59 protein-coding genes, 1 tRNA gene and 1 other RNA gene (2 of these 61 only partly in view) are annotated in these 57,671 nt (G+C 48.3%); 11 read left to right on the forward strand and 50 right to left on the reverse strand.

Going from position 1 to position 57,671, the window contains the following annotated elements; translation table 11 throughout:
* From ACX4JR_RS14220 to dcuS, 6 genes are all read right to left on the reverse strand, one after another.
* On the reverse strand, positions 1 to 1,070 hold the 5' portion of the coding sequence (locus ACX4JR_RS14220) for a TRAP transporter large permease (RefSeq protein WP_476058671.1). Its footprint begins 328 nt before the window's first position; 1,070 of the gene's 1,398 nt are visible here — the first part of the coding sequence; the start codon lies at positions 1,068 to 1,070; the stop codon falls past the left edge of the window.
* The gene (locus tag ACX4JR_RS14225) at positions 1,070 to 1,576 is read right to left on the reverse strand and encodes a TRAP transporter small permease (RefSeq protein WP_476058672.1); all 507 of its coding nucleotides are present in this window, start codon (positions 1,574 to 1,576) and stop codon (positions 1,070 to 1,072) included. Before ACX4JR_RS14225 ends, ACX4JR_RS14220 begins: the two co-directional genes overlap by 1 nt.
* Before the next feature lie 94 nt (positions 1,577 to 1,670).
* Positions 1,671 to 2,708 (reverse strand): TRAP transporter substrate-binding protein, encoded by a 1,038-nt coding sequence (locus ACX4JR_RS14230; protein ID WP_476058673.1) that lies wholly within the window; start codon positions 2,706 to 2,708, stop codon positions 1,671 to 1,673.
* A gap of 84 nt (positions 2,709 to 2,792) precedes the next feature.
* A complete protein-coding gene (locus ACX4JR_RS14235) occupies positions 2,793 to 3,839 on the reverse strand; it encodes a TRAP transporter substrate-binding protein (RefSeq protein WP_476058674.1) in 1,047 nt (348 codons plus the stop codon).
* A 168-nt stretch (positions 3,840 to 4,007) separates the two neighbouring features.
* Positions 4,008 to 4,685 carry a response regulator gene (locus ACX4JR_RS14240; RefSeq protein WP_476058675.1) on the reverse strand — a complete coding sequence of 226 codons (678 nt, stop codon included), beginning with the start codon at positions 4,683 to 4,685 and terminating at the stop codon, positions 4,008 to 4,010.
* A gap of 24 nt (positions 4,686 to 4,709) precedes the next feature.
* Positions 4,710 to 6,314 carry a DcuS/MalK family sensor histidine kinase gene (gene dcuS, locus ACX4JR_RS14245; RefSeq protein ID WP_476058676.1) on the reverse strand — a complete coding sequence of 535 codons (1,605 nt, stop codon included), beginning with the start codon at positions 6,312 to 6,314 and terminating at the stop codon, positions 4,710 to 4,712.
* 138 nt (positions 6,315 to 6,452) lie between these two features.
* Between dcuS and ACX4JR_RS14250 the strand changes: the two genes are divergently transcribed.
* The 3 genes from ACX4JR_RS14250 to ACX4JR_RS14260 all read left to right on the forward strand — a co-directional run bounded on the left by ACX4JR_RS14250 (position 6,453) and on the right by ACX4JR_RS14260 (position 8,728).
* Complete coding sequence (locus ACX4JR_RS14250; protein WP_476058677.1) at positions 6,453 to 7,220, forward strand: SIMPL domain-containing protein; 768 nt, start codon at positions 6,453 to 6,455, stop codon at positions 7,218 to 7,220.
* Between the two features lie 497 nt (positions 7,221 to 7,717).
* A complete protein-coding gene (locus ACX4JR_RS14255) occupies positions 7,718 to 8,329 on the forward strand; it encodes an NUDIX hydrolase (protein ID WP_476058678.1) in 612 nt (203 codons plus the stop codon).
* Between the two features lie 54 nt (positions 8,330 to 8,383).
* Positions 8,384 to 8,728 carry a hypothetical protein gene (locus tag ACX4JR_RS14260; RefSeq protein ID WP_476058679.1) on the forward strand — a complete coding sequence of 115 codons (345 nt, stop codon included), beginning with the start codon at positions 8,384 to 8,386 and terminating at the stop codon, positions 8,726 to 8,728.
* Here the strand turns inward: ACX4JR_RS14260 and ACX4JR_RS14265 are convergent.
* From ACX4JR_RS14265 to ACX4JR_RS14315, 11 genes are all read right to left on the reverse strand, one after another.
* On the reverse strand, positions 8,715 to 10,163 hold the full coding sequence (locus ACX4JR_RS14265; protein ID WP_476058680.1) for an NAD-dependent malic enzyme: 1,449 nt from the start codon (positions 10,161 to 10,163) through the stop codon (positions 8,715 to 8,717). The genes ACX4JR_RS14260 and ACX4JR_RS14265 overlap by 14 nt on opposite strands.
* Positions 10,164 to 10,219: 56 nt before the next feature.
* Positions 10,220 to 10,924: an ABC transporter ATP-binding protein gene (locus tag ACX4JR_RS14270; RefSeq protein WP_476060578.1), complete on the reverse strand. Its 705-nt coding sequence runs from the start codon at positions 10,922 to 10,924 to the stop codon at positions 10,220 to 10,222.
* Entirely contained in the window at positions 10,917 to 11,651 is a 735-nt protein-coding gene (locus tag ACX4JR_RS14275) for an ABC transporter ATP-binding protein (RefSeq protein WP_476058681.1), read from the reverse strand. The genes ACX4JR_RS14270 and ACX4JR_RS14275 overlap by 8 nt, the downstream gene beginning before the upstream one ends.
* Positions 11,641 to 12,594, reverse strand: coding sequence for a branched-chain amino acid ABC transporter permease (locus tag ACX4JR_RS14280; protein WP_476058682.1), 954 nt, complete (start codon positions 12,592 to 12,594; stop codon positions 11,641 to 11,643). Before ACX4JR_RS14280 ends, ACX4JR_RS14275 begins: the two co-directional genes overlap by 11 nt.
* A 66-nt stretch (positions 12,595 to 12,660) precedes the next feature.
* Positions 12,661 to 13,542 carry a branched-chain amino acid ABC transporter permease gene (locus ACX4JR_RS14285; RefSeq protein ID WP_476058683.1) on the reverse strand — a complete coding sequence of 294 codons (882 nt, stop codon included), beginning with the start codon at positions 13,540 to 13,542 and terminating at the stop codon, positions 12,661 to 12,663.
* Between the two features lie 61 nt (positions 13,543 to 13,603).
* The gene (locus ACX4JR_RS14290) at positions 13,604 to 14,866 is read right to left on the reverse strand and encodes an ABC transporter substrate-binding protein (protein WP_476058684.1); all 1,263 of its coding nucleotides are present in this window, start codon (positions 14,864 to 14,866) and stop codon (positions 13,604 to 13,606) included.
* A gap of 133 nt (positions 14,867 to 14,999) precedes the next feature.
* A complete protein-coding gene (locus ACX4JR_RS14295; protein ID WP_476058685.1) occupies positions 15,000 to 16,151 on the reverse strand; it encodes an iron-containing alcohol dehydrogenase in 1,152 nt (383 codons plus the stop codon).
* Positions 16,152 to 16,194: 43 nt separating this feature from the next.
* Entirely contained in the window at positions 16,195 to 18,093 is a 1,899-nt protein-coding gene (locus ACX4JR_RS14300; protein WP_476058686.1) for an aldehyde ferredoxin oxidoreductase family protein, read from the reverse strand.
* Positions 18,094 to 18,125: 32 nt separating this feature from the next.
* Positions 18,126 to 18,356, reverse strand: a complete 231-nt coding sequence (locus ACX4JR_RS14305) for a MoaD/ThiS family protein (protein WP_476058687.1) — start codon at positions 18,354 to 18,356, stop codon at positions 18,126 to 18,128.
* Between the two features lie 217 nt (positions 18,357 to 18,573).
* Positions 18,574 to 20,655 (reverse strand): sigma-54-dependent Fis family transcriptional regulator, encoded by a 2,082-nt coding sequence (locus tag ACX4JR_RS14310; RefSeq protein WP_476058688.1) that lies wholly within the window; start codon positions 20,653 to 20,655, stop codon positions 18,574 to 18,576.
* A gap of 31 nt (positions 20,656 to 20,686) precedes the next feature.
* A complete protein-coding gene (locus ACX4JR_RS14315) occupies positions 20,687 to 20,914 on the reverse strand; it encodes a hypothetical protein (RefSeq protein ID WP_476058689.1) in 228 nt (75 codons plus the stop codon).
* A 145-nt stretch (positions 20,915 to 21,059) separates the two neighbouring features.
* On the opposite strand from ACX4JR_RS14315, the gene ACX4JR_RS14320 reads away from it, so the two are divergent.
* Positions 21,060 to 21,941, forward strand: a complete 882-nt coding sequence (locus ACX4JR_RS14320; RefSeq protein ID WP_476058690.1) for a hypothetical protein — start codon at positions 21,060 to 21,062, stop codon at positions 21,939 to 21,941.
* 84 nt (positions 21,942 to 22,025) lie between these two features.
* On the opposite strand, the gene ACX4JR_RS14325 is transcribed toward ACX4JR_RS14320, so the two are convergent.
* From ACX4JR_RS14325 to ACX4JR_RS14345, 5 genes are all read right to left on the reverse strand, one after another.
* Positions 22,026 to 22,241, reverse strand: a complete 216-nt coding sequence (locus tag ACX4JR_RS14325; RefSeq protein ID WP_476058691.1) for a sulfurtransferase TusA family protein — start codon at positions 22,239 to 22,241, stop codon at positions 22,026 to 22,028.
* Positions 22,222 to 23,307: a YedE family putative selenium transporter gene (gene yedE, locus ACX4JR_RS14330; protein ID WP_476058692.1), complete on the reverse strand. Its 1,086-nt coding sequence runs from the start codon at positions 23,305 to 23,307 to the stop codon at positions 22,222 to 22,224. The genes ACX4JR_RS14325 and yedE overlap by 20 nt, the downstream gene beginning before the upstream one ends.
* A gap of 26 nt (positions 23,308 to 23,333) precedes the next feature.
* Positions 23,334 to 23,430, reverse strand: a tRNA-OTHER gene (locus ACX4JR_RS14335).
* A 205-nt stretch (positions 23,431 to 23,635) separates the two neighbouring features.
* A complete protein-coding gene (locus ACX4JR_RS14340) occupies positions 23,636 to 24,178 on the reverse strand; it encodes an FmdE family protein (RefSeq protein WP_476058693.1) in 543 nt (180 codons plus the stop codon).
* 54 nt (positions 24,179 to 24,232) lie between these two features.
* On the reverse strand, positions 24,233 to 25,081 hold the full coding sequence (locus ACX4JR_RS14345; protein WP_476058694.1) for a nitrilase family protein: 849 nt from the start codon (positions 25,079 to 25,081) through the stop codon (positions 24,233 to 24,235).
* Positions 25,082 to 25,260: 179 nt separating this feature from the next.
* On the opposite strand from ACX4JR_RS14345, the gene ACX4JR_RS14350 reads away from it, so the two are divergent.
* From ACX4JR_RS14350 to ACX4JR_RS14360, 3 genes are all read left to right on the forward strand, one after another.
* Positions 25,261 to 25,647: a hypothetical protein gene (locus ACX4JR_RS14350; protein WP_476058695.1), complete on the forward strand. Its 387-nt coding sequence runs from the start codon at positions 25,261 to 25,263 to the stop codon at positions 25,645 to 25,647.
* On the forward strand, positions 25,634 to 26,680 hold the full coding sequence (locus tag ACX4JR_RS14355; protein WP_476058696.1) for a phosphodiester glycosidase family protein: 1,047 nt from the start codon (positions 25,634 to 25,636) through the stop codon (positions 26,678 to 26,680). The genes ACX4JR_RS14350 and ACX4JR_RS14355 overlap by 14 nt, the downstream gene beginning before the upstream one ends.
* Positions 26,681 to 26,875: 195 nt before the next feature.
* The gene (locus tag ACX4JR_RS14360; RefSeq protein WP_476058697.1) at positions 26,876 to 28,933 is read left to right on the forward strand and encodes a putative glycoside hydrolase; all 2,058 of its coding nucleotides are present in this window, start codon (positions 26,876 to 26,878) and stop codon (positions 28,931 to 28,933) included.
* A 73-nt stretch (positions 28,934 to 29,006) separates the two neighbouring features.
* Here ACX4JR_RS14360 and ACX4JR_RS14365 read toward each other — a convergent pair whose 3' ends face one another.
* Entirely contained in the window at positions 29,007 to 29,483 is a 477-nt protein-coding gene (locus ACX4JR_RS14365) for a CBS domain-containing protein (RefSeq protein WP_476058698.1), read from the reverse strand.
* 199 nt (positions 29,484 to 29,682) lie between these two features.
* Complete coding sequence (locus ACX4JR_RS14370) at positions 29,683 to 29,937, reverse strand: FmdB family zinc ribbon protein (RefSeq protein ID WP_476058699.1); 255 nt, start codon at positions 29,935 to 29,937, stop codon at positions 29,683 to 29,685.
* A gap of 275 nt (positions 29,938 to 30,212) precedes the next feature.
* Between ACX4JR_RS14370 and ACX4JR_RS14375 the strand changes: the two genes are divergently transcribed.
* Positions 30,213 to 30,524: a DVU0772 family protein gene (locus tag ACX4JR_RS14375; RefSeq protein WP_476058700.1), complete on the forward strand. Its 312-nt coding sequence runs from the start codon at positions 30,213 to 30,215 to the stop codon at positions 30,522 to 30,524.
* A 190-nt stretch (positions 30,525 to 30,714) separates the two neighbouring features.
* On the opposite strand, the gene ACX4JR_RS14380 is transcribed toward ACX4JR_RS14375, so the two are convergent.
* From ACX4JR_RS14380 to ACX4JR_RS14410, 7 genes are all read right to left on the reverse strand, one after another.
* Positions 30,715 to 30,978, reverse strand: a complete 264-nt coding sequence (locus tag ACX4JR_RS14380) for a hypothetical protein (protein ID WP_476058701.1) — start codon at positions 30,976 to 30,978, stop codon at positions 30,715 to 30,717.
* Between the two features lie 15 nt (positions 30,979 to 30,993).
* Positions 30,994 to 31,164 (reverse strand): hypothetical protein, encoded by a 171-nt coding sequence (locus ACX4JR_RS14385; RefSeq protein ID WP_476058702.1) that lies wholly within the window; start codon positions 31,162 to 31,164, stop codon positions 30,994 to 30,996.
* Between the two features lie 76 nt (positions 31,165 to 31,240).
* Entirely contained in the window at positions 31,241 to 32,596 is a 1,356-nt protein-coding gene (locus ACX4JR_RS14390) for a sigma-54-dependent transcriptional regulator (RefSeq protein WP_476058703.1), read from the reverse strand.
* A gap of 2 nt (positions 32,597 to 32,598) precedes the next feature.
* Complete coding sequence (atoS, locus tag ACX4JR_RS14395) at positions 32,599 to 34,398, reverse strand: two-component system sensor histidine kinase AtoS (protein ID WP_476058704.1); 1,800 nt, start codon at positions 34,396 to 34,398, stop codon at positions 32,599 to 32,601.
* Positions 34,399 to 34,452: 54 nt separating this feature from the next.
* Positions 34,453 to 35,085: a hypothetical protein gene (locus tag ACX4JR_RS14400; protein ID WP_476058705.1), complete on the reverse strand. Its 633-nt coding sequence runs from the start codon at positions 35,083 to 35,085 to the stop codon at positions 34,453 to 34,455.
* A gap of 119 nt (positions 35,086 to 35,204) precedes the next feature.
* Complete coding sequence (locus tag ACX4JR_RS14405) at positions 35,205 to 36,302, reverse strand: sulfite exporter TauE/SafE family protein (protein WP_476058706.1); 1,098 nt, start codon at positions 36,300 to 36,302, stop codon at positions 35,205 to 35,207.
* Between the two features lie 4 nt (positions 36,303 to 36,306).
* A complete protein-coding gene (locus tag ACX4JR_RS14410) occupies positions 36,307 to 36,576 on the reverse strand; it encodes a hypothetical protein (protein ID WP_476058707.1) in 270 nt (89 codons plus the stop codon).
* Between the two features lie 473 nt (positions 36,577 to 37,049).
* Here ACX4JR_RS14410 and ACX4JR_RS14415 point away from each other — a divergent pair, with 473 nt between their 5' ends.
* The 3 genes from ACX4JR_RS14415 to ACX4JR_RS14425 all read left to right on the forward strand — a co-directional run bounded on the left by ACX4JR_RS14415 (position 37,050) and on the right by ACX4JR_RS14425 (position 38,468).
* Positions 37,050 to 37,220, forward strand: coding sequence for a hypothetical protein (locus ACX4JR_RS14415; protein WP_476058708.1), 171 nt, complete (start codon positions 37,050 to 37,052; stop codon positions 37,218 to 37,220).
* Positions 37,221 to 37,472: 252 nt separating this feature from the next.
* Complete coding sequence (locus ACX4JR_RS14420; protein ID WP_476058709.1) at positions 37,473 to 37,961, forward strand: CBS domain-containing protein; 489 nt, start codon at positions 37,473 to 37,475, stop codon at positions 37,959 to 37,961.
* Between the two features lie 18 nt (positions 37,962 to 37,979).
* Entirely contained in the window at positions 37,980 to 38,468 is a 489-nt protein-coding gene (locus ACX4JR_RS14425) for a CBS domain-containing protein (protein ID WP_476058710.1), read from the forward strand.
* Here the strand turns inward: ACX4JR_RS14425 and ACX4JR_RS14430 are convergent.
* The 19 genes from ACX4JR_RS14430 to ACX4JR_RS14520 all read right to left on the reverse strand — a co-directional run.
* On the reverse strand, positions 38,443 to 39,426 hold the full coding sequence (locus tag ACX4JR_RS14430; protein WP_476058711.1) for a ribonuclease H-like domain-containing protein: 984 nt from the start codon (positions 39,424 to 39,426) through the stop codon (positions 38,443 to 38,445). The genes ACX4JR_RS14425 and ACX4JR_RS14430 overlap by 26 nt on opposite strands.
* Before the next feature lie 14 nt (positions 39,427 to 39,440).
* The gene (locus ACX4JR_RS14435) at positions 39,441 to 41,774 is read right to left on the reverse strand and encodes a DEAD/DEAH box helicase (RefSeq protein ID WP_476058712.1); all 2,334 of its coding nucleotides are present in this window, start codon (positions 41,772 to 41,774) and stop codon (positions 39,441 to 39,443) included.
* A 200-nt stretch (positions 41,775 to 41,974) separates the two neighbouring features.
* The gene (gene ltrA / locus ACX4JR_RS14440) at positions 41,975 to 43,231 is read right to left on the reverse strand and encodes a group II intron reverse transcriptase/maturase (RefSeq protein ID WP_476060484.1); all 1,257 of its coding nucleotides are present in this window, start codon (positions 43,229 to 43,231) and stop codon (positions 41,975 to 41,977) included.
* A gap of 262 nt (positions 43,232 to 43,493) precedes the next feature.
* A complete protein-coding gene (locus ACX4JR_RS14445; protein ID WP_476058436.1) occupies positions 43,494 to 43,793 on the reverse strand; it encodes a hypothetical protein in 300 nt (99 codons plus the stop codon).
* 48 nt (positions 43,794 to 43,841) lie between these two features.
* Positions 43,842 to 44,105, reverse strand: coding sequence for a small, acid-soluble spore protein, alpha/beta type (locus ACX4JR_RS14450; RefSeq protein WP_476058713.1), 264 nt, complete (start codon positions 44,103 to 44,105; stop codon positions 43,842 to 43,844).
* A gap of 183 nt (positions 44,106 to 44,288) precedes the next feature.
* On the reverse strand, positions 44,289 to 44,630 hold the full coding sequence (locus ACX4JR_RS14455) for a CGGC domain-containing protein (protein WP_476058714.1): 342 nt from the start codon (positions 44,628 to 44,630) through the stop codon (positions 44,289 to 44,291).
* A 392-nt stretch (positions 44,631 to 45,022) separates the two neighbouring features.
* Positions 45,023 to 45,378: a transfer-messenger RNA gene (ssrA, locus tag ACX4JR_RS14460) on the reverse strand.
* 12 nt (positions 45,379 to 45,390) lie between these two features.
* Positions 45,391 to 45,840: an SsrA-binding protein SmpB gene (smpB, locus tag ACX4JR_RS14465; protein WP_476058715.1), complete on the reverse strand. Its 450-nt coding sequence runs from the start codon at positions 45,838 to 45,840 to the stop codon at positions 45,391 to 45,393.
* Positions 45,841 to 45,958: 118 nt separating this feature from the next.
* Positions 45,959 to 46,510 (reverse strand): HDIG domain-containing metalloprotein, encoded by a 552-nt coding sequence (locus ACX4JR_RS14470; protein ID WP_476058716.1) that lies wholly within the window; start codon positions 46,508 to 46,510, stop codon positions 45,959 to 45,961.
* Positions 46,488 to 46,952, reverse strand: coding sequence for a PaaI family thioesterase (locus tag ACX4JR_RS14475; protein WP_476058717.1), 465 nt, complete (start codon positions 46,950 to 46,952; stop codon positions 46,488 to 46,490). Before ACX4JR_RS14475 ends, ACX4JR_RS14470 begins: the two co-directional genes overlap by 23 nt.
* A gap of 207 nt (positions 46,953 to 47,159) precedes the next feature.
* The gene (locus ACX4JR_RS14480; RefSeq protein ID WP_476058718.1) at positions 47,160 to 49,175 is read right to left on the reverse strand and encodes a sodium-translocating pyrophosphatase; all 2,016 of its coding nucleotides are present in this window, start codon (positions 49,173 to 49,175) and stop codon (positions 47,160 to 47,162) included.
* A 471-nt stretch (positions 49,176 to 49,646) separates the two neighbouring features.
* Entirely contained in the window at positions 49,647 to 49,877 is a 231-nt protein-coding gene (gene secG / locus ACX4JR_RS14485) for a preprotein translocase subunit SecG (RefSeq protein WP_476058719.1), read from the reverse strand.
* 129 nt (positions 49,878 to 50,006) lie between these two features.
* Positions 50,007 to 51,299 (reverse strand): phosphopyruvate hydratase, encoded by a 1,293-nt coding sequence (gene eno, locus ACX4JR_RS14490; RefSeq protein WP_476058720.1) that lies wholly within the window; start codon positions 51,297 to 51,299, stop codon positions 50,007 to 50,009.
* An 18-nt stretch (positions 51,300 to 51,317) separates the two neighbouring features.
* Positions 51,318 to 52,859, reverse strand: a complete 1,542-nt coding sequence (gene gpmI / locus ACX4JR_RS14495) for a 2,3-bisphosphoglycerate-independent phosphoglycerate mutase (protein ID WP_476058721.1) — start codon at positions 52,857 to 52,859, stop codon at positions 51,318 to 51,320.
* A 5-nt stretch (positions 52,860 to 52,864) separates the two neighbouring features.
* On the reverse strand, positions 52,865 to 53,623 hold the full coding sequence (gene tpiA / locus ACX4JR_RS14500) for a triose-phosphate isomerase (RefSeq protein WP_476058722.1): 759 nt from the start codon (positions 53,621 to 53,623) through the stop codon (positions 52,865 to 52,867).
* A gap of 10 nt (positions 53,624 to 53,633) precedes the next feature.
* On the reverse strand, positions 53,634 to 54,818 hold the full coding sequence (locus ACX4JR_RS14505; protein ID WP_476058723.1) for a phosphoglycerate kinase: 1,185 nt from the start codon (positions 54,816 to 54,818) through the stop codon (positions 53,634 to 53,636).
* Positions 54,819 to 54,840: 22 nt separating this feature from the next.
* The gene (gene gap / locus ACX4JR_RS14510) at positions 54,841 to 55,872 is read right to left on the reverse strand and encodes a type I glyceraldehyde-3-phosphate dehydrogenase (protein ID WP_476058724.1); all 1,032 of its coding nucleotides are present in this window, start codon (positions 55,870 to 55,872) and stop codon (positions 54,841 to 54,843) included.
* 182 nt (positions 55,873 to 56,054) lie between these two features.
* Entirely contained in the window at positions 56,055 to 57,470 is a 1,416-nt protein-coding gene (rpoN, locus tag ACX4JR_RS14515; protein WP_476058725.1) for an RNA polymerase factor sigma-54, read from the reverse strand.
* Positions 57,471 to 57,590: 120 nt separating this feature from the next.
* Positions 57,591 to 57,671, reverse strand: the 3' portion of a protein-coding gene (locus ACX4JR_RS14520) for a hypothetical protein (RefSeq protein WP_476058726.1). 120 nt of this gene lie beyond the right edge of the window; 81 of the gene's 201 nt are visible here — the last part of the coding sequence; its start codon lies off the right edge, out of view; its stop codon occupies positions 57,591 to 57,593.

Genomic DNA, 57,671 nt, shown 5'->3' on the forward strand with positions numbered 1-57,671 from the left:
ACCAGGAACATTACGGGCCCCACATTCCAGGCCACAATCCACTCCGCCACCTCGTGCGGGATGCGCTCCAGGGTTAAAATGTGGGCAAACAGCATGGCCATGGTGATAATGAAGAACAGCATGGCGGTAGTTTTGCTGGAATCGATTAAAATTCTGGGGAAATCTTTTAACTTTAAATCCCTGTGGATAAATAAACCGACTATTATACCAACTATACAAGCAACTGCCGCCGATTCTGTAGGCGTGAACACGCCCGTATAGATACCGCCGATAACAACAACCGGCAGGGTCAGGCTCCACAGGGCCTCCTTTGTTGCCTTAAAACGTTCGGCCCAGGTTTTCTTTTCCGCCAGCTGGAATTTCTTTCTTTTCGCGATAATGAAACTGACGAAAGCCAGGGATGTGGCCAGTAAAATACCGGGCATAATGCCGGCTATGAACAGCCTTCCCACGGACTGGTTAACCGTAACGGCATAAACAATCATGGGAATGCTGGGCGGGATCAGGATTCCCAGTGACCCTGCCGTGGTAACGGATCCAACGGCGTAATTTCTGCCATAACCGTAGGCAATCATGGCCGGGATCATAATTCCCCCAATAGCCACAACCGTCGCCGGGGAAGAACCTGAAATGGCGGCAAAAAGGGCGCAGGCATAAATACTTGCAATGGACAGGCCGCCGGGAATGTGGCCCACCCAGGCGTTAGTAAAATTAATGAGGCGCCGGGCCACACCGCCGGAGGTAAAGATATTACCGGCAAGCACAAAAAATGGAATGGCCATCAGCGGGAATTTATCCAGCCCAGCAAATATTTTTCCCGCTAAATCCGGCAGGGGGTCGGTGGTAAAGAAATAGATGGAAACCAGTGAGGCTACGCCCAGGGAAACGGCAATGGGCAAGCCCAGCAAAAGACAGGTAAAGAGCAGGGAAAAGACAGCCAGAGCCATATCGCCGGTTTGGAAAGAAGTTATTACACCGGCAATACACAAAAGAATTAAAACCACCGATATAATTCTGCTTTTCGGTGAGCCCGGCTGCTGCACTATTTTTTCATCCACTGCTATTTCCATTAATGCTCACCTTCTTTCTGGCTGAAAACCTCTTCCGGCGGCAGTTTTATTACTTTTACCGCCTCCTGAAAAAAGCGCAGTGTCATTAAACCGAAGGCAACGGGCACAATGGATTTGGGAATGAATAAGGGTATTTCCATCTCCGGAGTAACCTGGCCGAATCGAAGTAATATTTGAGTGTGCTGGATGCCAAGGAAGGTAAAAATAGCACAAAATGCAACACATATAAGCAGGCCGCCCACACTGAGAACCTTTTGCATCTTATATGGAAAATTTTTTATAATAATATCCACCCCGATGTGGGTTTTCTCCCTGACCCCGATGGATGCACCGATAAGCCCGGTAAGGATTAGTAAATATATCACCAGTTCCTGGGTAAAGCCCAGGCTGGAGCCAAACCCGTAGCGCAGAACCACTTCCACAAAGGTTAATATGGTGGCAATACTCAAAGCAACGGCCACCAGCACTTCTTCCAGCCGGCTCAGTAAAATGTTAAGAATCTTCATGATGCCACTCCTTAATAGATTGTTTATCCGGCTAAAACGACATTAAAAAAATTTTTTAAATAAGGGGGCTGTAAAAGCCCCCCTTATATAATTTTTACTTCTCGCGCAGCGCAAGAACCGCATTAATAAGGTCTTCTCCCACTTCATCCTTAAACTGCTCGTAAACAACCCGGGTGGCGTCCATCCATGCTTTCTTTTCTTCCGGGGTTAAAACGTGGATTTCTTGCAGCGTGCCGTCTGCCTTAATCTTTTCCAGGCAGTCATTGTTTATCTTTTGCGCGTTTTCACGAACCCACCGGGTTGTTTCGTCCAGGGCCTTTTCCAGTGCCTCGCGGATATCCGCGGGGAGTCCTTCCCAGAACTTGGCATTCGTAATAACCGCATATCCCAGGTACCCGTGGTCACTAATGGTCATATACTTTTGCACTTCATGGAACTTCTGAGAGTAAATATTGGAAAGGGTATTTTCCTGGCCGTCAATGACGCCTTGCTCCAGGGCGCTGTAAACCTCGCTGAAGGGCATGGGAACCGGGTTGGCCCCTAAGGCTTCAAACTGGGCTTCCAACACCTTGCTGGACATAACGCGGAATTTCATTCCTTTAAAGTCTTCAGGCTTAATGAGCGGGTGATCGTCCAGAGTCATTTGTTTAAACCCGTTGTCCCACATGGCCAGGCCCAGCAGGTCCTGTTCTTTCAGCATGTTGAAAAGTTTTCGGCCGATTTCTTCACTTTCCATTGCCTTTTGTACTGCTCCTACATCGAGGAAGGCAAAGGGAAAGTCAAAGATTTGCCACGCCGGGAACAGTTTTGAAACCTTGGAAGTAGCGGGAGCTGCCAGCTGTACGTTATTTTGCTGCAGGGCAGCCAACACTTCATTGTCGTTATAAAGCTGGGAATTGGGGAATACCTGAACGTCTACCTTACCGTCGGTATACTTCTCCGCCAGTTCTTCGAACATTTTAGCGGCTTGGCCCTTGGGAGTATCTTCGGCAACAACGTGGGAGAATTTAATTACTATTTTTTCCTCCCCGCCCCCGGCTCCTTCTTTTTCGGAACCCCCGCGGGCACCGCAGCCGGCCACCAGCGCCAGAACCATCAACAAGGCTAGTGCCAAAGCAAATAACTTTTTCATAACTAAAAACCTCCCTTCAAAATTTTTAAAAATATGCCGGTAGCATAAAACGGTTTACTGCCATCACCCCCTTGCGGCGTAATTTTATAAAACAGGCCGGTTGTTACTATCCTGCAAGTTTATCACCGCCCGCATAAGGTCTGTTCCTATTACACGCTCGTACTTTGAATAAATGGGCCTAAGTTTTTCTATCCATTCTTTTTTTTCCTTGGCTGTTTGCACATGAATTTTAATATCCTTTTGAGCAATCAACTGTTCAAAATTCTCCATATTTAATTCTGCTGCCTTTTGGCGCTCCCAGGCCGTAACTTCGGCCATGGTATCTTCCAGAACTTTGCGAATATTCGGGGGCAAGCTGTCCCAGAACTGGGAATTGGTCAGTACCACGTACCCCATATAGCCGTGATTGGACACCGTCAGGTACGGCTGCACCCGGTAAAATTTTTTGGCATAAATATTTGAAATTGTGTTTTCCTGCCCGTCGACGTAATCTTTTTCCAGGCCGCGGTATACCTCGCTGAAGGGCATGGGCACCGGGACGGCTCCCAGGGTACGGAATTGATCCTCCAATACCTGGCTGTTAATCATCACCCGAAAGGATAACCCTCTACAGTCCTCAGGATAAATTAGCTCCCTTTCATTGTTAGTTAACTGCTTGAAACCATTATCCCAAAAGGCCAGGGCTTTTATATTTTTGCGTTCTAAATCCTCACATAATTTACGCCAAACATCTCCCTCTACCACCCTGTATACCTCTTCCCGGGTCTTGAAGGCATAGGGGAGGTCAAATAATTGCCAGCGGGGAAACATTTTGCCCAGCTTGGAAGTAACGGGAGCAATTAACTGGACATTGTTGGACAAAAGGGCCTCGAATTCTTCACCATCCTTGTAGAGGGTGGAATTGGGAAATACCTGAACCTCCACCTTTCCCCCGGTTCTCTCATTCACCAACCGGGCAAACCGCTTGGCCGCCAGCCCTTTAGGAGTATTCTGAGGTACTACGTGAGAAAAGCGAATAACTATTTTTTCCTCGGGACGGACCTGTTCGTTGTCCGTGAACCTTTTTTCACAGCCTGCAATTAAAAAAGTTAATAACACTGTCATGAAAACTGCGGCGGCCCGCAGTACCATAATTAAAAGCTCCCTGATACCTTTTATGGCAAAAATTAAGAAAATTCTTCTTATTAAATAAATTTTAATTGTTCTTTAATATTTCAACAATAATTTGTTCTTAAAGGATATATTGGTCTTATTTTTGGTCTTTTTGATCATAAAAAATTGGGCAAACTCGCCCAATTTTTATATAGCGCGGTACCTGTTAACCGGCCTTCCCACTCCACCGTACTGTACTTCCAGTAATACTTTCCCTGTCTTCTCCAGGTACTCCAGATAACGCCGGGCAGTAACCCGGGCTATGCCCAGGCCCTCACTTACGTCGTATGCAGACAAAGCCCGGCCGGATTTCAGTAAAAAAAGCAGAACTTGCTTCAGGGTAACTTCACTTAATCCCTTGGGAATATCCGCCCTGTCTTCAACGGGGAACCGGGAAAAAGCCAGTTCGTCCAGTTCTTGCTGGCTTACGTTATCTTGTTCTTTCAGCCGGGAGTGCATGGCGGCATAAAACTGCAGGGCGCTTTTCAATCGCTCGAACTTAAAGGGCTTAATAATATAGTCCACTGCGCCGTAGCGAAAAACATTGCGAACGGTTTCCGTATCCCTGGCGGCAGTTACCATTATTACATCAGTAGGAAATTGCCTCCGGCGAATTTCCTCCAGGACTACCACTCCGTCCATATCAGGAAGATATATGTCCAAAAGAACCAGCTGGGGCCCTTGCTTTTCTATAATTTTTAGCGCTTCCCTTCCCGTTCCCGCAGCCCCGGTAACCTTAAAACCGGGAACGGCATTGACAAAGCCGGTATTTACTTCTACCACCATGGGATCGTCTTCCACTATGAATACTTGAACCAAGGCCATCCCTCCTGGAGTTTTCCCTAACCTTTATTGGCTAACTGCCTTTTTATAACCGGCAGGAATGGAAACGGTAAATATGGTCCCGCCACCGGGAGGACAATCCACTTCCAGCCTCCCTGCCATATTTTCAACATTCCTTTTGACCAGGAAAAGACCCAGCCCCCGGTAGCGGCTTCCTTTGGTGGTAAAACCTTCATCAAAAATCTTTTCCCTTATTTCCGGGGGAATGCCCGGCCCTGTATCACGAACTTCCAGGAAAACACCACTCCTATCGCCCTGGATAAAGAAAAACACCTGCCTCTTTTCATTTTCCACCTGGCATACCGCGTCAAGGGCATTTTCTAAGAGATTACCTATTATAACCACCAGAGAATTAACTTCCAGGCCGGAAGGTAATTCCTTTAAATTAGATTTACGGTCGATAACCAGTTCAACCCGGAGCTCCTTTGCCCTGCCGTATTTGCCTAAAAGCAGCCCAGCCAGGCTGTAATCGCATATATTGCGGGTGAGAAAGCGGGTAAGTTCCTCCTGCTCTTCGGTAATTTTAAAAATATAATCCAGGGCGTCTTGATAGCGCTCCAACTGGATAAGCCCGGCTATAGTATGTAATTTATTCATATTTTCGTGATTTTGCACCCTCAGGGCTTCCACAAAAGCCTTTACACCAGTAAGTTCTTCTGCCAGGCGCTTAACTTCGGTTTTATCCCTGAAAGTAGCCACTGCCCCGATAATTTTATCGTCCATGCGAATGGGAACGCGATTAGTTAGAATGGTAATTCCGTTAATGACTCTTTCCCTGTTCATTTCGGGTTCTCCTGTTTGCAACACGCGGAGAAGCCTGCCACCAATCACTTCGTTGACCGGCTGCCCTATAACTGATTCGTCAACACCGAAAATGCGCCTTGCCTCGTCGTTCATTACCGTTATCCTGGCCGAGGTATCAATAGCAATTATCCCTTCACTCATAGCTTCAAAAATGGCTACCCTTTCCTTCAAAAGGCGGGCTATCTCCTCCGGCTCCAGGCTAAACATTGCCTGCTTGACCTTTCGCGCCAGAAAAAGGGAACCTAAAAGTCCCACCATAATCCCCAGCCCCAGGGTCAGGTAAATTTCCATGCGCATGGAATGCAACAGGGCGGAAAAGGTAGGGGTAAGCACACCTACTACCACCACCCCCACCTGGCGGGTACCCTCATCCACTTTAATAGGAGTAAAAGCTCTTATTGAAGGCCCCAGAACCCCCTCGGCCCGGCTCATATACTCGTTATTGGCCAGGGCCGGGGCCAGGTCCTCCCCGGAAAATTTTTCACCTATGCGGTCTTCAACCGGGTGAGAATAACGAATTCCTTCCATGTCCAGAACTACGATGTATTCCACGCCCGTGCTTAGACGGGTCTTTTCCGCAATGGGCTGAATTATCTTTTCGCCGCCGGGCCGGCCTACGTTTTCCTGGATGGTTTCCATTTGGGCCAGCGTGCGGGCAATGGCCATGGTACGCATACCCATCTCTTTTTCCATCATCGTGGAAAACCTCTGTACCGCAACAACTCCCCCGATAACTACGGCTAAAAATATTGAAGCAAAGGATAAAAGGGCCATTTTGGTAGCCAGTGTAAACCTCGGCAGGGCCAAGCCTTTCAGCCCCCTTTTTATAATATTAAAAAATTTTCGACAGGAACAGGTGATTCCCTTTCATTTGAAAAATAAGGAACATTTATAAAAACCTTCTTGTCTAAATAAATAAATTTTGTTAAAGGAGGTCGGCTGATAATGAAAGCAGGTAAGCTGGTTGCGGTCCTTTCTTGTCTGGTACTACTGCTCACCGGAGCCGCAGCGGCCCGGGCCGAGGAAGACCGGCAAAACGTAATTCAGGTTAGTGGTGAAGGAATAGTGGAAGCAGCACCCGACCAGGCGGACTTATTGCTGGTCGTTATTACCGAAGCCACGGACGCCCGGGAGGCGCAGGCCGAAAACGCAAGAAAAACCGCCCGGGTAATCAAGGCCTTAAAAGAGAGGGGCATACCGGAAGAGAATATCCAAACCCGGGGCTATCACCTTTCACCCAAGTACTCCCTGCCCTGGAAACCGGAAGTGGGACCGGTAGCTAAAGAAACAATAAGTCCCGGAATTGGAAAAAATGTAAAACAAATAGTGGGCTACACCGTACACCACCAGATTAAGGTAAGGGTTAAAAACCTGGATGAAGTGGGAGAGCTGATGGATCTGGCCGTTAAAAACGGCGCCAACCAGATAGCCAGTGTTACATTCTCGGTTTTCAATTCTCTGGAATTTAAGAAAAAAGCACTGCTGGAGGCAGTTGCAGAGGCGCGAGCCAAGGCGGAAGTTCTTGCCGCGGCCCTGGGTAAAACTTTGGCAGGTATCAAATCGGCAAGCGGCTCGTGGTACGAAAACAACCCGGGTCCGGTATATTATAAAGAAATGAGCCCCCCAGCGGGCGGCGCGCCCGCGGCCACCCCCATTGTTCCAGGCATGGTGGAAATAAGGGCTCACGTAAATATTGTTTATACAATTGAATAATAAGCCAAAATTAACGGGGTGGCCTAAAGCCACCCCTAATTTTGCACCTTTTAGGAAGACCAATTAAGGATTTTTATTAAAGCCAATGGGCCTGCAGGTGCTCTTTTCCTCCTTCAACCTGCCAAGGACATATTCCTCTCGTGATAGAGTCTGGTTATAATAAACGGCTAAAAAACATGTTCTTCCTTCAGCAGCCTGTTAGCCTCCTCAATGGAGTCCACTTTTACCAATTCCGCAATGTCCCGGGCCCCTTCATTTGCGGGAACCATTAATGTTTTTTCCTAACCGGAAGAATAGTTCATTGCGCACCCCCCCTTTTTTATTTTTTATTTTACTTAAAAAAATTTCCTTTCCAAATACCGGAAAGGAAATTCCCCAAATATTACTAACCCGTAACTTTTTTGACCTTATATTTAACCTGGGGAAGGAAAGAAGATATAAATTAACGAAATTGTTATAACATACACGGCCCACACAGGAGGCTGATTTTACATACAATGGAAAACATTTGGAGACGAATAGCCGGCAGGCAGCCTGAACTGATGGATGCTCAGGATTATTTTATTTCCGCTGTGCTTCTTCCTGTCGTTGAAGTGGAAGAAAAAAAACATATTCTTTTTGAAGTACGGTCCCAACACCTGAACCGCCAGCCGGGGGAAATATGTTTTCCCGGCGGCAAGATAGAGGAAGGAGAAACACCTGAGGAAACGGCACTGCGGGAAGCCTCGGAAGAATTGGGGATTGACGCGGACAGCATAAAATTAATAGGCCCCCTCGACCTCCTGGTTGCCCCCATGGGAACCGTCATCCACCCCTTTGTGGGAAAAATTTTGAAACCCCAAGACATTACCCCTGACCCAGAAGAAGTGGCCGAGGTATTCACGGTTCCCCTGGATTTCTTTTTACAAAATCCCCCTTCACGTACCGAAGGTGAGGTAGCTATCCGCTACGGGCCCGGTTTCCCCCTGGAAAAGGTCCCGCTGGGCTACGGCCCGGGGTGGAAAAAACGCTGGACCTTTTCCATGTACTATTACGAATATGAAAAATACTTTATCTGGGGAATGACGTGCAAAATACTGGTGAACTTTTTAAAACTGATCACTTCCTGAAGTCCGGTACTTTGCTATAAATACCGGCACCTCCGGGCATTCTAAGTCCCGGAGGTGATTTTTTTGCGACTAACTGCCATAATGCCAAACAAGGAACAGGTCGGCTTTCTGGTGGATAGCCTGCGCAACGCGGGATTTAACCGGAAAGACATGATTATCACCGACCTTGCCGACGTGGGTAATCGCAGGGACGACTTCCCTAATGAGCTGGCCGATGAAGTTGCCTTTATAAAAACGGAAAATGACGGGCTGTGGGAGGCCAGGGCATTTGCCAAAGGTTTGGGAAAAAGCATTCCTAACAGCGGCATCGCCGTGGTGGTAGAACTGCCCAAGAAGGAATCGGACCGGGTGCGGGCAATAATGGAACAATCCGGGGCAACCAGAATTATTCAGGATTAATAGTTGTATACAGTAAACCGCCCCGGTCCCTTTCTTCATAGGAGTACTTGCGGGCTACCCCCGTGCGCCTGGCGGCCTCTGCCACGGCTCGGGCCACCGCAGGGGTCACATCCTTGTTAAAAATGGAGGGAATAATGTTTTCTGCCGACAATTGCTCTTCAGTAACAATTTCTCCCAGGGCCCGGGCCGCCGCCAGGCACATCTCATCATTTATCATGCGGGCGTGACAATCCAGTGCGCCCCGGAAAACCCCGGGAAAGGCCAGGGCATTATTAATCTGATTGGGGTAATCGGAACGCCCGGTGGCGATAACACCTGCAATACCGTATATCTCCTCGGGATCCACTTCCGGTTCCGGATTGGCCAAGGCAAATACTACGGGTTTATCAGCCATCCGTAAAATATCCTCTCGTCCTAAAAGGCCCGGCCCGGACACCCCGATAAAGACGTCGGCCCCGGCAATAACCTCTTTTAAACTGCCGTGCAGGCACCGCTGGTTAGTATTTTCTGCCAGCCATTTTTTATAGGATGTGCCGGGCGGGTTATCCCGGGCAATGGCCCCTTTTCTGTCACAAACCACAATATCCCGCGCCCCAGCGCCCAACAAGATTTTAACTATGGCCACCCCCGCAGCGCCAGCGCCACTTATCACTATTTTCACCTTATCTAAACTCTTATTTACCACCCGCAGGGCATTTAGCAACCCGGCCAGAGTTACAATAGCAGTACCATGCTGGTCATCGTGAAAAACCGGGATATCCAGTAATTTACTTAATCGCTCCTCAATTTCAAAACATTTTGGGGCCGCAATGTCCTCCAGGTTGATGCCCCCAAAGGCCGGGGCGCAGGCAATAACGGCATTTATAATCTCTTCCGTCCCCTGTACGCCCAGACAAAGGGGAACGGCATCTATGCCGGCGAACTTTTTAAATAATACCGCTTTCCCTTCCATCACCGGCAAAGCGGCCTCCGGGCCGATATTACCCAGGCCCAATACGGCAGAACCGTCGGTTACTATGGCCACGGAATTACCCTTCATGGTCAACCTGTAAGCTATTTCGGGCTCCCGGGCAATGGCCTCGGACACCCGGGCTACCCCTGGAGTATAAACGAGGGATAAGTCCTCCCGGTTCTGAATCTCCCTTTTGGGCTTAATTTCAATTTTCCCTTCCAAGTGTTTGAGAAATACGCGATCTACAACCCGGACAACCTGCACCCCGGGAAGTTTCTCCAGGGCTTGAACCAGGGTTTCTATATGATCCCGGTTATGCATGCGGACCATCAACTCTCTCACCATATATGACGACGATGCCGATACCAGGTCTATGGCACCCAGGTTGCCCCCTTCTTCAGCAATAACGCTCAACACCCTGGCCAGCGTCCCGGGCCGGTTGGCCAATTTAAGGCAGATGATTACATTTAAAGACATAACCATGGAAAACCCTCCGGTATTATTTCCCTTTGCCCGATACTCATTCCTACTTTAAAAATCTATAATCCCAAGTATGCTCGTTTAACATGAGGATTATTTAACAGTTCTTCAGCGGTACCGGACAACCCAATGGTACCGTTCTCCAATACATAGCCTCTATTGCTTAGTTCCAGGGCATGGTGCACATTTTGTTCCACTAAAAGAACGGTAACCCCCTGGGCGGCTATATTTTTAATAAGCTCCAGCATCTGGCTTACCACTTTCGGGGCCAGTCCCAGCGAGGGCTCGTCAAACATCAGGAGCTTGGGCTCCGCCATCAAGGCCCTTCCTATGGCGAGCATCTGTTGTTCACCGCCACTCATGGTCCTGGCGATTTGTTTTTTCCGCTCGGCCAAGCGGGGCAGCAGTTCAAACACTCTCTCCATGTTTTTCTTACGGTTTTTACGGCTACCGGGAATATATGACCCGAGAAGAAGGTTCTCTTCCACAGTCATGTTGGGAAACAACCTCCGGCCCTCCGGTACCTGAACCACGCCCCTCTCCACCACTTCATGGGCTTCCAGCCGGCTGATTTCTTCCCCGTTGAATATAATTTTGCCGGTTCTGGGCTTTAAAACTCCTGATATGGTATTAATTAAAGTACTTTTACCCGCCCCGTTAGCACCTACAATGCATATAATCTCCCCGGCCTCAACTTGGGCCGAGACATTCCTTAACGCACACATCTCACCATAATATACGCTAATATTTTCTATCTCAAGCAGTACCATATTTATCACCCAGATATGCTTTAATTACCTCAGGATTACTGGTAACTTCCTCCGGAGTTCCCTCGGCAATTTTTTTACCGTAATCCAAAACAATAATGCGCTGCGAAAGGGCCATTGCCGCTTTAAGCACGTGTTCTATAAGTACTATAGAAATCCCGGTTCTATGAATTTGCTTAACCAGCTCTACCGCTTCATCCACTTCACTGGGGTTAAGGCCGGCAAGCACTTCGTCCAATAAAAGCAATTTCGGCTCCGTGGCTAAAGCTTTGGCTACTTCGAGCCTCTTGCGGTCAACAATGGTCAAATTTTTGGCCAGGACATCCCTCTTATCGTACAGGCCTACCATTTTAAGCACCTCGAGGGCCTTTTCCCTGGCTTTACGGATATCGCCGGTTCTCAAAAAAGAACCCACCATTGTATTATATAAAACATTCTTGTTACCAAAGGGTTTTACCACCTGAAAAGTCCTACCTATACCCTTTTTACAAACCTGGAACGGCTTAAGCCCGGTAATATTCTCGCCCAAAAGGTAAATCTCTCCCTCGGTGGGCTTGTAAACACCACTGATCAGGTTGAAAACCGTTGTTTTACCGGCCCCGTTCGGCCCGATAATACCAACAATTTCACCTTCATAAAGAGTAAAGTTAAGGCCGCTCACAGCTGTCAGCCCGCCAAATTTAATCGTCAAGTTTTTTAATTCCAGTAACACCTTACCGGCCATTCCTTTCCCCCCTTCGATCCAATAAATTAATTAATTTTTCATAAAAGTTTTCTGCAAATTCGATCATTCCCCTGGGTTTAAAAATAACAAAAAGTACTACGATAACGCCATAAAGAAAGAGATGCAGGCCCATAACCTGGTCAAAGAAAATACGAGTTACTTCACCGATAATTGTAAGGATAATACCGCCGAGGGCCGGCCCTAATATAGTGCCCCTACCACCTACAATGGCCAGGAAAACTATCTGGTTGGACATCATGGGCCCGGCCACTGCATTAGGCTCGAGATAGCGAATCAACTGGGCGTAATACACACCGCCGACCCCTGCAAAAAAGGCACTCAGTGCCGCTGCAATTAATTTAATCCTGCTGGTATTGATACCAAGGGCAAGGGCAGCATCCTCATCTTCCCTTAGGGCAGCCAAGTAATATCCCAACTTTGACCTGTCAATCCAGAAGCAAACTCCTATAAGAATCAGCAACAAAGCCAAAGCAATATAGTAATACGGCACTTTAGACATAAATTGCATGTGCTGTGGCGCATTACCCAAGAGGGGCACCAAAAAGCCCTCGGCTCCACCGGTATGCCAGGGACCAATATCCGTAGTATTAATTAAAATAACCCTGAAACCCTCTGCAAAACCAACTGTGGCCAAAGCGTAATAAGCTCCTTTTAAGCGCAACGTTGGATAACCCACGATAACACCCATCAAAGCAGCAGCCATGCCGCCGATAAGCATACCGAACCACGGTGAGATACCTAAATTGGCAAAAAGCAACGAAGAGACATACGCGCCGGTGGCCACATAAGCCCCGTGTCCCAAGGATAACTGACCGGCAAAGCCACCTACAATATTCCAGGCAGTGGCCAGGTAAGCCCAAAAAAGAACCATGGCCATTATGTGCAGGTAATAGGGATTGGTTACAAACCAGGGTAATAACACAGAAACTAAAAGCAACAAAGCCGGTAAATAGTATCGCGGTAAACTTAAATTTCTCAACTTAATCACCTACCATTCATACCTGGATCCAAATAAGCCGGACGGCTTAACTAAAAGCACAAACAAGAAAGCAAAATAAACTAATATTGCCGTCCACGTCGCCGTCATATATTGTGCCGCCACTGATTCAATCAATCCGATAATTAAGCCGCCCGCCAGCGCTCCGGGAACACTGCCCAGTCCCCCCAGCACAACAATAATAAAGGCTTTAGTTATGAAAACCTGTCCCACTGAAGGGTGAGCGTAGTAGAAGGGTATCAAAACCAAACCTGCCAGCCCAGCAAGGGCGGTACCAATACCGAAAGCTATGCTGTACACTTTAGTAATATTTATACCCATCAACAGGGCGGCACCACGATCCTGGCCGGTCGCCCGCATAGCCCGGCCCAGCTCGGTATTATTTAGGAACTGGTAAAATAAAACTGTAACTATTAAGGTAGTAATAAAAGCATACAGGCGCGGAAGGCTGATTAAAAGGCCGGATACATCCAGCATCGCTCCTGAATAGGAAGTCTCTGCCATTAAATAATTTGCACCAAATACCATCAACATAAAATTTTCAATGGCTACCGAAAGTCCCGCTGTCAGTAACAGCGCACCCACTGGCTCTCTAACGTCTTTTTCAATATCAAGAACAGGCTTGATGGTATAACGCTGAATAAAATAACCAAATAAGAACATCAAAGGGAAAATAACGAATACTGATAGATAAGGATCTAAACCTATTAACTTCCATAGCCAATAGGACAATATCATGGCAACCATCAAGAAGGCACCGTGGGCAAAATTAATAATCTTCATAATACCGAAAATCAAAGTCAGCCCCAGGGCAAGTAAGCCGTATACCCCTCCCATTAAAATCCCGTTAACAACTGATGAAAGTACGCCCATTTTCCAACCTCCAGACTTCTTTAAAGGGGGTAGCCAGCCGACTACCCCCTGTTACTTTTGCCTATTTATCCCAACCGGGGAACGGCCAAACAGGTTCCCAGCCAGGACGGGCATCTTCTTTCGGCCATACCGTTACCCGCTCCATTTTGCCGTCAACTTTTCGGAATTGGGATATGATGAGCGGCGCATTAACCATTTGCCCGCTTTCATCAAAGGTAATTTCCGAAGCGTACATTTGAGTTTTTCCGTCGGTCAATTTCGTCTCGGCAAGGGCTTTCCGAATGGCTTCGGGTTCAAGGGACCCCGCCCGCTCCAAAGCATCCTTTATAACATACATGGCGACATATGCCTTAACGGCCTCGGCATTCATCCCGTAACCGTATTTTTTCTTGAACTTCTCATTCACTTCTTTCGAGAACGGGCGATTTACATCAGGCTCCCAGGTGGAAATGTCGAAGAAGTATTCACAGTTATCCCCAGTGGTTTCAAAGTAAACCGGGTCAGCAAAACCGCCGCTGGTGCCGATAAAGGCCAAAGGTTTGACATTGTGCTCGGCAAAACCATTGGTAAGTAAGGCCGCGTCAGATACGTAAGAAACCATCATAACTATATCAGGCTTAATACTTTTAACTTTAAGCACCACCGGTGTCAAATCAGAAGAGTTGGCAGGGTAGGGCTCCTTGAGAACTATATCCAGCCCGGCCTCGCCAAGGTATTTTTCCCATCCTCTCACTGCTCCCTGGCCCCAGGCAGTATTCTCATAAATTAGGGCCACGGTTTTAACCGGTGTACCGAATTTTTTGGCCATATCCTGTATGAATTCCACCTGGGCCCTGTTACGCCAAGTGGTTTTTTCTGCCAGCCTGAAAACATACTTAAAACCGCGCTCAGTGATAACATCTTCCGAAGGAACCGGGCAAACATAAGGTACCTTGTAGCGCTCCGCAACTTCGGTAGACGGCAGGGCCACACCACTTTGGTAAGCCCCAGTGATAAGGGCAACCTTCTCCTGGGTGATCAGGCGCTCCGCCTCTGCCACTCCGGTGGCCGGGTCACCTTTACTATCCGCATAAATCATTTTTATTTTAGCCCCGCCAAGGGATTTAATCCCGCCAGCCGCGTTGATTTCTTCCACGGCCATTTCTCTGGCTTGCTTACCGATCTTACCCACCGGGGCAGCGGACCCCGACAGCGGCAGTATATTACCAATCTTAACCTCTTTTACCTGACCCGCATTTTCATCTCCCCCGCCACAACCTGCAACTATTCCTGCTACCAGCAAAATAGCAACCAATAAGTAAAGTTTAGAATATTTTCGAAACATTAAGAAACCTCCCTCCATTCTTTCATTTTTAAGTAGCGGCCTAAAAAGGCCGCCGGCTTGGCCACGGTGCTCCCTCCAGAGCACCGGCCTTGGTCCGGAAATACGTATAGTGGGACCGGTGGTACCCTTAAAATTACAAAGCCATGCGGTATATTTTTTCTATATCCTTCCTGGTTAGAGCCCGCGGGTTATTGGTTAACAGGCGGGTTTGTTTTTCAGCACTCAGCGTCAAAAACTTTATGTCTTCTGCGGTAACACCCACATCTCGCAGAGACCGGGGAATGCCCACGTCCGCAACCAACTCTTTGACTGCTTTTACAGCCAGCATAGCAGCTTCCCGGCAGGATTTTCCTTCCACGGGCTCTCCCATGGCCTCGGCCACTTGTGCAAATTTGGACAGGTTACTTACACAATTAAACTCCATCACCGGGGCCAAAAGCAGTGCATTGGCTGCACCATGGCTAACATGGAATTTACCCCCCAGCGGGTAAGCCAGAGCGTGCACCGCCCCCACCCCGGCGTTGGCCAGGGATACTCCCGCAAAGAAAGAGCCCATAGCCATTTTCTCCCTTGCTTCCAAATCACTGCCATTAAAGACAGCTGTTCTCAAATTGCCGGATATCAACCGGATAGCTTCCAGGGCATAAATATCGGTATGTGGCGTAGCCTTAAGGGCAGTGAAAGATTCAATAGCATGGACCAGGGCATCAACCCCGGTGGCAGCCGTTATGTGGGCCGGGCAGGTAAGGGTAAGTGCCGGGTCTACTATGGCCACTCTGGGTAACAAATACTGGCTTACTATACCTTTTTTTACCTGCTCTTCCTTAAAAGCAAAAATGGCATTTTGGGTAACCTCCGACCCGGTACCGGACGTGGTAGGAATCAAAATTGTAGGTATACCCTTTTGCGAAATTAATTCAATACCTACATAGTCCTTTATGCTGCCACTATTCGTAGCCAGTACAGAGGCCCCCTTGGCCACATCCATCGGACTGCCTCCACCCAATCCTACCAGCAACTGGTACCCCTTTTCCCGGACCAATTGGCCCACTCTGTCAACTGTATCTGTGCTGGGCTCGGCCTCTACCTCCGCAAAAATATCTACTTCCCCACCTCCCTCCTCAATAAATTTAATAACCTGCCTGTCCATGTTGGTAGCTTTAACCCCGGCATCGGTTATTAATAAAACCTTGCCGGCGCCAAATTTTTGTACTTCTTTACTTAAATTTTCCAAAGCGCCTTTACCAACATAAACAACTTCCGGTAATCTGAATGGAAAAACCATTTAACTTCCCTCCTTGAAATTTCATGCGGTCCCCAATTCCGGACTATTTCTTTTTAACTAACCAGTCAAGACCCAGTTCATATAGCTTAGCCATCGACGGCATACCCGTGCTGGTATCCCAGCCGGCCATTTCGTAAAACAACTTGACAGCCTCGTCAAACTTTTCACGGTCCAGTCCGGGCTGACCATCTCGCGGCCCGCCACTTATGGGTTTAAAGAATATTTCCGGCAACCTGTCGTCGTGGATGGTCAGTTCCTGGCGGGCATTGTACTCTTTAGCCATGGCCAGAAACCTTTCACCGGCTTTTAACAGTTCCCACCAGCTGGTTTCCCATCCAGTTACGGCCTGTATAACTGCCAGGAGTTTGTTTAAAGGTGTTACACTCCGGGCAACATAGCCGAAAACACAGGCCCCCAACATGTCGTATACACCGTTCAAGTAGCTTGTGTACAGGACTTGTCTTACCTTTTGATAGCTGAGGTCCACCGCCTCCACAGGTTCGTAGAGGCCAATGGGAGAAGCAGCCTGTACACCCAGTGACTCTTTGTCGGCAAAGAAAGGATCGTGCTGGGCAAACCAGTGATCGGCCCCGTTAACAGCCAATGCATACTGGAGACCAATACCGCTCTTAACTCTCGGGTCATGCATGGGAACTTCCTGTCCCTTAACTTCAATAAGAAATTGTTCACTCTTCTTACCGAACTTGGCTGCCGCAACCTTACTTCCATCCGCCAAAACGTTTCCGAACCCGTCCCTTTTAGCTACCTTTTCAATTAACGGTAGTAAAACTTCTTCGTTACCGAAGTTCAGTTCAAGACCCTCGGTAACGGCCTTGTCAATGATCCCCTCCTCATAACATTTCATGGCAAAAGATACTGTCATCCCAAAGGAAATAATGTCTAAACCGTAGCGGTTACACAGCTCATTGGCCTTGATCACCAGTCTCAAGTTACCGATGCCGCAGTTGGAGCCCAGTGCTGCCAGGGCTTCGTATTCAGGTCCGCCGTATTTCCTGTCTACAACCAAATCATCGTCCTTGACTTCCACCACTCTCTTGCACCTTATGGGGCAGGCAAAGCAACCACCGCGCTTAACCAGGTATTTTTCAATAAGCTTTTCTGAACCTATTTCCTCCGCCTGCTCAAAAAAACTGGTATCCCAGTTATTGGTGGGCAAACAGCCCCCAGCATTATTGGTTGTAATGCCAACAGGAGTTCCGTGCTCGTGCAAGGCGGAACTCAAGGGGTGAATATTAACCTGCTCAGTCACCCAGCGCAATACATCTGCCACCGCAGCCCGGTCCTTAACCTCCACCGCCTTACTACCCCTGACGGCAATGGCTTTGAGGTTTTTAGAGCCCATTACCGCGCCCAGCCCGTTACGGCCGTTAAAATGAGCAAGGTTATTGCATATATTGGCAAACCGCACCAGGTTTTCCCCGGCGGGCCCAATTTGAACAATTTGCACTTTATCATCGCCCAACTCCCGGCGAATCCCTTCCTGTACCTCCCCCGTTTGCAGGCCCCAAAGGTGAGAGGCATCCTTAATCTCAGCCTCGCCATCTTTTATCCACAGGTACACGGGCTTGGGGGCACGACCTCTTATCACCACAGCGTCAAACCCGGCCCTTTTAAGTTCCGGACCCCACCAGCCGCCTGCTTCTGATTTACCCAGTGCCCCCGTAAGGGGCGACTTGGCCACCACTGTATAGCGCGGCACACAAGGAGCATTGGTTCCGGTCAGTAAACCGGGAGCAAATACCAGGTTATTATCGGGCCCCAGCGGGTTAATGTTGCGCTTATTATTTTTTAATAGGTAATATAAACCGATGCCGGGACCGCCCAGGTATTTACGATAGAATTCCTCCGCCGGTTCTTCAACCAAAATTTCCGATTTGGTTAAATTAACTAGCAAAATTTTTCCTGTAAAACCGTAGCCCATATATGTACCTCCTTGAGGAACAACTGAAGAGACTATCCCCCGCCAAAGATGGGGTATAATTCTACCTCATCCCCATCGGTTAACTGGTAGTGCCTCTTGGCAAATTTACCGTTCACAAGAACTAGCCCTACCGTCCCGTTGTTAAGATTAAGGTATTCCAATATTTTTTCTACAGTTAGGCCTCTCTCGTATTGGATTTCCAACTTTCCGTCATTGTTGGAACAATATTTTTTTAAAGCAGTTTTAAACTTAACGGTTATCAACGGGCTGGTCCACCCCCGTGATTTATTTAGTAACCCGTTGACTATTGTTAATTGCAAGTATTGTTCCAACTCATCGATTTTTCTAAAAGATCCCGAGAACCCGTATAAAAACAGGCACCGGAAGGCATTTGTAGATTTTGGCGGAGTCAAAGCTTTGTATAAAAATGACCCACTCCCCATAAAGGAGTGGGTCATTTTTATACAGCATTCCGAAAAGTTAGTTTTTTGACGGCAAGGAAATATTATGCTTTTTTATTTTTCGGTATAATGTTTTCCTGGTTATACCCAGTATACTTGCCGCTCTGGAAATATTACCTTGTGTGTATTGCAAAACTTGCTCAATGGCTCGCCTCTCTAATGTATCTAAATTACCCACTAACCCGGGAATTAAATGCTTATCCGAACTTTCTCCACTGGCACCCAACGCCTTTTTAATACCCGGGTAACTCAACAGATCCTGCTCCTCGATATAGCGACTAGAACGGCTGTAAGCCAGTACAGCACAGCGCTCAATAACATTTTCCAATTCCCGCACGTTTCCCGGCCAGTGGTAGGCCTGCATTAACTCCAACGCTCGAGGGGTAACCGTAAAACTAAAGTTCAACCTTTCAGAATGTTTTTGGCAAAAATGGTTAATTAATTGAAGAAGGTCTTCGTTTCGTTCCCGCAAAGGCGGAATTTCTATGGTAATAACATTCAGCCGGTAAAACAAGTCTTCCCTGAAATTACCCTGTCGTACTTCTTCCCACAGGTCACTGTTGGAAGCAGCTATAATCCTTGCCTTAAGGGGAATTTCATTCATCCCGCCGATCCTCGTAAAACTGCGATTTTGCAATACCCGCAGCAACTTAACTTGCATGGTCATGGACATGGCGTTAACCTCATCCAGAAACAGGGTTCCACCCGCGGCCAGCTGAAACTTACCCGGCTGCCCCTCGCGCTTGGCACCGGTAAAGGCGCCTCCCTCGTAACCAAACAGCTCACTTTCAATTAATTCCGCAGGAATAGCGGCGCAATTTATACCGACAAAAGGACCGTTACTTACACTGCTGGCATTATGAATGGCCTGGGCAAACATTTCTTTCCCGGTGCCGCTTTCTCCCAGGATTAAAATATTAGAGGGTAAAGCAGCCGCCTGCCGGGCCAGGTTAACCACTTGACTGAAACGAGGGCTGCTGCCCTTTAAATCCTCAAAATTAAAATAAGCTTTATAGCCGGCTAGGTTTTTAATAAATCCCCGGGCATGGTTCAACCCTTTAAATACGGCTAGGACACCGTTAATTTTATTACGATTGGTAATGGGTATAACATTACCAATAACTATTTTTCGCCTATTTTTAGTATTAAAAACCAGTTCCTTGTTTAAAAAAGACTCCCCTTTATTTAAAGCTTCGAGGATTGTTGCCTGGTGACCAAATACCGTATCTGCAGGCTGGTTTAAAACTTCATGCGGGTTTACGTCTAAAAGTTCCCCCGCGGTACGGTTCAAAACGGTAATATACCCTTTTCCGTCAAGTGCTATCAAGCCGTCAAAAATGGAATCAACAATGCTTTCAATATATTTGCCGGCTAGCTCTTTCTCTTTTCGCAGGCGGTTTTGGCGCCAACTGAATTCAATTGCCTTGCCCAAGGCAATGGTCATCCCCAGGGTATGCTGGTGAACCTTGAGGTAGTGTCCGGCCACGTTTATAACTCCGAGCAACTCCCCATCCTGGTCAAAAAGCGGGGTAGCGGAACAAGTCCAATAATGAAGCTGGACATTATAATGTTCGGGCCCCACCAGTTGCACGGGGCGCCCCAAGATGGCAGCCAGATTGATGGCGTTGGTCCCTGTAGCCTGTTCACTCCTGCTCACCCCGGGATATGACCCCTGTTTCAGTGCCTCTTCCAGCACCTCCGGCTCGCCAAACTGTTTAAGAATGTATAGCTCTTTATCCAGCAGGTCTACGCGAAAACCGGAACCTTTAAGGTTGGAAACAAACGCTTCTAGAAATGGCGAAGCTATTTCAATGAGTTCTTGGTTTTTTGTCAGTCTAAGTTTCAAATTCTTCAATGTAACTGAAATAGGATATAATTTATACGGATCGACACCTCGTTCCCTGGAACGCTTCCAAGAACTTAGCACCTCAGGCCGAATGAACCCATCCTCATCTATTTTCCCTTTAGTAACAAATGATTCCCAATTCTTTTTTAAGCGGGCCAGATAATTCAAAAAACTTTTATATTCCCCCAAGGTTTTTTCAATGGAACTTTCATATTCTCTGAACCAGTAACAAACCGGATCATTTTGGGTAATCATTTTGGGCTATGTCCCCTCCGCATATATTTAACTATTCCCCTTTCATTTTTTCTTTCATCTGCCTGACAGCGTCTATATGCCGGCAGATGAAACCAGGGCTAACACGCGATCTGAACCTAAAAGTGCAGCAATCGCAGGTACTATCCGTGGCCCGTAACTCATAACGGCAATCGTAGTCTATAACAAGGGCCTCATTTTCATTAATGAAATAAACTACTAAGTCGCCAACATAATACGGCTCACCAATCTTTACTGTCACTGGTAATCATCCTTTGCTTTGCTAAATGTGTTCCTATACCTTACAATATTCTTCAGAAACATTCTACATCCTTTTTAACATTTTACTTGGAAATATAATCACTGCCATAACGACGCCTAACACGGTGTTAGAAGGGAGAGATTGCATGTCGGAATCACCTGAGCTGTTAAATCCGGCCCAGGTTTGCAAAACCCTGGGTCTAACACCAGCCGGCGTCAAGCGGTTAACCAGGGAAGGTTACCTGGAAATTAAAGGTAAGGTGCATTTCAAAAACGGAGACATGGAGTTGTTTTATAATAAACAGGTTCAGGCGCTGGCCCCGGAAATACCGAGGATCAAGCAAACCTGGAAAAGCCGCGACAATAATCTTTACGGGGCCTGTCGGCTGACCCGGGCCAGAATTTTTCGGCACAGAGCCTACTGGAATAAAATTTATCACAAGCAAAAATTTTTCGAGACCCTAGATTCACTTCCAGAAGACACGGCGAAAATAATCCGGGCCTGTTATTACCTTTTTCACCTGAATCACTACGCCAAGGCAGGAAACCGGTACCTTTACGACCTGAAAGAAACAGTACTACATACCTTTGCCCAAAATTATTACGGTAAAAGCGATCTGCTGCAAATTAGCTTCATTGAAGGAGAAAATAAGGTAAACCTGTGCCCCAACTGTAGAGCCAGGGCCAAAAACCGACGCATGAGTTATTTGGATTATTTGGATAAAACAGGTGGGTGCCTGAGATGCACCAGAGAGTATAAGTATTACAGCCTTTACGAGTTCCTTATAAGCCAGGACGAGTATCGTTTTTGCTTCCATACCCCGTACGCCACGGCCAAAAAATGGCTTAAGAATATTAAACTTAAACCTCCCCAAAAACAAAGGCCCCGGCGGGAGGGAGCTTATGCCTTCGGCAGGGCCATATATGAGTTCGAGGCCCGGGCAGTGGAGTTAATAGAAGTAATTGAGGAACTGCAGTCTTTCCTTGCGGAATTTGGCATCGAGCCGCTAATTGAAACAAAAATCTAAACCCAAAGGCCTTGTTACAAACGCAGGCCCCCCGGACTTTATTCCGGGGGGCCTATAACTTCATTCAGCCCTATTTATCTTCTTTCACTTGGTTATTTTAAGTATATAATCCAACCCCTGCTTTGCAACCACCACTTTCCACCCCTTATTCTCACATAACCTGGTCACATTTTCTTTGGCAGCCGGGTTATCAACCAGAACCTCCAGGGAACCCCCGGACATTTTATCAATTACTTTCTTGGTGCGCAGTACCGGCTCGGGACAGAGTAAACCCCTGGCGTCAACTACTTTGCTCAACACTTACACCTCCAGTTTCCACAACTTGTCTGGCACCGAAAAATCCAATCCCTAAAACAAAAATTAATCCTATTACGGTGGCCCACTGCCCGGCCACGGGAACCCCTTTAGGACTGGCAGCCAAACCAAAGTTGTGGGCAAAAGCTGCCCCGGCGATAAAGCCCAGAATGGTGATAACGCAGTCGGTATTACCCTCTCCAGCGGCAATCAACTGCCTGAGAGGACATCCACCCAACAGCGTAACAGCGGTGCCGGCCAGGGTCATGCCCAGGAAGTTCCACAACCCGTCAGCATGGGCCACCGGCTGGTCCGCAAAGCCCGGGTTAAATGAACCAACGGTTAAATTTCCAATTAAGGCAACTACGAATAATGCCAAGAAGCCAATTAACAGGTGAATATCCTTAAACAGAATAAAATCCCTGATTCCTCCAATCATGCAGAAGCGCGACCGCTGGGCCAAAATTCCTACAATAATGCCTGCTGCCAGTGACAGGATTCCCGGAGCGTGCATGGCGCCGGGACCTTTCTGGCTGGCGTAAAATACGGGAACGCCCAATAATACCAGTATTGTTATTAGCAAGGTTACCGCAGGAAATATGTAACCGTTGATGCTATGTTGTACCGTTGCCCTGCCCAGGGAAAACCCCCTGTTTAAAAAATAAATCCCCATTCCCACACCGGTAATTAAACCTAAAATTCCGACAATTGCATTTAAATCACCGCCTGACAATCTTAGCACCGCCCGTACGGGACACCCCAGAAAAACAAGCATGCCCACCATACCTGCAAAAGCCAGAAAAAACCTGGTTAAAGGACTGGAACCGCCCACTGATTTATACTCCCTCGAAAACAGCGCCGCTCCGAAGGCACCTGTAATCATGCCTAAAATCTCCGGCCGCACATATTGCACCGGCGCTGCTTTATGAAATCCCAGTCCACCGCTGATATCCCGCAAAAAGCAGGCAATACAGTAACCCATATTGGGCGGGTTTCCATATTTAACAAGTAAAACTGCCAAAAATCCGATCACTCCGCCCGTAACACCCACCAGTAACTTTTTGTTTTGCATAAAACAACCTCCCAACACAATACGTATGGAGGGGAGAAGTCGGAATCGAACCGGACCCCGGCCCGGGTTGCGGGCCGGCCAGCGGGTTTGCAGCCCGTGGGAGGCACCAGCCCCGTTCTCCCCGGCTTTATTATTCTGAATACCTTAATTTAATTCCTTTATTTTTATTATTTAATTTCTTTATTAAAGTCCATAGATTGCTAACAATTTTTTATAACCATATACAAAGAGCCCCTTCCTCCAAATAAAAAAGTATGCCTGATTTACAGGCATACTTTATCTCTAAACCCTTATAAAATATTTATCTCCAACTTCTAACCTCTACTTTTCACCAGCCGCGGGTATACTCGCCGGCGCAGGGGATGCAGACAATTTTACCGTTTTTAACCCTGGCCCTGGCCTCCATAACATTCTCGCCGCATTCCGCGCACCTTATCGATTTAAATATGCGGGCCCTGGAGGGTAGTTCAATATCAATGGTTTCAATTTTTAAAAGCTCTTCCACAGGCATTTCCAAGATATTTTTCATGCGCTGTTCGCGATCCATATTTTCCTGTCCCCTCCAGGCTTGGTCCTTCACCGCCAGGCGCAGAGCTTTTTTGCTCTTCCGGCTGGCGAAAGTATAAACCTGCTTGCCGTAGTCCCGATAAATAAGGTTTCCCTTGCCCAGGGTACAGCCGGTAAGGAACATAATGGCATCCACGCCGCAGGCATCATTTTCCACTATGGCCACCAGCTCCTCGTCCTCCGAGCGGATTTCACCCAACCTTTCCAGGGCGGCCTTGGCCACGCGGTAACCTATGGCCAGGCCGGGACAAGAGTGCCCGTGAAAGTCTATGCACTTTTCCCAGTCGCTCTTTTCCATGTACATATCATTAATCACTCCCGTTCAAACTAAAATTTGGCATGTGTGATTCCCTGCTTCTTATAACTTTTCCTTTGGGGATATGCTTAACAGCTCTTTGTAAAGTTCGGGCCGGCGAGAGTCTAAAAAGAAACTGTTTCGCATGGACCCCGACTCCCGGCGGCGTATGGTATTAATTAAAGTTGAATCCAGGCGGGCAACCAATAGTTCCTCCCGGTCGTTAAACGCCTCCGCCACCACGTTCCCTTTGGGATCAAGAATCAGGGCCCCGCCGCAAAAACTTTGATTTTCCCCGCCCTTTCCCACCAGGTTACAGGCCGCTACAAATACCGAGTTATCATAAGCTCGGGCCGCCAGGTACTTTAGCCAGATGTTTCTGCGGTCCCCCACTATGGTAGGCGAAGCATGGGGAGCAAAAATTATTTCCGCCCCTTTAAGGGACAATATCGTACTTATTTCGGGAAAATGCAACTCCCAGCAGATTTCAATGCCAAAACCGGCCTTGGAAGTAAAGTAAACAGGAAAACAATCATCCGGGGTAAAATAGGGCATCTCACTTTTACCCAGGTGGGTTTTCCGGTATTTCTGTACCTTTCCACCGGGCCCGGCCACTATGTGGGTGTTATACGGTTTTTCACCGGCGGACTTTTCGGCCAGGCCGGCCAGAACGGTCACTCCCGCTTCCTTGGCCATTTCGCTGACCGCCCGGGAACTGTCGCCCGGTACAGGCTCGGCCACCCGGTGAACATTTTCCCGCTGATAACCATGAATACAAAGTTCCGGAAAACAGATTATTTCCGCACCCTGTTTGGCAGCCTCCCGCACAAATTCCCGCATTTTCTCCAGGTTTTCTTTTACGCGGCCAAAGCGGGATTCCATTTGCACCAGCGCTATAGTTATATCCTTCATTGCCTTACTCCCCGTTGATGTCATTACCACACCAAAATAATACGCCCGGTATAAATTTCCTTCAACACAAAATTATTTTTTTCCTTTGTTAAACAAAAAATTACCCATTTAAGTAATATTATACTGGCGTTCCACAAAATCTTACATGTAAAATAACATGGAAAGGTGGTTTGATACAAATGACTTCTCCCATACCTGCAAGGGGAAAAAGAACAAGAAAAACGGGCCCGCACACCGGCCTGCCTGTAATTATCCTTACCCTTTTTATATGGGCGGCCCTGGTATGCGGCGGGTTTTTGCTGGCCAAAAATTACATCGACCGCTCCTTTAAAGAAATACAGGAAACAAACGCCATGAATGTAAGGGCACTGGAAGAGCGCTTAAATACCCTTCACAGGGATATACAGGAAATAAAATCGGCACTGGCCGAAACAGATAAAACGTTGTCCAGTGCCAATATAACCAGGCAGGAGCTCAATAAGAAAATTGAACAATTGGACAACCAGTTGAAAGAATTGCAAAAAAGCTTATATATATTGAGGGAGTCCGGCGATGTGGAAAATTAATATCTTTTTAACTTTACTCATTGCCCCTTTTTTGGGCCTGGCCCTTGCCTTATTCGGCCTTACAGCCAATGCAAATCCAATGTTGCTGCCTTTGAATGATTTACAGCCGGCAATACAGTCCGTGGAAAAAGAAATACAAGGTTTACAGCAAAACGTCGGTTTTATACACCAAACCATTGAAGAACAGAAACGGCAATACGAGGAACAAAAGCGCATACTCCAGGAACTGGCCCAAAAAAGCCGCGAGCAAAAGAAACTTTCCGATGAGATCTATGAAAAGCGCATACTGGCCAGGCTGGGCCCCCCCATCGAAACACACAGGTCGGACCGGGTGGAGATAAAAATATTTTCCCTCAAAGAATTGGATTACCGGGGCTACATTGCCAAGGTGAAAATATTCGACCCGGGTGCCGTTAAAGTGGTGCTGGCCAAGGACAAGCTGGGAGAAAGCGAAACCACCAGCCAGGCGGTGGCCCGTACCGGCGCCATATTGGGAATAAATGGCGGCGGCTTTTATCCCGTTTATCAAAGCGGTAGAAAATATATTCTGCCCATTGGCAATACCATGATCAAGGGGAAATTTATAAACGGCTTTTCCCCCTCCCACGACAACTTGTTTTTCTCCGGATTGACCAGGAAAGGGGAACTGGTGGGCGGAGTTTTCTACAAAAAAGAAAACCTTATGAAATTAAATCCCTGGCAGGGGGTAAGTTTCGTCCCGGTACTAATAAAAGACCGCAAGCCGGTGGACATACCCCGGAAGTGGCAGCATCAAAAACAGCCCCGCACCATACTGGGGGAATATGGTAACGGCGATTTGATTATGCTCGTGGTGGACGGGCGCCAGTCTGACTGGAGCAACGGCGTCACCCTGGAAAGGCTGCAAATCAAACTGATTGAGCTGGGAGTAGTAGAAGCCTATAACCTGGACGGCGGGGGTTCCAGCACTTTTGTTTATAAAGGCAAGGTTTTAAACCGGCCTTCCGACGGTAAAGAGCGGCCGGTGGCCACTAACATTGTAGTCATGCCATAAATTGGGTGGCTGGTGGTTAGTAATTGGTAATTGGTCAAATGGAACGCGGCTTTGGGGTTATCAAAAGAAAAAATCGGGTAATTTTGCTATTTTCAAAAATCTTTGTTTAAAAAACAGGAAAGAAACATTTCTGGAACGAATTATTTTTATCCAGCAGCCTGTATAGGTTTTAAACCCGGCGAGGAGGAACTATATATGACAAAAAGATACCTGGCTTACGGGATACTGGGCCTGGTGGTCCTGGCATTACTGGCAGTGGTTATTTACCGGGGAGCACCAGGCCTTTCCTTTGCCGTAGGAGAAAGTAAAAGGGCAGAACAAGGGGCCGCCGGTTCTGGGATGCCGGATAAGCAGGAACCGGGAATCAGCCAGGAAGAAAAGGCCCGGGAAGTGGGGGCAAACGAACTGGGACAGGTACCTGTCCTGGTATACCACCGCATAGGTTACCCGGAAGGACGCTGGACCAGAACCCCGGAAAATTTCCGTAAAGACCTGGAAGAACTTTATTCCCGTAATTATGTCCTGATATCCCTGACCGACTACTTGAAAGGTAATATAGATATACCTGCAGGAAAGTCGCCGGCAGTAATCACCTTTGATGACAGCACTCCCGGCCACTTCCGCCTGCTGGAAGAAAACGGAGAACTCAAGGTAGATCCTCAAAGTGCCGTGGGCATTTTAATAGATTTTGCCGAAAAACACCCTGAATTCGGTCACGCGGCCACTTTTTATGTAAATGCAACTCCCTTTGGAGGGGAAACAGGACAAGCCCAATATTGGAAGGAAAAGTTAAAAATGCTTAAAGAATGGGGATTCGAAATAGGCAATCATACCTACCACCACGCCAATTTAAAGAACTTGGACGCACAACAGATTCAGATAGAAATTGCAAATCTCCAAAAACATATTCAAGAGGTACTGCCCGGTTATAAGCCGGCAACATTCGCCATCGTGCAGGACGGCATACCAGACCCCTATGAATTGCTCATCAAGGGTAAAAGCGGGGAAACAAAATACCAACATCTAGGGGTGGTATGGTGGGCCTGGAGCGCCGCCCCTTCCCCTTTCCACCGGGATTTTGACCCCTACCGGATACAGCGGATCCAGGTATTCCAGGATCACGGCGAAAGCAGCTTGACTAACTGGCTGAACAGAATCGAACCCCAGCGCTATATAAGTGACGGCAACAAAGATGTAATTTCCATTCCCAAAGGCTGGGAGGAATCGTTACCCGATAATCATGAATTCCAGGTGGTTACCTATAAAAAAGAAGACCCCGGGCGCACACCGGCCAAGGAAAAACAGGCCGCCAACGCCAAAGGAATACACGTAACTTTTTCATACGCCTCCTCCCGGGAGCGCTGGCAAAAAATCCTTTCCCTGGTGGAAAACACGCAGCTCAATGCCATCCAGCTGGATGTTAAAGATGAATCGGGCCGCATAGGTTACACCTCCAATGTGAAACTGGCCCGGGAAATAGGGGCAGCCAAAGACATTTTGCCCATACGGGAAATGCTTGCGGAACTCCGGAACCGCGGCATTTATTCTGTAGCCCGCATCGTTGTCACCCGTGACCCGGTGTTGGCAAAAAAAAAGCCGGAATATATGGTTAAAATGCCAAACGGCAAGCCCCTGGGGGGCGGTATATGGGTAAATCCCCGCTCCCCCGACGTATGGAAGTATAACGTGGACCTGGCCAAAGAGGCGTACGAACTGGGCTTTGACGAAGTCCAGTTCGATTATATACGCTTCCCGGAGGGGAAAGCAGCCTGGAGCGCCGATTGCGGCTCGGAGGATAACCGCTCTCGGGTAGAAGTAATCAGAGACTTTTTCCGGTATGCCCGCCGGGAACTGGGTTGGAATAAAAGACTCTCCGCTGCTGTTTTCGGTTTCACAGGTTACGCCAAGGACGACTTGAAAATCGGCCAGAGGCCTGAAAGGCTGGGGTTCTACTTGGATTACATGTCGCCCATGGTTTATCCCTCCCACTACAGCCCGGGAAATTACGGGTACGCCAACCCCAATGCCAACCCTTACGGCATTGTGGACAAGTCCTTAAATGATTTTGACCGCCTCCTGGAAACCACGGGCTGCAGGCTTCGTCCCTGGCTCCAGGCCTTCACTCTCGGCCCTCCCCCTTACGGCAGAAAGGAAGTCCGGGCCCAAATAGAGGCCACTGAAAAACATGGCATAAATACCTGGCTCCTGTGGAACCCCGGAGTCAATTACAGGCAGGAACACATTGCACCGTAGTGCCGACCCGCCCTCAAACCACATAAGCTAAAAAGCCCTGTATTATAGTACAGGGCTTTTACGATCTTACTTATTATAACAACTCCCCGATAATATTAAACAAATCAATGGACCTTATGATACCCACCGCCTTGCCGTTTTCCATAACGGGAATGATGTTTATCTTCCCGTTCAGCATAACCCTGGCAGCTTCTTCCACGGAATCGTCCACATTAACACAGTTACTGAAAACAGGCCGCATAACCTCCCTCACGTTCAAAAGCATGGCATTGTCCTGAACAACATCCCTGACAAAAAGACGGGTTAAAGAAGCACCAATCCTGGATTTTACATTTATTGCATTCAATATGGTTCTTATGGTAAGAATACCCACAAGGTCGTTATCGTCATTTAATACCAAAAGTGAACGCTGGCCGGTAATAGTACCCTTTTTATCCGTTTGAAATGAATCCTTCAAGGTTTTGATTGCTTCCGCCAGGGTAGCAGTAACGTGTACGGCAGGATATTCACTTATTGGCACCATAATATCGCGGGCTAATTTTTTCTTCACTCTACCAGCCCCCTTAAATTTGTCACTGCTGGATTATTTATTTTAATTTTAAACTGTAGAAAGATTTTTAAACAATATTGGCCGGCTAAAATACTGAATTAGGTCCCTTACAGGGGCTTTAATCCTGTCGAATGATTCACAAGCAGAGAACCGCCCTGGAAATAATAAAACCGGCATAATAGCCGGTTTAAAAATTCCTTTATTTTTCATCGGCTTTCCCGCAGCATGAACCGGGAGTGCAGTCACCGGCACCGGGACTATTACCGCAGCATGACGCCGGTTCCTCATTGGCCGGCTTACCTACGGAACTGGGTAAAAAGGGAACGGAAATAAGCTTCTCTAAATCTGTCCCGCCACATTCGGGACATTCGGTGCTGTTTCCAGTACGGCCCGGCAGTTGAAGTGTTTCAAAAGTTTTTTGGCAATTCCTGCATCTATACTCGAAAATTGGCATGTCTCGCACCTCCCGAAATTATGTTCAAATTACCGGAGAGTTCATTTTCTACATTTGTGGCAAAAATCCTGCTTATGTTTTGGGGGAATTTTTCCACGGAAACACTATCTTTAAATAAGTAAAACTTAACTTGGAAAATTTCCCCCAAAAATTTTGAGGGAAATAAGTAAAACATAACTTAGAAAAATTCCCTCAAAAAAGGAAGGAAAAAATAATGGACGTGTTATAAAATTATAGTATAATCCAGTCCCAATCCTAAAAAAGGAGTGACTTTAATGGAGCTAAAAGAACGGCAAATAAACGTAAAGGAGATCAAGGATCAGATACTCTGGGACTTCGACCTGAAAAATGAATTTAAAAATCGCCCGAAGGGATTTGCTTTTGTTATCGACGTTTACGATAAAACACCCCGACTGGCCTTGTACAAGGTAAGTGCATTCATAAGCCAGACCAAGCCCGTGGATAAGCAACCTCCCCGGGAAATGATGGTACGGGCCGTGGAAGAGCAGGGAGGCAGCTTGGAAGACTGTGACCTCTTCAACATAAATGAAGAAATAAAAAATTGGGTAAAGGAAAATCTATTGTAGAAGCCGGACAAGTATCAGTTTTTTATAAGTAACTTTGTTGGTCGAATTTATATTAAGCGGGATTAACGGGATTTACGAGGTTACCAAGCAATTAGAGTGTTAGAAGATAAACCCAAAAGATTTTATTTAATCTTTGCCCATCCTGTTAATCCCGTCAAATTTTTTATTTTATAACCCTTCAAAGCAAATCTCAGCTGCCTATAAGAATGTTATAAACCTTTTTCCCCTCTTGCCGGGACAAGCCGGACAGAGTCAAGCCGGATACCGGCCTCAGGCCGGCCACGGCAAAGTAAGCCTCCCAGTCCTTGTGATAAATGAAGGGCTTATCTCCCCCCACCATAACGTTCCCCCACCGGGCGCCGAAAAATTTTTCGAATTCCTGAGCTAGAATTTCCATATTATCCACCTCGGGAACATCCAGCCAAATTTGCCCCAGACTGCCCACGGCAACCACTTTCCTGTCGCACTCTCACCCCGGCTCATAAAAATAAACCGGTATTTCTGTATCTTCTTTATTCCGAGCATCCCTGACTTTACCAAGTGCCCGCCTGTCTAAAGTGGCAAAAACCACCACGGAATGGCTGCGGGCTATCCTCAAGGCGGCGGATAGCTGCTCGCACTTCATTGCGGCTAAAATCATAAATACCCTTCCCCCCTTAAAAAACGGGTCGGTGATACCCGCGGAGTCGTACGAGCACGGCAACGGCACCGGCAGTCTAATCCATGATCCCCAATTCCTTTAACTTCGCATAAAAAGAACTCCTGTTCATTTTCAAGGCCTGGGCGGCGGCAGAGCGATTCCAATTATGTTCTTCCAATACTTTTAATATGACCTCCCGCTCGACTTCAGCAACTATTTCTTTTAGGGATGCTCCCGGTCTGAAATTGAAGCTGCCTTTCCGGCTATACAAATTCTCGGGCAGGTCATCCACTGTTAATACAGGCCCCCCGGCCATTAAAATGGCCCTTTCACATATATTTTTTAATTCCCGTATATTCCCGGGCCAGTCATATCGCTTCAGCACCTCAAGGGCTTCTGGGGAAAGTCCCGTTACAGGTTTACCGTATTTTTTACTGCACTGGCGACAAATGTGCTCCACCAGCTGTGGAATATCTTCTTTCCTTTCCCTCAACGGCGGTACTTTTATTTCAATAACATTAAGCCGGTAAAAAAGATCCTCCCTGAATTCACCCCGTTCTATTGACTCTTCCAGGTTTTTGTTGGTGGCTGCAATTACCCGCACATCCACCTTGATGAGCTCGGTTCCCCCCACCCTTTCAAATTCCATTTCCTGTAAAACGCGCAATAATTTGGCCTGGGTGGAAGGTGCCATTTCTCCTATCTCATCCAAAAATATGGTTCCTTTATGAGCCAGTTCGAATTTACCGGGCTTCCTTGCCGTGGCGCCCGTAAAAGCACCTTTTTCATAGCCAAAAAGCTCGCTTTCCAGCAGGTTTTCGGGAATAGAGGCACAATTTATTTTTATAAAGGGATAATCCTTTCGATAGCTGTTATAATGAATAGCCCGGGCCACTAGCTCTTTGCCGGTGCCGCTCTCTCCCCTGATTAATACTGTGGCGGTACTGTCCGCCACTCTCCCGATGGTTTTATACACCTCCTGCATAACAGGTGACATGCCAATCATATTATTGGGATCAATTTCATAATCATCCAGCGATTCTTCCTCGGCCTCCAGGTACATCTCACTGGCATCAGCGGCCTTTTCCACCAAAGCCAGAAGCTTATCCAACTTCAAAGGTTTTGTAATAAAATCAAATGCCCCCAATTTCATAGCCTTTATAGTATTTGAGGTACTGCCATAGGCGGTGATTAAAATAACCGGAAGTCTTATCCCTTTATTATTAATAACGTTCAGAACCTCTATGCCGTCCATACCGGGCATGCGAAGGTCCAGTAATACCACATCCGGCTTTATTGCATCTATCTTCTTCAATCCTTCTTTCCCGGTGGAAGCCAGTTCAACCCGATAGCCGTTATCCTCAAGAATATCTTTTAAAGCCTCCTGTACGCTTACCTCATCATCCACCACCAGCACTGTTTTGGCGGACATAATTAATCCACCTCCCCGGCCTTTACATACAGGGAAATGGTTGTACCTTTCCCTACTTCACTTTCCACTTCAATGTGCCCGCCGTGAGCCTGAATAATCTCGTGGGCAATGGCCAGACCGAGTCCCGTACCCTGGGGACGGGCCGAATAAAAGGGATCAAATAAATGGACCAGGTGTTCCTGGGCAATCCCGCATCCCGTATCTGTTATATCTATGCGAATAAAACCGTTTGACCGGGAAGTTTTTATTTTTATCGTACCGCCCTGGGGCATTGCCTGCAGGGCATTAAACAAAACGTTGGAAAGAACCCGCTGTATCTGTTCCCGGTCAATCCAGGCACGGGGCAATGAATGATCAAAGGTTTTTACCACGTTAAATTTGCCCTGGTGAATTTCCGTAAAAAACCCCAGCACCTCGTTAATCACCAGATTAATATCATGGTAAGCAAATTTTGCTTCCGCCGGCTTGGAAAAATATAATAACTGGTTGACCAGTTCGTCCAGCCGGGCTATTTCCCGGCTTATGGTAGCCAGTGCCCTGGCGGAAGGTTTCTTGTCATTCTGCCAGTGTTGGATATAACAGCTTATTGAAGTTAAAGGATTACGTATTTCATGGGCCACACCGGCCACCAGCTTACCCAGGGCGGCCAGCCTTTCCTGGCGGTGCACCTGCTCTTCCAGCTTCTTACGCTCGGTAATGTCGCGACAGCAGAGAACAGCCCCTATAATCCCGTGCTCAGTTTTTAAAATATCAGTACTTATAATTAACTCAAGAATTCCTTTAGGCGACGCCCAACTAACATTTAAGTCGGTATGCCTGGCCCCGTCCCGCAAGGTCTCCTTCAAAAGGGTTGCAAAGGGTGAATTATGAGGTAATATTTCAGTGTACAGCCTATCTTTGTACTCCCCGGGCAGTCCCAATAATTTTTGGGCCGCGCGGTTGGCTATAACAACGCGCCCGTTAACGTCCACCACCAGCAGTGCATCTTCAATAGTGGCGAGCATCGTATCATTATAAACATTCAGCTCTAAAATCTTTTTGGCCAGGTCATTTACCGCATTTACAATAACGCCCAACTCTCCGGGAGCAGGAGGCAAAGTAAGCCTTAAGTCGCGCTTCAGCTGTTCTACCCCTTCTTTAACATTATTCACGTGATTGACAAATTGCCTGAACATGAGCAGGGAGCCGCCCAGTCCCAGCATAACGGTCATAACAATTATAGAATAAACAGTGTTTTCCACCTTTTTCCGCTTACCGTAGTAACCGGTTTCCGCGAGGTTTTCGGCAACACGGATCACACCTTCCAACTTGCCGTTGGGAGAAAAGGGCTTATATATTTCATACCAGGCCTTTTCCTCTCCTCCCATGTTGTTAATTAAGGATTGGCCCGATGAAAGAACCTGGTTAAAGTTCTCTTTCCTCCTGCGAGAATAGTTTTCCGAAAAACGCCCCGACCCGTCAAAAAATACATCCAGCCTTTTATAATAAATACCGATGTGCAGTTCCGGGTAATCTTTATTTAAATTTTGTATAATTTTTGCGACGCGCCGGTGTATAACTTCCATTTGTTCATATTTACTCTTTTGCAATACCCCTTTCCGGGCCAGGTAGTCGTCCAGGCTTCCCCCCAGCTGCTGCTCAAACAGGTAAGCGGCATGGTTTAGTTTTGCCTTTTGCTGTTCCAGCAAGGAAAGTTCACTGTTTCTTATAATTTGCAACATGTACCCCGTCAGGAGTACGGGCAAAATCAGTAATATTACCGTAAATAAAAATAACCTGTTGCCGAAACTGGACTTGAACATGCTGCTGCCCCCAATACGGATTGTTGATTTTTTACTTATATTTATCCGTGCACATCAGGTATTCCTACTCAGCCCCAACTTTTCAAGGCTGGGAACTGTAGCCAAAATAAAGTCCGCCAGGGCCCGGGACACACCTTGAACATCATAGGTCTCAACCATGCTGTAAGGCAAAAACCTTTTCAGCCTGTACCTTCCCGTAGATTCTGTCTGGGGAAGTTCCCGGAATAAATCGTCCCCCAGTTTCCTTTCGATTTCCTCTTTCATCTTTAATAAAGGAAGGAATACTGTCTTTTTGTTTCCATCCATCACTAACTCGATTACCAACAAAATCTGTCCTTTATTTAAACCTTTCCTGGGCTTGACCTTACCTATCCGGTAAAACACGGAAGAATTTTCAAAAACCCTGATACAGCGCTTGGATTCTTTAAAAACCGGCAGCGGGTAGGAAATTTTAATATTATGGGCCTCTAAGAGTTTGCCTGTAACATTAATTACTTCATCCAAAAATTCACCCAAAGGAACGGTACCGGCACTTTTTTTGGTTTTCGCCCTTAATTCCAGCCAGCGCTCGAAACTTTCCAGTACTTTTCTCCTGATTCCTTTCGGCCTCCCGGCCGAGCGCGGGGTTTTTTCAAGGAACTCTTGCTTAAGGCGAGAAAACTTAACAAGAAATTCCTTCTCTGTCATTTCTACCGCCCCTTAATCTGGTTTTAAGCTCCGCAATTTTTTGTTATAAGACATTATAGAATATGGTATGCCGCGGCAAAGCCGCGGCATACGATGTTCGTTACTTACGCCAAAAATCCTTAGTGAGAGGACATGGCCTCCGCCTGGCTTTCCTGGGCCGGCATACCTTTACCTGCCCGGCGCAGGGCCCGGTACATCCAGGTGAAAATAATCAAGACACCGATAATTCCACTGCCAAAGAGAAAAATATTGCTTAACAGGCTTAAAATACTAACAGTACCCTCTCCAATGGCCACATAGCCCAGCTTTGAAAGATAGCTTGGAATCATTACCGCCCGGCTGAAGGCAACCATGGCAATAATGCACGTCATAACAAGTTTGATTTGGTAACCCCTGACAATACGCGTTCCTATGGCACCAATCTGGATACCGATTAATGAACCCAAGTAAAGTAAAAGAGTGATTCTTACATCCGTAAACCCGTTAATGGCATATAAATAAGCACCCTGGGCCCCGGAGAAGATGGCCAGGAACAACTCGGTGCCGGCGGCCACGTAAGTAGAGCATCCCAACAGGTAAATCATGGCCGGGACCCCGATAAACCCCCCTACTCCTATTGTACCCGCCAGATAACCTGTTGCCAAGCCCACAAATAAGGCAATCCAGAGGGATACCTTTGTTTTGGCCACAGGGAAATGTACTATGGGGGGCAAGTTAAGGTTTCTGATCTTTTCGGCAATTCCTCCTCCTGACCCGTCATCCACAATTCCCTTTTTGTACCGTATTATATCCCTGGCCATAAAAAGGGTTAAGAAAGTTAACACAACCACAAAGAATGCACTGATATAGAGGTTAGAGCCGGCCTCACCCAATTTCTTGACCACGCCGGTGTTAACCATAACCGCCAGCTTTACCCCGGCAAACAAGGCTAAAAACATTATCAGGCCCATCCTCATATCGACGTTGCCAAACTCCCTGTGCTTCTTCGCCCCCTGGATGGCCTTACCGAATTTATGCGTGATGTTGGCGGCCACGGCCATAATGCCGGGAATCCCCAGGCTCATCATGGCCGGGGTCATAATGAAAGCTCCACCGCTTCCTAAAAAACCGCTGAGCGTACCTCCCAGGAGCCCTATTCCTGCTATTTCCAAGGCCATTTTGGGCGTCAACGCGATAGCCTTAACGACCTCCGCCCCTACCGGAATTTCACCGCCCATCAAATCACTCCTCCCTGGTTAGCTGAGATTCCAGCCTTTTCTCCAATGTGTGCTTGAAAAATTTATTGGCCGCTGTCCCGTAAAGCCCGGAAGCAAGCAATACAATGGCTATTACTAGTGCCGGTGCTTGAAATTGCCTGCTAAATATTACGTCAAGGATAAATTTAGAATGGGTAAATACCATAAAGTACAAAGCAACTGCAAGAACTCCGTATATTAATGATTTGACAAGCCCTGCTTTTTGGGATTCAGGCGTTTTATTTGATTGCGCCAAGTCTCATCCCCCCCTTTTATCTCAAATTAAAGCAGTTAGTACTATTTAGTGCTAAACAACACATCCCTCCCCGCATTAATACCTGTTGAAAGCTGCTACTTTTATAATGAGCAATGGGCGTGCCAGTTTTCACAAAAGAAAAAAGCCCGGTAAACGGGCATTTTTTTAAATTCGCCCCCCTATCGTTGTTGAAAATCTGGTCAATTAAGTGACCAGATTTTCAACACCCCACAAACAGCCTGTCAAATATGGCTGGTGTATAAGTAAAGCCTGAAACATTATTTCTTTATTTAAAGGCACCGCATACTCGTCCGGTTGTTTGAATTTTCACCACTTTTGCCGGTGCAAATGAAAAAAAAATATTACCATTATAGCCCCTTCTCACTTCTTACCGCCTGGCATTTATTTTGCACTGTTATTTTTTTAAACTTTTTCTGAGGGGGGATCCCTGGAAGAAAGGAGATGTTTTCGGGGTGAAAGGAAGAGAAAAAAACTGGATGGAAAGAAATCTCCAGGAACCTTTTTTTCAGGCGGAGCTGGCGAAGTGCGAGTTTATAAAAGGAAGCGTTAAAGGACCGGTTGTCGGCATTTTAGCAGTTCTTACCCTTCTCTTGAACTGGATTATAAATAATATAGGGAACTAAAAAAATCCGGTTTCTTTTTAAAAAGAAACCGGAATTTTTTGCTTTAAAATTAACACGATTTTTATGTTGTTGGAGGGAAATTTATTTTTCAATTGAATACCATATTCCAAAATACAAGGCAGGTGTTTTAAACCACCCTCTATATTTACCACCACCGTTTCGAATTTTTTAAAAATCCCAAAGCTCTAACCTGCAGGGCTAACCTCTAACTTCTAACCTCCAACACCCGTTTTTTAGGGGCAGGTGATACTTTTGTACCTTGCAAAAACCGTCCGCGACATAATGGTTCCGGTGAGTGACTATCCTCAAATCCGGCAAGAAGCCCGGATAGCTGAAGCAGTAGAAATCCTGAAAAATTTCTTCCATGAAAAAGACGGAACCTGGTACGGCTTTCAATCACTCCTGGTACTTGATAAAAAGAATATACCCGTTGGTATTTTAACCCTCAAGGGATTACTTAATGCCTTTAAAATCCAGGATATTACGGAACACCTGTTAAAGGGCGACCCCACGGGCCTGTTTTTTTTACCTTCACTATCCGGCCGATTTTATATCAGGGTAAAAGATTTAATGCGACCCTTAAGGCTTGTCACCGTGCAAGAAAATAATTACATATTTGAGGCCATTAAATTAATGGTAAAGCATAAGATAAATTCATTACCGGTAATGAGGGATAAAGAACTGGTAGGGATAGTCCGTACCATAGATGTTTTCTGGTTTATCGGCGAACTTTTGGACTGACGGGGGGGATAAATTTATATGCCAGTATACAAAAAAGTTAAAGAAATTATGGTACCCATCGAGGATTACTCAACCATTTCCGAAAATGCCACCATTTATGATGCCATAAAGATTTTGCAGCAGTCCTTTCACCGTGACGGAAAGGCCTGGTATGGGCACCGGAGCGTTATTGTACTGGGGGAAGACGGAAGCCTTACCGGAATATTAACTCTCAGGGGGCTGCTTAAAGCAGTGGGGCTCCGGGAACTGGATGAAGATATAAATATTAAAACGGAGTCCTGGGGCTGGTATTTTACCCGCAAATTGCGCAAGGAGTCAAAGTTAAAGGTAAAAGATGTCATGCGCCCCCTGGCCCTGGCCACTGTAAATACCGATGCAGATATAGCCAGCGCCGCCATAACCCTTCTGCGGCACCAGGTAAATTCCCTGCCCGTGCTGAAAGACGGCAAACCTGTGGGCATTTTACGCACCCTGGATATTTTCAGAGTAATCGGCCAGTACTTTTAGCCGGGGCTGCCTGGGCCCGGGCCAGTGCGGCCCCGGCTGTCCACCGGGGATCAACCAGGTGAAACAGCCGGGTCATGGCCAGGAGATCCAGCTTGTTGTGTTCCAGTACGGGACGGATCAGGTTAAAATCCCCGGTCTGCACGAAACGATGGTATGTTTCAGGTATTAGGTACCCGGGAATATCCCCTTCCCTGCGAAAGTCAAGAAGGTGTTCTTCCAGTGTTACCAGCCGGCAATCAGGTAACAGGTACTTTAAATGCTTCCGCGCGTGGTAGAGAAGGTCCACATGGTAATGTTGGTATGTATAATAAAGGCGGTTTGCCACAGCACGCCCGGTTATGTAAGGCAGGTCAAATCGCTTGCCGTTATATGTAACAACAACTTTAAACCTTTTCAGCACCCGGTTCACGGCCTCCAGGACAGCCCTTTCTTCCCGGTAATGTCGGGCAAAATATTGTTCCACCACCAGGCTGCCCGGCCGGCAATATAACATTCCCACCAGAAAAAGGGGCTGGCTGGCCCAGAGCCCGGTGGATTCTATATCGAGGAAAACAACATCCTCGGGCTTGAAAAGGGAAAGCAATTCCCAGTCTTCAGCCCCCAGTTCCCGGAGTTCCCGGGCCCGAGCCCCTCTTATAAGGCCCAATATCCGCCTGGCGTGTTCCCCCCAGCGGGGGTGCTTAACTAATTGCTCAATGGAGCAATATCCTTGTTCCTTTAATCTCTCTTCGTTTACGGGACCAACTCCCCGGAGCAGTTTTAAATTGGCCTTAAGGATCCCGGCTTTACTTTCAGGAAAAGGAAAGCCGCCGGGGCATACTTCCTCCAGTAATACACATTCTCCCATGGGCGAGCAGATTTTCCTGCCGCCGGGGACGGTCCCCGGGGATTTGGGTTCCGGTTTATTGGCAGGCTGTTTCCGGCCTTTTATTTTATTCAGCCGGTCAAAAAGGCTCATCTTTTCACCTTACTTTACCGCAAATTCTTTGCAAACCTCTTTAAGCGCTCCCGGACCTTTGCATCCATTACCCCGCTCTTTTCCACACCGTCCCGCGGCCGATACTCCCGGCCCAGGAGCAGGTGCAAGAGCATAACGGCCCCCTCTTTGTCCAAAGGGCGGTTAAAATTGGAACACTTGGGTGAATGGATGCACGCCGGGCAGCCGTCGGTGCATGCACAGGACTGAACGGTTTCCAGGGTAACTTCAAAAAGTTCCTGCGCCTCATCAAAGGCCCTTTCCCCGAAACCCACCCCGCCGGGGCAGGTATCGTGAATGAATATGGTAGGGCCATGGGTTTGGGGATGTTCCACAATGGAGAGGCCGCCCAGGTCGCTGCGGTCGCACATGGCAAACAGGGGCAACAAGCCTATAGCCGCGTGTTCTGTGGCGTGCAGCCCTCCCATGAGGTGCAGGCTGTATTTTTGGGCCATTCCGGCCGCTTCCCCGCTGAAAACAACCCACATTCCCGTAGTTTCCAAAACCTGTTCCGGCAGGTCCAGTTTTCCGCCGCCAATAACCCGCCCGGTATGTTCCTCTTTTTTCACATACCCGGTTACCCTGGTTCTGACCCGCAGCTGCCCGGTATAAAGACTGTGGCCGTTTAATTCCTTTTCCCGGTCCACTGACAGAATCTCCGTAGACTTTTCCCTGCCGCACATGGTGTAATAACCAACGTCCTGCTGCTCCATAAAAGCCGTACTCTTCTCAAGGTCCAAATTTTTTACCACGAAGGTTTCCCCCTGGTGCATATAGACCGCCCCCGGGTACGCCTGGGACGTGGCTGAATACCCGTCCAGCACTTCTATCAGGCGGCTGCCCTTTCCTGCATCCCGCAGCTGCACCGGCTCCGATGAGCCGGATCTCAAGTTGACTCTTTCCGCCGGGTAAGTTTGCCCGTTATAGTAATAACTTCCACCGGAATAAATAATATCCCCGTCTTCCTCCAGGAGTACCAGGAGGTCCTGGAAAATTTCATCCCAAAGGAAGTAGTCTTCAGGAGTTACCGGGAGTTCGTGGGCCGCGCATAAAACATGCCCCAGCAGGAGGTAAGGATTTGCAGGGTCAATGAGGGCCCTTTCGCTGGGACTGGAAAAGAGAGCCCGGGTATTGCGGATAAAATGCTGATCCAGGGGGTTTTCCACCCCGATGAAAATGGTAAGGGATTCCTTATTTTTTCTACCTACCCTGCCGGCCTGCTGCCAGGTGGAAGCTATGGTGCCGGGAAAACCGGCAATGATACAAACTTCCAGGTCTCCCACATCTATACCCAGCTCCAGGGCATTGGTGGAAACCACCCCTTTAAGTCTTCCGCTGAAGAGGCCTTCTTCAATAGCCCTCCGCTCTGATGCCAGGTAACCGCCCCGGTAGGCGGTCACCTCCCCTGGTTCTCTCATATTTCGCCTGGTAAAGCGCAGAATGCGCTCCGTGGTTTGCCTGGCCCTGGCAAAAACTATGGTCCGAAAGTCGCTTTCCAGGCAGAGGGACAGCAACCAGGCCACCTCTTGAATATAAGGCGTATGGGTGGGCGGCTTCCAAAGAACGAAGCGCATGGCCCCCCGGGGGGCCCCGTTGTCATCCACCAATTCCACAGGCAGGCCAGCCAGCCGGGAAGCATGTTCTACAGGGTTGGCAATGGTGGCCGAACAAAAGATGAACACCGGATCGGAACCGTAATAGCGGCAGAGCCGCCGCAGGCGGCGAAGGACATGGGCCACATGGGTTCCGAATACCCCCCGGTAATTATGTAATTCGTCTATTACTACAAATTTGAGGTTGGAAAAGAAACGGTACCACTGGAGATGATTGGGCAAAATTCCCCTGTGTAACATATCCGGATTGGTAATAATAATATTAGCCTCATCCCGCAAGAATCTCTTTTCTCCCTCGGGGGTATCCCCGTCGTAAACGCCCAATTGTACAGGTGCTTTAAATTCCGCCAGGCCGGCCAGCTGGTCCCGGCCCAGGGCCTTGGTGGGGAATAAATACAGGGCACAACCGGCTGGCTGGTTAATAAGATAATCCAATACCGGTAAGTTATAACACATGCTTTTTCCCGATGCCGTCGGGGTTACCACCACGACGTTTCTGCCCGAGCGCACCCTTTCTACGGCCTCTGCCTGGTGGGTATAAAGCCGGCCTATACCCTGCCGGGAAAGGAACTCTTCCAAAAAGGGGTGCAGGGGCCGGCTCAAGTCCCCATAATGCGGGGCCCGGGCGGGAAGGTTCTCAATATGCACTATCTGCCCCCTGTACGAAGGATGAACCTTTATTTTTTGCAGTAAGCTCTCCATACCGCCCGCCTTCACTTTATCCCTCCCACAGGCACCTAAAAAGATTTATGTCACTTATTTTATATTCTGATAAGTTTTTCCCGGGCTTACTGAACCAATGATACTCTTAATACCGGATTAAATCAACACCCGAAGAAAGGCCGGAATCGAGTAGGAGGGGGTGATTAACCCCCGTCCTCTCACACCACCCAGCATGCGGGTCCGCACTGGGCGGTTCACCAAGCGCTACGAATAAAATGATAACGCTCGGTTAAACTCATGAGGCCCTGGGCCTGCCAGTAGGCAGTGTTCAGGGCATTGTTTAATGGGCCGCCGGTTATGCGCCAGTATCCCTTACGGGTGTTCGCCAGCTGGTGTGCGACCCATTCCGGGAGACCGAGGGCCCGCAATTCCCGGTAACGGGTGCGAACCCGTTTCCATTGTTTCCACAGGCACATGCGCAGGCGCCTTCGTAACCAGCCTTCAATATCCATTAATCTGTTGGACATGTCGGCCAGTGCAAAATATCCTACCCAACCCATCAGGTACTGGTTAATCCGCTGGATGCGTTCTTCCATGCTTATGCTTTTGCTTCGAGAAGTTAGTTCCCGGATTTTGTCCTTCAGCCGCTTGATGGTTTGAGGGGCCAGGCGGATGCGCACTTGCCCCTTGATTTTGTACATGCTAAAACCAAGGAATTTGCGCTTCCATGGACGGTCTACCGCGCTCTTGGTCTCGTTTACTTTGAGTTTTAACCGTTTCTGCAGGTAGGCGGTTATGCTGGCCTTGACCCTTTCTCCGGCCCGGCGGCTGCGAACATAGATGTTGCAGTCGTCAGCATACCTGACAAAGCGGTGTCCCCGCTTCTCCAGCTCTTTGTCCAGGTCATCAAGTATGATGTTGGCCAGTAGCGGGCTTAGAGGCCCACCTTGTGGTGTGCCCTCGTCCGTTACCAGGACCAAACCATTTACCATGACCCCGGATTGCAGGTATAGCCGGATTAGTTTGAGTATGCGCTTATCTTTGACTTTGCGCGCTACCCTGGCCATGAGGATATCGTGGTTCACCTGGTCGAAGAATTTCTCCAGGTCGATGTCCACTACCCATTCATAACCTTCTTGCACATATTGCCGCGCTTTGCGCACGGCATCATGCGCGCGACGCCCGGGCCTGAATCCATAGCTGTTGGGTGAAAATCCAGGGTCGAATATGGGCGTCAGTACCTGCAGAAGTGCCTGCTGGATTAAGCGGTCTATCAAGGTTGGGATTCCCAGAAGTCGCACTCCGCCGCCCGGTTTCGGGATTTCGACCCGGCGCACGGGTTGCGGCCTGTAGGTCCCGGCGAGCAGTTCTTTACGTATGCGCTCCCAGTTCTCTCGCAGATAGGCACGGAAGGATTCAACCGTCACTCCATCTACCCCGGGGGCTCCTTTGTTTTGCTCTACCCTCTTTAGTGCCGCCAGCATGTTGCTTCGCGCAAGCATGGCTTCCAGCAGGTTGTTATCATTTCCTTCGCGGGATGCATCCTCGGGTCGTGCCGGAGACACACTCGGCCCTCCCGCGGTCCCCCGCGGCTTCACCGCTTCCTCCCGCGGGCAGGCTCCGTTTGGAGTTTTCTGCTGTCTTCGCATGTCTCGCGAACTTGCCAAGTTCATCCCTCCACCTGGTGTTCGGTCCTTCCCTGCTTTGACGTCTGAAGCAGGTACTATGACCTCTGCTGACTTCTGCCGGTTCAGCCGGGCCTCTCGACCCGGGTTACCCAGCACTCAAGTTCTGAGTGCTGGGCATATCCGGCAGACCTCCCCGGGTAAGAGCGATAACTTTCCTCCCACACCCGCCGCGTTTACCGCCATACCCCTTGGCAGCATTGGGCTTTGCCTTGTCTTGCAGGCTCGCCCGAATATGACGGCCTCGCCCGCGGTTCGTGGTCCTCGGGTCGGGATTTTGCCTCGGGCTTCCTTCGGATTCCACGTCGCCGTGGACACCCTTGCCGTTGGCTAGCGGTTGGTGCTGCCAACCCCCGCAGGGGACTTTCACCCCCAAGTTATCGCCCATGCCGGGCGCACAAAAACCAGGGCGCAGGTAATTTTCCCCTGCGCCTGTTTACTCTTTTTTACCTTCCAGCTGTTTTTTATAATTCCAAGCCAGAACGGCCTCGGCGAAGGCCACCATTTTATGGGTCATATTTCCCCCTACCTTACCGTTCAAGCGGCTTGGCAATTCTCCTTTATCTATCTTGTCATAATCGGGCATACCCAATTCCGCCGCCATTTCATTTTTAAACTGTTCAAGGGCCGGCTTCACGTAAGGCTGGAGGTCCTTGGGCATTATTCCGTGAGCCACGGCTTTGACTAAGTCTTTTCTCATTTTTGCACCTCCAGACTGGAAATAAATTGAGGTAAAACCATTAATATTCCCACTAGTATTAATATTATGCCCCGCCGGCAGGCAAAAAATTTTATAATGTTTGTGGTAATTACCAAAAATAAAGGAAACAAAAAATAAAAAACCCCTTTAAGAAGGGGCTTAAAATATTAATACTTTCCATTTTTAACCATAATTATGAGTACCTTTAACTACCTTAACACCAAATTTTTCTTCGATCTTTTTGGCCAGTTCATCTAAGTCCATATAAGGACACCCCGGCCAGGCATTGACCATGCAGCTGGAAAAATGAACAGCATCGAAATCAACGTTCTTTTTAACACAACCGATATTGGGAATGAGCGGCCGGCCCGGACATTCACACTCCAAGAATCCTACTACCTTTACCGAATCATAGTTACTAAAATTACCTTCCCGCTCGGCAGCGGCTTTCATACACTTCCACTCGCCCGGACACCCGTAACCCTGGGCTGTATAAGAGCCACAGCTGACGATAAGTATGTTCATCAATCGTCCCTCCCTATAAGTTTAACCGACGCCAACCATCTCCTGAAAACAACAGGCGACTGGTCAGTCAGTTTCTATACATACGTTCAACAGATATACAGCTTTTTCCTGCTTTTAGGCGCGTTAAATTTTTTACGATATTTCAGTATTAACATAATTCTCCACTAAAGCGCTCGTCAGCAATATATCTTTCCCGGTTGTTTATGTTTTTTCCCATCCACCCGGTGCGGCAGCTATTGCGGTGATTTTAATTAAAAGCCGATCTGGCCCTTACAGGAACTTCCCCTTGGCACCAATGCTTTTAAAAATAAGAAAAACCCCCCAAGCCACAACGGCACTTACGGGGGTTCTCATTTTTTCGAGTTATCTTCCACGGTATCTGTAGTTTCTCCTGGTGGAGGCGGGGGGAGTCGAACCCACCGTCCGAAAGAAGCGCCACAGGAGCCTCTCCGAGCGCAGGTTGTGTTTTGTTTTTTCGCTCCCTTGACGCCCACAACCAGGCTTCGCGGGAGCTATCCCGTTGAACGTCCCCCAGGGCTTACGGGAGTCGGCCCTGGGGCAAGCCCGCTAATTTTGACACCCTGGCTCCGCCCCGCGGGCCCAGGCGGGCAGGATGGGCTGCGTTTAATTAAGCAGCCAGAGCGTACTCTTCGTTGGCACTTATAGCCGATCCACCGTTTTACGGGCTGGTGGAACCCCGGCTCGCTACTCCTGCCACTACTTCCTCCGTCGAAACCTCATCGCCCCCATAATTATTTAATTAACGGTGTTTCATGACTCGCTCCATTTCTCGCCTGGCCTCCCGGGCTTTAATGGCTTCCCGCTTATCGTATACCTTTTTGCCCCGGGCAAGGGCCAGTTCCACTTTTGCCCAACCACCGCGGAAATACACCTTTAGCGGTATCAGGGTAAGCCCTTTTTCTTGGGTTTTGCCCAAAAGCCGCATTATCTCCCGCTTATGCATCAATAGCTTCCGCGGGCGCTTGGGCTCGTGATTAAAACGATTTCCCTGTTCATAAGGACTTATGTGCATATTATACAATATAAGTTCAGAATTTTCAATGCGGGCAAAACTATCCTGGAGGTTAGCCTTACCTGCCCGCAAGGACTTTACTTCTGTTCCTTTAAGAACCAGCCCGGTCTCGTAAGTTTCCAAAATTTGATAATCATGTCGGGCTTTTCTGTTAACGGTTACTATTTTATCAGCCAATACAATCACCCCGCAAGGAAAGAGCCCTTGTACGGGCAGAAGGCATAAACCCGGCGCCGTGCAATCTCAATACCACTGGGCCTTACATTATACCATATGAACTTCGCTTGTCAAGACGTTATAATCCCATTTCACCGGATATCTCCTGCATGGCTTCCAGGCCAAGACCCATAAATTCTTCCAGGGAAAGTCCCAGTTCAGAACAGCTTTTTATTTGCTCGCGATTTGCACCCCTGGCAAAGGCTTTTTCGTTAAAGCGCTTTATTAAAAATGGTACGTCCACCGCTGCCAATTTCTTTTCCGGCCTGATTAACGCTGCGGCTACAACCAAACCGGTAAGGGGATCGGTGGCATAAAGGGCCTTATCCAATTTACTTTTCCGGGGTAGCCCGTGAATTTCATTATGAACCTTTACAGCATAAACAACTTCCTCCGGCAAGCCTTGCTCTGCCAGGATCTCGGCGCCCATTAAACTGTGTTTTTCCGGATCGTCCTTAGTCTTATCATAGTCAATGTCATGCAGCAGTCCCGCTAAGCCCCACAATTCTTCATCTTCGTTAAAATACCGGGCCAAACGCCGCATAACGGCTTCCACCGCCAGGGAGTGCTTGATAAGGTTCTTAGTCTTCAAGTGCTGTTTCAACAAGTCATACGCCTGTTCTCTGTTCACAAACGGTTCCCCTTTCCTTACTATATTTATCTAAACTTTCAACCTTTACCCTGAGAAATTTTGCCCTGGAACAAGCGGCCACCGTGCCGTCGGCAAGTATTAACTTGGCCTCCATCTCAAAAAAACGCCCCTTCCGCTCCGATATGCACCTGGATTCCACCCTTAATTCCCGGTCAACAGGTACCGCCAAGCTGAAACGCGTGGTCATTTCGGCTGTCATACAGGGAATACCGCGTAACCAGAGCCACTGGGCCATGGTTTCATCCAAAAGGGTGGATATCAATCCACCGTGCATACACCCGTTATATCCCTGGTGCTCCTTACGGGGCCTGAAGGTGGTATAAACCTTATCTCCCTCCAACTTAAACTCCAACTTTAATCCTATGGGATTATTGGGGCTGCAAGCAAAACACATGTGGCCTACATTTCCAATTGTTTGCAATTAAACCACTCCCAATTACCCCTTATTTTAGCAAACTGCATAATAAAGGACAAGGATGGAAAACACAACCTCCCGAGAAAAGCCGGTAATATACAAGCAACCCTTTATTACCGGTATTACCTTTATTGGCCAATTCCAAACATTATTATAAAGAAAAACGCCGGGCAAAGCCGGCGTTTTCCAGGTAATACCTCAGCTTTAAATTTATTATAATGCTACGATTAGCGGCACTATGAGTAGGGCCACAACGTTTACAACTTTGATAACCGGGTTAATGGCCGGGCCCGCAGTGTCCTTCAGCGGGTCACCAACGGTATCTCCGGTAACCGCGGCCGCATGGGCTTCACTGCCCTTTCCACCGTACATACCTTCCTCAATGTACTTCTTGGCGTTATCCCAGGCTCCGCCGCCGTTGTTCTGGAAGCAGGCCATAAAGATACCTACTACAATAACTCCAATTAACATACCTCCCAGGGCCAACGGGCCAAGCAGGAAACCAACCAACAGAGTAGTTACCACGGGAAGCAGGCCGGGAACAACCATTTCTTTCAAGGCCCGCCTGGTAACAATGTCAACACAGCGGCCGTATTCGGGCCTGCTGGTACCTTCCATAATGCCTGGGATCTCCCTAAACTGCCGCCGCACTTCTTCCACTACGGCATAGGCTGCACGGCCCACAGCACCGTTGGCAAGGGCGGAGAATAAGAAAACTACGCAGCCGCCGATAAAGAGGCCGGCCAGTACTTTAGGATTACTCAGCTCAAAGACTAGTTCCGCACCCCGTTCCGCCAGGGAAGAAGTGAAGTCTGAAAAGAGCACAATGGCCGCCAGGGCCGCCGAGCCGATGGCATAACCCTTGGTAACAGCTTTAGTGGTATTTCCGACAGCATCCAGAGCGTCGGTAATTTCGCGAACATTGCCTGGCAGCTCGGACATCTCGGCAATACCGCCGGCATTATCCGTTACCGGGCCATAGGAGTCAAGGGCAACAATCATACCTGTCATGGACAGCATAGCCATGGAGGCAATGCCGATGGCATACAAACCTCCCAGGCCACCGTCCCCGGCGCTTCCGATATAATAAGCACCTAGAGTACCGGCCACGATGGTCAAAGTAGGAGGTACGCTGGATTCCATACCTACCGATAAGCCGGTGATTATATTTGTGGCGTGTCCGGACTGTGAGGCGTAAGAAATTGACCTAACCGGACGGAACCTGGTGGAGGTATAATAGTCCGTAATATACATGATTACAACAGTGATGGCTACACCGATAAGAGCAGCATAGAAGTACGTAAGACTACCCAGCATGGTAGTTGTCGCCCAGTAAAAACCAATCAGGGCCAAAATTGCCGATGTCCAAACCCCTTTATACAGGGCACTCATGATCGCCTGGCCACCGCCCAGGCGTACGAAAAAGACACCAATGATAGAAGCGATAATAGCAATTCCACCTAACATAACCGGATAAAGAACGTATTCCTGCGAATGGAAAATCAAGTAACCCAGCAGCATCGCGCCGATGGCCGTAACCGCATAGGTCTCAAACAGGTCGGCGGCCATACCCGCGCAGTCACCCACATTGTCCCCCACGTTGTCAGCAATGGTAGCCGGGTTGCGGGGGTCGTCTTCCGGTATCCCGGCCTCCACTTTACCAACCAGGTCTGCGCCAACGTCGGCGCTCTTGGTATAAATACCGCCGCCTATCCGGGCAAATAGTGCAATCAAGCTGCCGCCAAAACCAAGGCCCACAAGTGCGTGAGGGTCCTGGAAAGCGAGATACATGCCGCTAACACCCAGGAGGGCAAGGCTCACGCACATCATACCTGTAACGGAACCGGCCTTAAACGCCACGCTGAGACCGTTATTCAGTCCTTCTTTGGCCGCCTCAGCCACACGGGCATTGGCCCGGGTTGAAACACCCATGCCCACATAACCGCAGAGACCGGAGAAAAACGCACCGATAACAAATCCGAGGGCTGTCTTCCAGCTAATGGCCAGGGCTATAGCAATAGCTACAATTATACCTACTATTGCAATAGTGGTGTACTGGCGGCTCAGATAAGCCATAGCACCTTCCTGCACCGCCCGAGAAATTTCCTGCATTTTTTGGGTTCCTGCGGGCTTTTTCATAACCCAGCTAATCAAAAAGGCCGCAAAAAGGATACCCAAGACGGCACAGCTAATGCCCACCCATACAACCCAACCAAAATCAGTCGTCAAAAAACTTCACCTCCAAAAAATTTAAATAATCCCGCAGAAACAAGGAAATCAGGCGTTAATTAGAATAATTAGTTAAAGTTAGTGAATAAAAAAACAATGAGAGCCAATCTGACCCCTTGCTTCCGCAACACCCGCTACATCATTCCCCAAGCATGGTTTGTCTCTCAAATAACAAAAATGACACCCCGTGCTGCGGCATGCGCGGGTAAATTAAAATAAACCACCTCCCTTCTAAACTGCGATAGTCCACTTACATGCAAATTACAAAAATTAACTTAGAGAAATTAATCACTAGGCTGATACAAAAAAACCCCTCAAGAAACAGCCCTTGTCATTTGATTCCTATAACAACTTATGCCTTTTAAAGGAATTTTATAACATATATCCCTTGAAAGCAAGTACCTTTAAAATCTTTTATTTTATTTATTATTCTCACTTATTATTACAGGGCATTAAAGCAGGTTTCTAAATTTACTTATAAAAAAGTACATCTAAAACCAGTGACATAATGCCAAAAGCCAGTGCCATTACTATGGTAACTTTCCCTAAAAATTCATCAAGCCCCTTTTTCTTGCCAAATAAGGTTTCAGCCCCCCCGGCAATTGAACCGGACAGGCCGGCACTTTTCCCGGACTGTAATAAAATAACGGCGATCAAAGCTAATGAAATTAAAACATGTAAGCCGGTAAGTACTGCCTTCAATTGCTTCCCCTCCCTCAACAATATTCCTGCGGCGGGCAATTTACACCCGCCGCCTTTTATTCACTTCTTCCGCATCATTTTATAACACATGCTGTGCCACAGGCAAGATTTAATGCCTAAAGTTTACACTTAAAGACTTGGTAAGTTGTAAAAAACATTTTTTCCTTTATAAAGGGCTAAGTCCCCTAAATCTTCTTCAATGCGCAGTAATTGGTTATACTTGACCACCCTGTCGGTGCGGGAGGGGGCACCGGTTTTGATTTGTCCCGCATTGACACCCACCACCAGGTCCGCGATGGTGGCATCTTCGGTTTCCCCCGAACGGTGGGAAACTATGGCCGTATACCCGGCCTGCTTGGCCATTTCAATGGCCTCAAGGGTTTCGGTAATGGTACCGATCTGGTTGAGCTTTATTAAAATAGAGTTCGCCACTCCCATTTCGATACCCTGCCTCAGGCGCCTGGTATTGGTGACAAACAGGTCATCTCCAACTATCTGTACCCGTCCACCCAGCTTCTTGGTTAGCTTCTTCCATCCTTCCCAGTCATCTTCCGCCAGCCCGTCTTCAATGGAAATAACGGGATACCTGGCAATCAGGTCGGCGTAAAACTCGATCATGCCGTCGGAATCCAGGGTTTTTCCTTCGCCCTCCAGAACATATTTGCCGTCTTTGTATAATTCCGTTGCGGCTGCATCCAGGGCCAGCACCACATCTTCACCAGGGCGGTAGCCCATGATCTCCACCGCTTCCACAATGGCATCCAGGGCTTCTTCGTTGGAACCGAGATTGGGAGCAAATCCTCCCTCATCGCCAACGGCGGTATTCAGGCCCTTCTTTTTTAAAACCCTTTTTAAGGCGTGAAAAATTTCCGCCCCCATGCGCAGCGCCTGGGCAAAACTTTCGGCTCCCACGGGCATAATCATGAATTCCTGGATGTCCACGTTATTGTCGGCATGCTTACCGCCGTTTAAAATATTCATCATGGGTACCGGCATCAGCCTGCCGTTCACTCCCCCCAAATACTGATACAGGGGAAGGCCCAGGCTGGCAGCGGCAGCTTTGGCCACGGCCATGGATACGCCCAGTATTGCATTGGCTCCGTATTTGCTCTTATTGGGGGTATCATCCAGCTTTATCAAAGTCATGTCCACGCCTACCTGGTCCGTGGCATGAAATCCCGTAATTTCAGGTCCCAAAACGTTATTGACATTCTCAACTGCCCGGATAACCCCTTTGCCGTGGAAACGTTTCGGGTCATTATCCCGGAGTTCCACCGCCTCGTAAGCTCCCGTGGATGCCCCCGAAGGAACGGCGGCCCGGCCCAGCGTGCCGTCCTCCAGCAATACATCCACTTCCACTGTGGGGTTTCCCCGGGAGTCCAGTATTTCCCTGGCAAAGACATCTACTATGGTTGCTGACATGGTTAAACCTCCCAGTATTTATTGGATTAAGGTTTTCCCGGTCATCTCTTCAGGCTGGGGGATCTCCAGCAGTTGTAATATAGTCGGGGCCACATCCTCCAGCCTGCCCCGGCGCAATTTTATGTTGTTACCGTCGGGCCTGACCAAAATAAAGGGAACCGGGTCAGTGGTATGCGCCGTATGGGGCTCCCCGGATTCATCCTGCATGACTTCGGCGTTACCGTGATCGGCGGTTACTATAACCGTACCGCCCTTATTCAATGTGGCTGTAACCACTTTTCCCACGCAATCGTCGACAGCCTCCACCGCCTTGACGGCGGCCTCCATTATACCGGTATGGCCAACCATATCCGGATTGGCATAATTCATAATAATAACGTGATATTTTTCTTTTTCCAGCTGCTCCTGGAAGGCCTTTGTAACCTCGTAGGCGCTCATTTCCGGCTTTAAATCATAGGTGGCAACTTTAGGCGAAGGTATTAAAATGCGCTCCTCTCCGGGGTTCGGGGGCTCTACTCCGCCGTTAAAGAAAAAAGTAACATGGGCATACTTTTCGGTTTCGGCCAGCCGCAATTGCTTTAAATTATGATAACTCAGAACCTCACCCAGGGTATTTACCAGCACCTGCGGCTTAAAGGCTACCGGTGCCTTTATGGTTTTATCATACTGGGTCATGCAAACATAATGCACCCTGGAACAGTCTTTCGGCCTTTCAAACCCGTCAAATTCTTCGTCCACAAAGGCGCGGGTTATCTGGCGGGCCCGGTCAGGGCGGAAGTTATAAAAAATTACAGCATCGCCATTATTGATTTTAGCCACCGGCATGCCGCCGGAATCCACTACCACCGAGGGCTGTATAAACTCATCAGTTTCCCCGCGGGCATACCCCTTTTTGACTGCCTCTTCCGCCGATTTTACCTTAAAGCCCTCTCCCAGTACCATTGCCCGGTAGGCTTTCTCCGTCCGGTCCCAGCGCCGGTCGCGGTCCATGGCATAATAACGGCCCACAACGGTGGCCACGGCGCCGGTCTCCATTTTTTTCATTCTTTCTTCCAGGGGGATTATGTATTCCAGTGCATTGTCAGGGGGCACATCCCTCCCGTCCAGAAAAGCGTGGATAAAAACATTTCTAATGCCCTGATCCCTGGCCAGTTCCAGCAGGGCGTAAAGGTGCTCTATGTGGCTGTGCACCCCTCCGTCGGAAAGGAGGCCCATCAAATGCAAAGCGGTACCCTTTTCCCTTACGTGCTCCACTGCATTTAACAGAACGTCATTATTATAGAAGCTGCCGTCTTTGATGGAGCGGGAAATGCGGGTTAATTCCTGGAAAACCACGCGCCCGGCACCCATGTTCAGGTGTCCTACTTCGGAATTCCCCATCTGGCCGTCGGGCAGGCCCACTGCCTCCCCCGAGCTCTCCAAAACCGTAGAAGGATATTTTTCCAACAGGCGGTCCATATTTGGCGTCCTGGCCTGGGCGATGGCATTTCCTTCTTTCTTTTCCGCTAGCCCCCAGCCGTCCAGAATGACCAGAACCAGGGGTGAGCTTGTCGAAGGCAAAGGATTTACCTCCCTCCGGCCGCCTTGACTATGGCGGCAAAACTGGCCGCATTCAAACTGGCCCCTCCTACCAGGGCCCCGTCGATGTCCGGCTGGGCCATAAGTTTTGCAGCATTATCCGGCTTCACGCTGCCCCCGTACTGAATGCGCACTTCCCCGGCCGCCTCTTCTCCAAAAATCTCAGCCAGCACCCTGCGGATAAAAGCATTCACCTGCTGAGCGTCCTCCGGGGAAGCGGTACGTCCTGTACCTATGGCCCATACCGGCTCATAGGCTATTACCAGCTTACGGGCCTGCTGGGCGGTCAGCCCGGCCAGGCAGCCCTCCGTTTGCCGGCGGACCACCTGCTCCGTGGTTCCGGCCTCCCGCTCCTCCAGCGTTTCCCCCACGCAAACTATGGGAACCAGGTTATGCCTGAAAGCGGTAAGTACTTTTCGGTTAACAGATTCGTCCGTTTCCCCGAAATACTGGCGGCGCTCGGAATGACCTAAAATTACATACTTGCAGCCAATTTCCGTAAGCATTCCCGGGGATACTTCCCCGGTATAAGCTCCCTCGTCTTCCCAAAACATATTTTGGGCGCCCAAAGCTATTTCCTCTTGCTTTAAAATCTCAGCTACGGGCGCCAGGGCAGTAAAGGGAGGACAAATTACCACTTCGCATTCCGTGTCCTCCAGCCTGTTAAGAAAATCCCGGGCGAAACTGACGGCCTGGGCAACGGTCTTATGCATCTTCCAATTAGCTGCTATTACGGGCCTGCGCATAATACCCCTCCTACTTATCCTGCAAGGCAGCTACTCCCGGCAGCGTTTTTCCTTCCAGGAACTCCAGGGAGGCGCCCCCGCCGGTGGAAACATGGGTGATGCGGCCGGCAACGCCGGCTTTCTTTACCGCGGCGGCTGAATCCCCGCCGCCCACCACCGTGGTGGCATTGCTGCCAGCCAGGGCTTCTGCCACTGCTATTGTCCCCTTGGCAAAAGGTTCCATTTCAAAAACCCCCATGGGGCCGTTCCATACTACGGTAGCGGAATTCTTAACAGATTTCCCAAAATTTTCGGCTGTTTCGGGACCTATATCCAGGGCCATCCACTCCGCCGGCACACCGTCCGCGGGAACCACCCTGGACTCCGCCTCAGGCTTTGCCTCGGGGGCAACCACCAGGTCTACAGGAAGCAATAACTCTATATTTTTATTCTCCGCCTTGGCAATTAATTCTTTTGCGGTTTCAATCTTATCGGGCTCCAGGAGGGATTTCCCCATATCATACCCCTTGGCCTTTAAGAAAGTGTTGGCCATGCCGCCCCCGACAATGAGGGTATCCACCTTTTCAATAAGGTTATCCAGCACCCCTATCTTGTCGGACACCTTGGCCCCCCCGATAATAGCGGTGAAGGGCCGCTCCGGATTATTGATCACTTTACCCAACATGTTAATTTCCTTTTCCAGCAAGAACCCGGCCACCGCGGGCAAATATTTTGCCACGCCCTGGGTGGAGGCGTGGGCACGGTGAGCCGTTCCGAAAGCGTCATTTACATATATATCACCCAGCTCAGCCAGCTGCCGGGCAAAGTTTTCATCGTTCTTTTTCTCGCCTTCATGAAAGCGCAAATTTTCCAGTAAAACCACATCTCCCTCGCGCATGCCCTTCACGACGGCCCGGGGAGCTTCACCCACGCAATCGTTCACTTTGGTAACAGGGCGGCCTAACAATTCTTCCAGGCGCCTGGCCACCGGGTCCATCCTTAATTTATCGTCAGGCTTCCCTTTAGGCCTGCCCAGGTGGGACATCAATATCACCCGGGCCCCCTTTTCCACCAGGTACTTTATAGTGGGTAAGGCAGCCCGGATGCGGGTATCATCGGTTATTTTCCCCGCATCATTTAAGGGCACATTGAAATCAACCCGCACCAGAACCCTTTTGCCGCCCACATCAATATCCTTCACGGTTTTTTTAGCCATATATACACCTCCGGTCCAGCCCCTAAATTCCCTTTTCAGCTATATAGGATACCAGGTCCACCACCCGGTTGGAGTAGCCCCATTCATTATCATACCAGGCCACCACCTTGACCATGTTATCTCCTATGGCCATGGTGGACAGGGCATCCACAATGGAAGAATGGGGGTCTCCGTTAAAATCAATGGAAACCAGGGGCAATTCGCTGTAAGCAAGTATACCCTTTAACGGCCCCTGGGATGCATCTTTTAAGGCGGCATTTACATCTTCCACTGTAACTGCTTTTTCCAGTTCCACCACCAGATCCACCACTGACACATTGGGCGTGGGAACCCTCATGGCCATGCCGTTCAACTTGCCCTTAAGCTCCGGCAGCACCAAAGATACCGCCTTTGCCGCCCCCGTTGTGGTGGGAATAATGGACATGTTGCCGGAACGCCCGCGCCTGATATCGCGGTGGGGCATATCCAGCATTTGCTGGTCGTTGGTTACGGCATGCACGGTGGTCATCAAGCCCTTGACAATGCCGAATTTTTCGTGAAGAACCTTGGCCACCGGCGCCAGGCAGTTGGTAGTACACGAAGCGTTGGAAACAATGTGATGCCGGGACGGGTCATATTTCTCTTCATTTACTCCCATCACCACGGTGAGACAGTCACCCTTTGCAGGGGCGCTGATAACAACTTTCTTAGCCCCGGCTTCCAAGTGCCTGGCAGCATCCTCAACTTTTCTGAACCTGCCTGTGGATTCCACCACAACCTGCACACCCAATTCTTTCCAGGGCAAAGCGGCAGGATCGCCTTCCGCCAGTATTTTAATTTCTTTGCCGTTAACCCAAAGGGAATCTCCCTCTCCTTTGACATCGGCTTCCATTATACCATGCACGGAATCATATTTCAAAGAATGGGCCAGAGTTTTGGCATAGTTTTCATTTACCTGCAGTCTCCGGGATTTATGGTTTATGGCCACCACTTCCAGATTGGGATTTCCGAGAGCCGCCCTGAGCACCAACCTTCCGATGCGGCCAAAACCATTAATCCCTACTTTTACTGCCATTATTACTCGCCACTCCTTTCAATAGTATGCCTCAGTGGACGTTATTTTTTTAATTATGATATACTTATTCGTTACTATCTCAATAGTTCCTTCCTTTTTTGGTTTTTTTATGTCAAAATTAATCGGACATTAAAAAAAGTATCGCTTAAATGCGATACCTTTTTTAAAAAATATATTCAACATTAATACCGCTTTCGCTTCCTTACAGGAGGGATGCCCAGTTCATCCCGGTATTTGGCCACCGTACGTCGCGATATTTTAATTCCTTTTTCCGCGAAAATCTCGGAAATACGCTGGTCATTTAGGGGGTTCGCCGGGTCCTCCGACTCTATCAACTCTTGAAGCATCTTTTTGGTACTTTGAGCGGAAACTGCATTCCCTCTGGCACCACTTAATCCCGAAGAGAAGAAAAATTTCATTTCAAAAACCCCCTGGGGAGTCTGGATATACTTGTTAGAAGTGGCCCGGCTCACGGTGGATTCATGTAAGCCGACTAATTCCGCCACTTTTCTCAAATTAAGAGGCTTTAAATATTTAATCCCGTAATCCAAAAAATCCCTTTGCAATTCAACCAGGCAGTTAGCTACTTTATATAAAGTCAGGCGCCTTTGCTCAATACTGCGTATCAGCCAGGCCGCCGCATTGAGCTTGGATTCAACGTAACGCCTGGTCTTGGCATCATGATTGTTTCCATCACCAAGAACTGCCCGGTAAGTGGAATTAATGGTCAGGCGGGGCATTGAAGTATCATTTATAAGAATTACATACTCCCCGTCCACTTTTTCCAGTATTACATCGGGAACAATATAACGGTTGTCTCCCGGAGAGAAAAAGTTTCGTCCCGGTTTTGGATCGAGGGTTTTCAAAAAGTCAGCAACCCTTTGAATTTCCTTTACAGATACCCCCAAAAGTTGGGCAAGCTGGGCATACTTACCTTTGGCCACATCCGTTAAATGCCTGGAAATAACCTGTTCCACCAATTTATCCTTTAATTCCATATGACGCACCTGAAGCAGCAGGCACTCCTGCAGCGTTCGGGCACCCACTCCAGGAGGATCAAAAGTTTGAATCAATTTCAGGACATCCATTACCTCGGAGAGGGAAACCTGCAAGTGTTCGGCTACATCCTCGGGAGAAATCTGCAAGTAACCGTTATGATCTATATTTCCAATAATATACTCACCTATATCCAATCCTTTTTCATCCACGTCCGCCAGGTGTAATTGAAAAGTTAAGTGTTCTCCAAGGGTAGGCGGCTGGCTAACGAAACTTTCAAAGGAATATTCTTCCTTTTCCTCTACATACTTCTCCTGGCGCGATATCCCCAGATCACTGCTATCATGGAAATACTCACGCCAATCGATATCGTACCGCTCATCTTGTTCCCGCTCACCGGTATAATCCCTTTCCAATTGCTCAGCCGGCGCTTCAGGTAAATCGTCCCTCAATTCCAGCAGCGGGTTTTCTTGTAACTGCCGTTCAATATAATTTTCCAATTCAAGGGATGATAACTGCAAAATGGTAATGGCCTGGCGCAACTCCGGTGTCATTATCAACTTTTGGGTCTGTTCAACATTCAGGCCAAAACCCATGCGCATCTCGATTCACCCCTTAAGTCTGACCCCAATCGCCAGAAAATTCTTTAATGCTTAATAATTCTTCAATTACATGCAAAAATCCTGCTAAAAAGTTATGTAAACTATAATTTACATTTATTGCTAATATTTATAACCAGGTAGCGCCTTTTTTTGACCATCAAAGCAGGGCGCCGTCTCCATTTTTACGCCCGGCAGCACCGC

Source organism: Desulfofundulus sp. JL263-se, assembly GCF_056316025.1.

What these genes read in the sequence shown, in the direction of transcription:
- tpiA (WP_476058722.1), bottom strand. Translation starts at nt 53,623, where the DNA reads ATGCGCAGGCCCGTAATAGCAGCTAATTGGAAGATGCATAAGACCGTT.
- ACX4JR_RS14430 (WP_476058711.1), bottom strand. Translation starts at nt 39,426, where the DNA reads ATGAGCCTTTTTGACCGGCTGAATAAAATAAAAGGCCGGAAACAGCCT.
- ACX4JR_RS14450 (WP_476058713.1), bottom strand. Translation starts at nt 44,105, where the DNA reads ATGAGAAAAGACTTAGTCAAAGCCGTGGCTCACGGAATAATGCCCAAG.
- ACX4JR_RS14310 (WP_476058688.1), bottom strand. Translation starts at nt 20,655, where the DNA reads ATGATTACCCAAAATGATCCGGTTTGTTACTGGTTCAGAGAATATGAA.
- ACX4JR_RS14285 (WP_476058683.1), bottom strand. Translation starts at nt 13,542, where the DNA reads ATGGGCGTACTTTCATCAGTTGTTAACGGGATTTTAATGGGAGGGGTA.
- ACX4JR_RS14295 (WP_476058685.1), bottom strand. Translation starts at nt 16,151, where the DNA reads ATGGTTTTTCCATTCAGATTACCGGAAGTTGTTTATGTTGGTAAAGGC.
- ACX4JR_RS14445 (WP_476058436.1), bottom strand. Translation starts at nt 43,793, where the DNA reads ATGGGCGATAACTTGGGGGTGAAAGTCCCCTGCGGGGGTTGGCAGCAC.
- ACX4JR_RS14235 (WP_476058674.1), bottom strand. Translation starts at nt 3,839, where the DNA reads ATGGTACTGCGGGCCGCCGCAGTTTTCATGACAGTGTTATTAACTTTT.
- ACX4JR_RS14345 (WP_476058694.1), bottom strand. Translation starts at nt 25,081, where the DNA reads ATGAAGGATATAACTATAGCGCTGGTGCAAATGGAATCCCGCTTTGGC.
- ACX4JR_RS14390 (WP_476058703.1), bottom strand. Translation starts at nt 32,596, where the DNA reads ATGTCCGCCAAAACAGTGCTGGTGGTGGATGATGAGGTAAGCGTACAG.
- ACX4JR_RS14275 (WP_476058681.1), bottom strand. Translation starts at nt 11,651, where the DNA reads ATGGCCGGTAAGGTGTTACTGGAATTAAAAAACTTGACGATTAAATTT.
- gap (WP_476058724.1), bottom strand. Translation starts at nt 55,872, where the DNA reads ATGGCAGTAAAAGTAGGGATTAATGGTTTTGGCCGCATCGGAAGGTTG.
- ACX4JR_RS14300 (WP_476058686.1), bottom strand. Translation starts at nt 18,093, where the DNA reads ATGGGCTACGGTTTTACAGGAAAAATTTTGCTAGTTAATTTAACCAAA.
- ACX4JR_RS14290 (WP_476058684.1), bottom strand. Translation starts at nt 14,866, where the DNA reads ATGTTTCGAAAATATTCTAAACTTTACTTATTGGTTGCTATTTTGCTG.
- ACX4JR_RS14375 (WP_476058700.1), top strand. Translation starts at nt 30,213, where the DNA reads ATGGAGCTAAAAGAACGGCAAATAAACGTAAAGGAGATCAAGGATCAG.
- ACX4JR_RS14505 (WP_476058723.1), bottom strand. Translation starts at nt 54,818, where the DNA reads ATGGCTAAAAAAACCGTGAAGGATATTGATGTGGGCGGCAAAAGGGTT.
- rpoN (WP_476058725.1), bottom strand. Translation starts at nt 57,470, where the DNA reads ATGCGCATGGGTTTTGGCCTGAATGTTGAACAGACCCAAAAGTTGATA.
- ACX4JR_RS14340 (WP_476058693.1), bottom strand. Translation starts at nt 24,178, where the DNA reads ATGTACATGGAAAAGAGCGACTGGGAAAAGTGCATAGACTTTCACGGG.
- ACX4JR_RS14425 (WP_476058710.1), top strand. Translation starts at nt 37,980, where the DNA reads ATGCCAGTATACAAAAAAGTTAAAGAAATTATGGTACCCATCGAGGAT.
- yedE (WP_476058692.1), bottom strand. Translation starts at nt 23,307, where the DNA reads ATGCAAAACAAAAAGTTACTGGTGGGTGTTACGGGCGGAGTGATCGGA.
- ACX4JR_RS14320 (WP_476058690.1), top strand. Translation starts at nt 21,060, where the DNA reads ATGTCGGAATCACCTGAGCTGTTAAATCCGGCCCAGGTTTGCAAAACC.
- ACX4JR_RS14355 (WP_476058696.1), top strand. Translation starts at nt 25,634, where the DNA reads ATGTGGAAAATTAATATCTTTTTAACTTTACTCATTGCCCCTTTTTTG.
- eno (WP_476058720.1), bottom strand. Translation starts at nt 51,299, where the DNA reads ATGTCAGCAACCATAGTAGATGTCTTTGCCAGGGAAATACTGGACTCC.
- ACX4JR_RS14265 (WP_476058680.1), bottom strand. Translation starts at nt 10,163, where the DNA reads ATGGTTATGTCTTTAAATGTAATCATCTGCCTTAAATTGGCCAACCGG.
- atoS (WP_476058704.1), bottom strand. Translation starts at nt 34,398, where the DNA reads ATGTTCAAGTCCAGTTTCGGCAACAGGTTATTTTTATTTACGGTAATA.
- ACX4JR_RS14225 (WP_476058672.1), bottom strand. Translation starts at nt 1,576, where the DNA reads ATGAAGATTCTTAACATTTTACTGAGCCGGCTGGAAGAAGTGCTGGTG.
- ACX4JR_RS14230 (WP_476058673.1), bottom strand. Translation starts at nt 2,708, where the DNA reads ATGAAAAAGTTATTTGCTTTGGCACTAGCCTTGTTGATGGTTCTGGCG.
- ACX4JR_RS14350 (WP_476058695.1), top strand. Translation starts at nt 25,261, where the DNA reads ATGACTTCTCCCATACCTGCAAGGGGAAAAAGAACAAGAAAAACGGGC.
- ACX4JR_RS14240 (WP_476058675.1), bottom strand. Translation starts at nt 4,685, where the DNA reads ATGGCCTTGGTTCAAGTATTCATAGTGGAAGACGATCCCATGGTGGTA.
- ACX4JR_RS14370 (WP_476058699.1), bottom strand. Translation starts at nt 29,937, where the DNA reads ATGCCAATTTTCGAGTATAGATGCAGGAATTGCCAAAAAACTTTTGAA.
- ACX4JR_RS14360 (WP_476058697.1), top strand. Translation starts at nt 26,876, where the DNA reads ATGACAAAAAGATACCTGGCTTACGGGATACTGGGCCTGGTGGTCCTG.
- ACX4JR_RS14385 (WP_476058702.1), bottom strand. Translation starts at nt 31,164, where the DNA reads ATGATTTTAGCCGCAATGAAGTGCGAGCAGCTATCCGCCGCCTTGAGG.
- ACX4JR_RS14400 (WP_476058705.1), bottom strand. Translation starts at nt 35,085, where the DNA reads ATGACAGAGAAGGAATTTCTTGTTAAGTTTTCTCGCCTTAAGCAAGAG.
- ACX4JR_RS14250 (WP_476058677.1), top strand. Translation starts at nt 6,453, where the DNA reads ATGAAAGCAGGTAAGCTGGTTGCGGTCCTTTCTTGTCTGGTACTACTG.
- ACX4JR_RS14405 (WP_476058706.1), bottom strand. Translation starts at nt 36,302, where the DNA reads ATGGGCGGTGAAATTCCGGTAGGGGCGGAGGTCGTTAAGGCTATCGCG.
- ACX4JR_RS14455 (WP_476058714.1), bottom strand. Translation starts at nt 44,630, where the DNA reads ATGAACATACTTATCGTCAGCTGTGGCTCTTATACAGCCCAGGGTTAC.
- ACX4JR_RS14255 (WP_476058678.1), top strand. Translation starts at nt 7,718, where the DNA reads ATGGAAAACATTTGGAGACGAATAGCCGGCAGGCAGCCTGAACTGATG.